Source organism: Pseudomonas atagonensis, assembly GCF_011369485.1.
Lineage (GTDB): Bacteria > Pseudomonadota > Gammaproteobacteria > Pseudomonadales > Pseudomonadaceae > Aquipseudomonas > Aquipseudomonas atagonensis.
On record NZ_VXCA01000013.1, the window covers coordinates 50,986 to 108,656 of the forward strand.

Here is a 57,671-nt window from a genome sequence, read left to right on the forward strand (position 1 = left end):
TCTACCAGATCAAGCTTTGCTTCTTCAGCAATACGAAGCGCTTCATCAATCGAGACGATGCCAATCTGCTCGCCATCAGCGCCAATTAACCGAACCTCGCGTGCCGAGATATTCTCGTTGATCGGGGCTTTCGGTGCAGCTCGTTTATCTTGTCTCATTTCACGCTTAATAATAATTACTCCGAATCTGGGCGACCACGCCGGGAAACCGCTTGCGCGAGAAACTCAGCGAACTGGGCGACGGGCATCGAGCCCAGGTCAGCACCTTCACGAGTACGCACAGCGACAGTCTGCATCTCGACTTCCTTATCTCCGATAACCAAAAGATAGGGAACCTTGAGCAAAGTATGCTCGCGGATTTTAAAGCCGATCTTTTCATTTCTCAAGTCGGACTTGGCACGAAATCCGCTTTCGTTGAGAGTTTTTTCAACTTCTGCAACAAAATCTGCCTGTTTATCAGTGATATTCATGATCACTGCCTGGGTTGGCGCCAGCCAGGCAGGGAAAGCACCTTCGTAGTGCTCGATCAGAATCCCGACGAAACGCTCAAAGGAACCGAGGATCGCACGGTGCAACATCACCGGGTGTTTGCGGCTGTTGTCTTCGGAGACGTATTCAGCGCCCAAACGGACAGGCAGGTTAAAATCGAGCTGCAAGGTACCACATTGCCACACGCGACCGAGGCAATCTTTCAGCGAGAATTCGATTTTCGGACCGTAGAAAGCGCCCTCACCCGGCTGCAGATCGTACGGCAGGCCCGCAGAATCAAGGGCTGCAGCCAGTGCTGCTTCAGCGCGATCCCACAGCTCGTCGGAACCGACGCGTTTTTCCGGACGAGTGGACAGTTTCATCTCGACATCGGTGAAGCCGAAGTCACGATAAACGTCCATGGTCAGCTTGATGAACGCAGCGGATTCAGCCTGCATCTGCTCTTCTGTACAGAAGATGTGGGCGTCGTCCTGAGTGAACGCACGCACACGCATGATGCCGTGCAGCGCACCCGACGGCTCGTTACGGTGGCAGGCACCGAACTCCGCCAGACGCATCGGCAGTTCGCGGTAGCTCTTCAAGCCCTGGTTGAATACCTGCACGTGGCATGGGCAGTTCATTGGCTTGATGGCGTAATCGCGGTTTTCCGACTGCGTGGTGAACATGTTGTCGGCGTAATTGGCCCAGTGCCCGGATTTCTCCCACAGGCTGCGGTCAACCACTTGCGGTGTCTTGATCTCGAGGTAGCCGTTGTCGCGCTGAATCTTGCGCATGTACTGCTCAAGCACCTGGTACAGAGTCCAGCCGTTCGGGTGCCAGAACACCATGCCCGGGGATTCTTCCTGGGTGTGGAACAGGCCCAGACGCTTGCCGATCTTGCGGTGATCGCGCTTTTCAGCTTCTTCGATGCGCTGGATGTAAGCCGCCAGTTGCTTCTTGTCTGCCCAAGCGGTGCCATACACGCGCTGCAATTGCTCGTTCTTGGCGTCGCCGCGCCAGTAGGCGCCCGACAACTTGGTCAGCTTGAAGGATTTCAGAAAGCGGGTGTTCGGCACATGCGGACCGCGGCACATGTCGACGTATTCTTCGTGATAGTACAGGCCCATCGCCTGCTCGTTCGGCATGTCTTCGACCAGACGCAGCTTGTAGTCTTCGCCGCGGGCCTTGAACACTTCGATCACTTCGGCACGCGGAGTGACTTTCTTGATGACGTCGTAATCTTTTTCAATCAGCTGTTGCATGCGCTGTTCGATGGCAGCCATGTCGTCCGGCGTGAAAGGACGTTCGAAGGCGATGTCGTAATAGAAGCCTTCATCGATGACCGGCCCGATCACCATTTTTGCGGTCGGGTACAACTGCTTGACCGCATGGCCAACCAGGTGGGCGCAAGAGTGGCGAATGATCTCCAGCCCCTCTTCATCCTTTGGCGTGATGATTTGCAGGGTCGCGTCGCTGCTGATGATGTCGCTGGCGTCGACCAGTTGGCCATTGACCTTGCCGGCCAGAGTGGCTTTGGCCAGACCGGCACCAATGGATGCGGCGACCTCGGCTACGGAAACCGGGTGATCGAATGAACGTTGACTGCCGTCGGGAAGAGTAATAGTTGGCATGGCGCCTCCTCTCCTAGTGGTGACCCCTACCAAAGGTCACGTGGGTTGGGATGAGCCAGTACAAGATCCGATCCAGGCCATTCAATGACGAACGCCTGCCTTACAGCGGCAGGAGCCTTGCGGCCAACCGGAAAACCGAACCAGAGTGACTGGGATTCAAATCAGAATATTCGCACGCTGACCGCAGCCGGGACGGGAAGTCATCCGGCGCCTGTAAACGCTTGAGTCCGGCATGCTAGCACAGATGAGCGGTCACTTATGCCTCTGTTTGAGCGGAAGGCAAATCGTCCGTTTTTATGCCAGAGTGCTGAACTTGAGTGGCCTTTACACCCTCAGATAACAAGACATTGACCCACAAGGAGCATCCTCGCATGCGTCTGAATACCCTATTCGCCGTAGTCGCCCCCATCGTTATGCTGCTGCCACTGAGCGCCCACGCCGATTGGCCTAAGGGCGAACGCGAGAAATACATGGCGCAGTGCACCCAGGCGGCCACTCCACAGATCGGCGCCGCCGCAGCGAAATCTCACTGTGCCTGTGGCGCAGATGCCATCAAGTCTTACCCGGCCAGCGATATTCAGGCACTGATGGACAACAAGGCCACCCCTGAATTACAGCAGAAAGCGTTGGGGCAAATAGCCAAATGCAAGGCCAATACGCCAGCGAAAAAGTAAGTAAAAATCGCATCTGACTCCGCTCAGCGCCCGTAAAAACGGCTGAATTTGAGCCTTTTCGGACGATTTATGCAGGTTTTACAGGTTTTTTTATTGTCTTTACGTTTCGCTCAAAGCCTTTGAAACCGGGGGTTTCAGCGCAAATGGGCAGTAAAGAAAACACGACTGATTGGCAAACAGCACGTCCGGGGGGCTACCAAAGCGAACATTTCGACTATGATACTCCGGTGTGCCCAGTTGGCCTGAGCAGCACAGTACTACTGAAAATATATGTTTCTTGGAGATACACCATGTCTAATCGCCAAACCGGCACCGTTAAATGGTTCAACGATGAAAAAGGCTTCGGCTTCATCACTCCTCAAGGTGGCGGTGACGACCTGTTCGTACACTTCAAAGCTATCGAATCCGACGGTTTCAAAAGCCTGAAAGAAGGCCAGACCGTTTCCTTCGTGGCTGAGAAAGGCCAAAAGGGTATGCAAGCTGCACAGGTTCGCCCAGAGTAATTTCTCGGCGCACTAAAAAAACCCCGTCCATGTGACGGGGTTTTTTATGCCTGAAACAAAAGTGCCCGGGATCAGCCGCAGTTGACGCGGGTAACCACCAGGCCGTTGTCGGTGTTCAGGTTCAGGCGATCGGAGCGGTACTCCAACGTGATCATGTCATTGGGCTTGAGGAAACGCGCATTTTGCGCGCCAGCCTTGGCCCGGGCTTGCTCCAGCAACTCTGGCGAAGCTTTCTTGCCAATGGCGAACTCCGCCGCCGTTGCTTCGCAGCGGCTGTGACCGGATTCGGTTGCCACTGGATCCTTTGCCGACTCGCTGGAGGTCGTACTGCAACCGGCCAACATGGCAGCGGCCATAAGTGCACCCAGTGTCGCGAACTTCAAAGGCATGAAGCCTCCTTGTATTCAAAAAAGTTAAGCTGAGATTGTGCGACCGCCGATCCGGCGTTTGGTTTCACGGCGATGCCATCACCCTGCCCCACAACCGGAAAAACGCCGAGTGTGCCTCAGCGGCCCCCATAAATTCTCCAATCAATCGTGACTGGATATTAACGAACTCAATAAACGTCGATGTAGTCGTACGGCGGGTTCGGCCAGTTGTCTTTGAGCGCGTTGAAAATCTGCATCACCCACACCTCGTCGCTCGCCGCGACATTTCCCACGTAACCCGAGCCCTTGGCCCAGGTTTCAAGACGAAACAGCAGGCCATCGATATCCTGCCCGCCAGTGACTCCCGAAGAGATATAGGCGATGCCGCTCTTGGTCACGCGCAGTTGCGTATGTTCGTCGTCGCTGGCCGAAGCGAGCAACTGGCGTACCGCGTCTAGCGTAAGGCCGTCAGGGGTATTCAAATCGATCTGCACAGCACGATCCTTGGATAAGCCGGAAAAGACCAAGTGTCGCATAGCGCTGCGTTCATGCCTAAGTCGCAGTGCCAAACCCGTGACAAAGTGGTTAACTCGCTCTCGGACATTCCCGACTTTTCGAGCGCACTCATGAGCACCGTAAGCATCAATGCCGACATCAAAGTCCTGTGGCCGAAGGGGCACAGTTCATATAGCCCGGGCAGCTCGGAAGAGCTGGCACTGATCAGCATTGATCTGCTGGTCAAGACGATGGGAACACAAGGCGCGCAAACGTTTATTGCACAGGTGTTCGAGAGGTATCAGCAGCCCAAAGGCACACCGGACACTGAGAGGGAGTAACGACCCGCAGGCTGGCACCTGCGGGTCTTTGCCTTACTTGAGACGTTTCAGGCGCTCGGTCAGCAAGTCGAAGAAGCCCTGGGCATCGCCATTTTCGACCCAGAAGGCATTTTTCGGTTGCTTCAGGCCGTCATACCAATCAACGACGGTCTGACCGAAAGTGATCCCTTCACGGCTATCAACAGCGACATTCACCGAGCGACCGGTAAACAGTTCCGGCTTGAGCAGGTAGGCGATAACAGTCGCGTCATGCACCGGGCCGCCCGGGATGCCGTAATGCTCCATATCCCCTTTGATGTACTCGTTGAGGATGTCGCTGACAATCTTGCTCGCGTTGTTGTTGAGCGCTGCGATCTGCTTCAGACGCGCGTCACTGGTGAGAATCTTGTGCGTCACGTCCAGCGGCAGATAGGTCAATTTCACGCCGCTCTTGAGCACTACTTCAGCCGCTTGCGGATCGGCAAACAGGTTGAATTCGGCCACCGGGGTGATGTTGCCACCGTTGAAGTGCGCGCCACCCATGATCACGACCTCCTTGATGCCCTGAACAATCTCGGGTTCCTGGATCAGCGCCAGCGCCAGATTGGTCTGCGGACCGAGCATGGCGATGGTGATGCTGTGCGGTTTGGCTTTTTTCAAGGTGTCGATCAAATAGTTGACCGCATTGCCTTCAGCCAGGCCCTTTTTCGGCTCGTGCACGGTGACACCCGACAGGCCTTCCTTGCCATGGATGTTCTCGGCGTAAATCGGCGTACGCATCAGCGGTTTTGGTGCGCCGGCGTACACCGGTACATCCTCGCGCCCTGCCCACTCGCGAGCCAGGCGTGCGTTTCGCGAAGTCTTGTCGAGACGTACGTTGCCAGCCACGGTGGTCAGCGCTCGAATATTCAGTTCGTCCGGCGAGGCCAGCGCGAACAGCAAGGCGACCACGTCGTCGGCACCCGGATCAGTGTCGATGATCAGATCGATTTTTTCCGCCGCATGAGCGCCGGTTGCAGTTATCACGGACAAAAGCAGCAGACTCCGGATCAGTTGATGCAGTTTTTGAGCATAGCGTTGCATGGCGCATTCCTTGTGCATGTGAAAACGAAAATCAGAAAGTAACCCCAGCCACCAGCACGATGTTGCAGTACGGCTGACATTCGCCGGTACGCACAATCGCTCGAGCCTGCCGGCTGAGAACCTTGAATTGCTCGTGACTGAGCAGGTCGCGACGACCCAGTGCACCCTCTTCGTTCAACTCATCCAGCGAGGTCAGCGCTGTCGGTTGCTTGTCGAAAATTTCCTTGGCCAGCGCATGGCTTTCTACCTGCATCTCGCTCAGCACGACTTTCAACGTGCTGACGAAATCAGGAACGCCATGGGTCAGCGCCAGGTCGATCAATTCGACGCCCGGCGGCACGGGCAGCCCGGCATCACCAATGACCACCATGTCGCCATGGCCAAGGGACGCAATCAGACGCGACAACGCGACGTTGAGCAAAGGAGTCTTTTTCATGCGGGTTTGAAGGCCTGTACGTCGGATTGGGTTGGAATGGAGGGTTGTGCGCCGGCACGAGTAACCGACAGCGCAGCGGCAATCTGCCCGTAGCGGATCGCCTCGGCTTCGGATTTGCCACTGGCCAGGGCCGCAGCGAAACCGCCGACGAAGGTGTCGCCCGCCGCCGTGGTGTCGACGGCCTTCACTTTAGGTGCAGGGAAATGCTCGAAACCTGTGCCATTGGCGAATAACGAACCTTCAGCGCCAAGCGTGATGATGACTTTGCCCGCCCCCATTGCAATCAAATGGCTTGCGGCGCTTTCTGCAGTTTTCAACGAATCGACCGGCAATCCGCTCAACGCAGCCGCTTCACTTTCGTTGGGAATCAGGTAATCAATCGCCGGAAACCAGTCTGCCGGCAGCGGGCGACTGGCCGGGGCCGGATTGAGAATCACGGTTTTGCCCAGTGCACGGGCACGCTTGAGTGCATGGCCCACGGTCGCATCCGGAATCTCCAGCTGGCAGATGACGACATCGGCAGCCTGCAACACGGCATCGAAGCGGTCGATGACCTCAGGCGTCATTGCGCCATTGGCGCCAGCGACGATCACAATCGCATTCTGACTGTTGTCATCGACGACAATCAGCGCGACGCCACTGGAATCCTCGACAACGCTCACTGCCTGACAGTCAATCTGTTCAGCCAGCAAGGCATCGCGCAGCTGCACGCCATAGTCATCGTTGCCAACACAACCCACCATTGCCACCTGCGCGCCCAAGCGTGCAGCGGCCACAGCCTGATTGGCACCCTTGCCGCCAGAAACAGTGGCGAACGAATGGCCGATCAGCGTTTCACCGCCCCGGGGCAGGCGTGGCGCCCGGGTGACCAGATCCATGTTCAGGCTGCCTATTACCACTACATTTGCGGGCATACATCATTACTCGTCAATTCGGTTTCAGCGGTATTCGGTGAATACGCCAGACAGCGGCGCAGTCGATTCGCGCAAGACAATACTCGGGGTCACGATCCGTTGATCGGTGCCCAGATTCGGCGTGGCAATCCTTCGCAACAATACTTCTGCGGCCATCTCTCCTAACTGCAGGATCGATTGGCCGACCGTGGTCAGCGCCGGATATACGTAACGGCTCATTTGGATATCGTCGAAGCCGATCACCGACAACTCGGCTGGCACTCGCACATTCCTTTCTGCCGCAGCGCGCAGGACACCGATACCGATCATGTCGTTACCGGCAAAAATGGCGCTCGGCGGATTGGTTTCAAGCAGGCTCGCCGCCGCGTTGTAGCCGCCAGTGCTGGTGAAATCACTTTCCAGCATGCGCTCCTGGCGCACCTCAATGCCCGCCTCTTTCAGCGCACGGCAATACCCGGCCTGACGCATCTGCGCCACGCTGGTACTGGCCGGGCCGCCGATGGTGGCAATGTCACGATGCCCCAGCTCGAGCAGATGGCGGGTGGCGAGGTAAGCGCCGTACTCATGATCGATGCGCACCAGATCGGCATCGACACCATCCAGACCACGGTCGACGATGACCATTGGCGTTTTCACACCGGCAAGTCCTTGCGCCAGGCCACTGTCGCCACCGGCTGAGGCAACAATCAGCCCATCGATGCGCTTTTCCAGCAATACGCGCAAATAGCTACGCTGCTTTTCCGGGTTGTCGTCGGAGTTGCAGAGGATCACGCAGTAGCCATTACGCTCGCAGTAATCCTCGATGCCCCGCGCCAGCTCAGCGAAGTACGGGTTGAGGCTGTTGGGCACCAGCAAACCAATGGTCGCGGTGGTCTTGGCCTTCAGTGAACGCGCCACAGCGCTGGGCACGTAGTCGAGGCTCTTGATGGCTGCCTCGACCTTTCGCCGGACTTCCTGGCTGACCGGCCGCGTATTGTTCACCACGTGGGACACAGTCGTATAGGAAATCCCGGCGAGCGCGGCCACATCCTTGATTGTTGCCATGGTTCAGCCCCGTCGACTTGCGCGTTGACTGCGATAGGTGTCGAGCACCACGGCAATGACGATGACCGCACCGGTGATGATGCGCTTGGTCGGTTCGGTCGCACCGATCTGCGCCAGACCCGCCGCCAGTACGGAGATGATCAATACTCCGAAGAACGTGCTGATCACCGAACCGCGCCCGCCCATCAGGCTCGTGCCGCCGATCACCACGGCGGCGATCACTTGCAGTTCGAGACCGGAGCCGGCGTTCGGGTCGGCCGCTTCCAGACGCGAAATCTGAAACAGTGCAGCGATACCGGCCAACAGCCCCATCAGGCTGAACACCAGAATTTTGTAGGGTTTGGGATTGATCCCTGCCAGACGTACTGCTTCTTCATTGGTGCCGATACCGATCAGGTAGCGACCGAACACGGTACGCGTCAGAACTGCCTGCGCAATGAAGATCACCAGCAAGGCAATGATGAACGACGGCGAGATACCGAACGCGATCGGATTCGACAGCCAGGCAAATGAATCACCGATGTAAGCGGTGCGCGAACCGGTCATCTGATACGCCAGGCCGCGCGCCATTTCCAGCACGCCCAGGGACACGATGAACGACGGAATTCGCCACGCTACTGTGATCGATCCGGTGACAGTGCCGGCCAGCGCCGCCACAGCCATACCCAGCAATGCCGAGGGCAACACGCCCCAGCCCCAGCCCAGAATCGCCACACTGACCGTCGAAGCGGCGAGCGCCAGCACCGAGCCCACCGAAAGGTCGATACCGCCGATGATCAGCACGAAGGTCATGCCGACCGCCAGCACCATCAAATCGGGAATCTGGTTGGCCAGGGTGCTGAAGGTGTTATAGGAGAGAAAGTGGCTGCTCAAGACCGAGAACAGCGCGACCATCGCCAGCAAGGCGCCGGCCAGGCCCAGATAAGTGCCCAAGCCATAGAAGTTGCCACTACGTTTGCCGGCGGAAGTTGCAGTTTTCATGGGAGATCCCTAGGCGCCGCTTCGTTGAGCAACGCATCACGTTTTTGGTAGCCGGCGAACGCGGCGGCAAGCAAATCATCCTGAGTCCAACTGTCACGCTCGAACGTGTCGATCAGACGACCTGCCGAGAGCACGCCGATGCGATCGCAGATCAGCATCAATTCGCGCAGATCACTGGACACCACCACCAGCGCTTTGCCCTGGCGAGTCAGTTCGCCGAGCAAGGCATAAATGTCGAACTTGGCGCCGACATCGATGCCACGAGTAGGCTCATCGAACAGCAGCACCGAGCAATCACGCTCCAGCCAGCGGCCGATTACTACCTTCTGCTGGTTGCCCCCGGACAACTCCGAGACAAGCTGTGTCGGGCTGGAACTGCGGATGCGCATGGCGTCGATCTGACGCTGAGCCAAGGAAATTTCATCGCCATTGTTGACGAAACCGCCGCTGGAAATGTCCGGCATATTGCCCAAAGCAATGTTGGCGCTAATCGACTGACTGAGCAGCAAACCTTCGCCTTTACGGTCTTCGGTGATCAGCGCGATGCCATTGCGCACCGCATCGACGGGCGATCGAATACTCACGACCTGCGCGGGCGAGCCCAGAGATATCGTGCCGCTGTCGGCCACATCGGCGCCGAAAATCAGGCGCAGCAACTCGGTACGGCCCGCCCCGATCAATCCGGAAATCCCGAAAATCTCGCCGGCACGCACTTCGAACGAGACGTCGCGCACCTTGTCCGATCGCGTCAGACCGTTAACCGTCAACATCGGCGCGCCGATTTTGCGCGGGCCGAGGTCGATGTGTTCGCCCAGTTCCCGGCCGACCATCAACGTGACCAGTTGCTCACTGTTGTAATTGGCCATTGGCTCGACACAGACCAGATTACCGTCGCGCAGCACTGCGATGCGCTGCGCCACCCGGGCCAGTTCTTCGAGGCGGTGGGAAATGTAGATGATCGAGACGCCACGCGCCTGCAATCGGGTGATCTGCTCAAAGAGCATTTCGACTTCGCGCGCCGTGAGCATCGCGGTCGGCTCATCGAGAATCAGCACATGGCAATCGCCGATCAGGTTGCGGGCGATTTCGACCATCTGCTGATGCCCGATACCCAACTCGCCGACCAGCGTGTCCGGATCGATCGCATCGAGGCCGACTTGCGCCATGGCTTCGATAGCGGCTTTGCGCAATTGTTTGCGGCTGATCCAGCCACCATTACTCGGCAGGTTGTCGAGAAACAGATTTTCCGCCACCGACAGCGTCGGCAACAGATTGAGTTCTTGCATGACCATGCGCACGCCAAGATCTTCGGCCTGGGTACGGCTGCCCGGACGATAGTCCTTGCCCTGGAATTGCATCTGGCCGGTCGTCGGGGTGACCAGACCGCCAATGATCTTCGAGAGGGTGCTTTTACCGGCGCCATTCTCGCCGGTCAGCGCCAGCACTTCACCGCGCATCAGCGTCAAATCGATGCCGGTGAGCACCGGTTGCGCGTAAGTCTTACCGATACCGCTGACCGAGAGGACAGCGTTCGGGGCGGAAACTGACATAAAAAACTCTCCATGCGCTCGCCCGGACGGACGAGCGCCGTTGTGTCGCCGAAGGACTACTTCTTGGTGACCAGCTCGACCGGGGTTTCGATGACGCCGTTGGCGCCGCTGTCGACTTTCTCGCCCTTGATGATTTTCAGCGCGGTCTCGATGCCGAACACAGCTTGTTTGGCTGCATACTGGTCAGCAGTGGCCAGCACGCGGCCGTCTTTCAACATTGGCTGAATCGCATTGATGTTGTCGTAACCGACCACTTGTACCTGACCGGCCTTGCCGGCAGCGCGGACTGCGGAAACGGCGCCAACTGCCATGCTGTCGTTGCCGGCCAGCAGGGCTTTGACGTCCGGGTATTCGCTGAGAATCGACGCGGCAACCTTGTTGCCCTTGTCGATTTCCCAGTCACCGGATTGCAGGGAAACCACCTTGATTTGCGCCGCTTCCATCGCATCCTTGAAACCCGCAGTACGCTGCTGGGCGTTGGTGGTCGTGGACACACCTTCAATAATGCCGACTTCGTCACCGGCCTTCAGCTGCTTGGCCAGGTATTCGCCAACCAGACGAGCGCCCTTGCGGTTGTCCGGGCCTACGAATGGCACGCTGATGTTTTTGCTTTTGACCACGGCAGGATCGAGCTGATTGTCGATGTTGATCACGGTGATGCCGGCATCGACGGCCTTCTTGATGACCGGCACCATCGCCTTGGAGTCGGACGGCGCGATGACCAGCGCATTGACCTTGGCCAGAATCATCTGCTCGACGATGCGGGTCTGGCCGGCAGTGTCGGTTTCGTCTTTGATGCCGTTGGAGATCAGGTCGAAATCGGCGGAGTGGTCTTTCTGGTAAGCCTTGGCACCGTCTTCCATGGTCAGGAAGAATTCATTGGCCAGCGATTTCATGACCAGGGCGACTTTGGGTTTTTCAGGAGATTCGGCGAACGCCGAGGAGACAGGTAGTGCGGCGGCTGTAGCAGCCAGCATAGCGACAGCAAGAAGACGTCCAGCGAATGGCAGCTTCATGGGTTCACTCCGATCTTATGATTATTGTGAGCAACGTTTGCGCTGACGTAAGCTACATCACCTTCCGCCGATGGCACATTACATCGAAAGAGGCGCGCAAACGTTTGCGTAGATCGAACTATGCGAATCCCGCCGACATTTGTCAACAATCAGAAATCAGCAGATGTTGTAGGGCGAATCGTTCGATTCGCCCCTGACTCGCTCAAGCCGTGGTGCTGATCAGCCCGCCGCTATTGGAATCCTTGGCCAGCTCTTTGATCAGATTGCCGGAGACTTCAGACAGCGCGCCGTTGGTATCAGCGATTTGCCCCTGAATCGACATGACCACCGCCGCTTTGGCTTCCGGCGTCGGGTAACTGGCTGCCTGTGCCGCCGCCAGTTGCTGCTGCTGTTCCTGCAATTGTTTTTGCAGTTCCTGCATGCGTTTGAGCAGCATTTTCACGGCAATACTTTGATTGCCGCCGCTCTCGGCCTTGCTGTCGTCCTGGGCGGGGCCACCGGTTCTGACCTGGTTCGAGTCGCCCTCATCCTTAGCCAGTATTTCAGTGGAGGCCTGCGCCGTAGCGTCGCTCAAGGCATTAACCGTGGCGGCGGACTTGCCGCCGATGGTGACGCCAGCAGCATTGGGAAAACCGACAGTCAGTGACATGTTAACTCCTGAAAAAAAGATCCTTAAAGACCCATCGGCCTGCGCGACGCTTTCTTTAGCAAAGCGGTTGAAGCCCTGTCGCCCCTGCCGGCTCGCAGAACCGGCTGATGTTTTCGGACAGCCGAACAAAAAAGCCCTCCATGTTCGGAAAACCGGATAACCAAGGCATCAGGGCAATCTGGCGATCAATAAATTATTGATATAAATCATCGGGTTAAACATTTTTCTCAAGCACAGTACGGCTGGTACAGATCCTGCTCCCTCCCCTGTACCCCGGGCATCCAGATCGGCTCGGGGCGCATCTAGATGAACCTGCACCAGCACCGTCTCACTACTAGAGAGAAAAATAATGAAATCTGCTTTCAACACCTTGGTTCCGGGCGCTCTGGCCCTCCTCCTGCTCCTGCCGACCGCCCTTCAGGCAAAAGAAGTCGAAACCCAGACCAAACTCGCCAACGTTGTGGTACTTGCCACCGGCGGCACCATTGCCGGGGCTGGCGCCAGTGCCGCCAACAGCGCAACTTACCAGGCCGCCAAAGTCGGTGTGGAACAGCTGATCGCCGGCATTCCTGAACTGAGCAAACTGGCCAATGTGCGCGGCGAGCAAGTCATGCAGATCGCCTCGGAAAGCATCACCAACGACAACCTCCTGCAATTGGGCCGCCGCGTTGCCGAGCTGGCTGACAGCAAAGACGTCGATGGCATCGTCATCACCCACGGCACCGATACCCTGGAAGAAACCGCTTACTTCCTGAACCTGGTGGAAAAAACCGACAAGCCGATCATCGTTGTCGGCTCGATGCGCCCAGGCACCGCCATGTCCGCCGACGGCATGCTCAACCTGTACAACGCTGTTGCCGTGGCCAGCAGCAAAGACGCGCGCGGCAAAGGCGTACTGGTGACCATGAATGATGAAATCCAGTCCGGTCGCGACGTCAGCAAAATGATCAACATCAAGACCGAGGCATTCAAGAGCGCCTGGGGCCCGCTGGGCATGGTCGTGGAAGGCAAATCCTACTGGTTCCGTCTGCCGGCCAAGCGCCACACCATGGATTCGGAATTCGACATCAAGAACATCAAGAGCCTTCCTGACGTGGAAATCGCCTATTCCTACGGCAACGTGAGCGATACCGCCTACAAGGCCCTTGCGCAATCCGGCGCCAAAGCCATCATCCACGCTGGCACCGGCAACGGTTCGGTGTCCTCCCGCGTCGTGCCAGCCCTGCAGGCATTGCGCAAGGATGGTGTGCAGATCATTCGCTCGTCCCACGTCAATGCCGGCGGTTTCGTCCTGCGCAACGCCGAACAGCCTGACGACAAGTACGACTGGGTGGTTGCCCATGACCTGAACCCACAGAAGGCACGCATCCTGGCCATGGTCGCCCTGACCAAAACCAACGACAGCAAAGAGCTGCAGCGGATGTTCTGGGAATACTGACTGACCTTCGCCCGATCCGTTCGTGATCGGGCACTCCTTCTACCACTCGCCCACACGGCGGGTGGTATGTCGCCTACAGCCCTCCTGCATTTTTCCTACAAAAAATTCGACACCGCTCACACTAAAACTGAAAAACCGCTGTCAGAGGATTTTCTTGAATTTTAAGCAGTTGCGAAAATTCCTACAGTTAAATACTGTATGCACGTACAGCTTAATAAGGATAACCTCGTGGCCACCTCCCCTGATGCTCCTGACGCTTACGAACGCATGGGCATGCGCGTTCAGAAAATCATCAACTCCCCCACCGCCCAGAAAGCCAAAGCCGCACTGATCTTCCGTCTACCGGACGAGCCGATGGATGAGTGGGAGCGCCTGCTCGAGGAAATCGACGAGAACGACAACGTCACCCTGGCCTATCGCGACGATGGCGGCGTGCAGATTTTTTGGGTTGTGCCGAAGGAAGATTGATTCAATGAGTGTCCGCTGTTTTGCTTTGCTGTTGTTGTTCATTGCTTTTGGTGCTCAGGCTGGCGCGCCACGCACCTTTACCGAAGCCAAGAAGGTTGCCTGGAAACTGTATGCACCTCAGTCGACCGAGTTTTATTGCGGGTGCAAATACACCGGCAACAAGGTTGATCTGAAAGCCTGCGGCTACGTACCGCGAAAAAATGCGAAACGCGCCTCGCGCATTGAGTGGGAGCATATTGTTCCGGCCTGGCAGTTCGGCCATCAGCGCCAATGCTGGCAGGAAGGTGGACGCAAGAATTGCACCCGCTACGACCCGAGCTATCAGAAGGCCGAAGCCGATCTGCATAACCTGGTACCGAGCATTGGCGAGGTCAATGGCGATCGCAGTAACTTCAGCTACGGCTGGCTGCCAGTGCAATCAGGTCAATATGGCTCGTGTCTGACCCAGGTCGACTTCAAGGCCAAGAAGGTCATGCCCCGCCCTTCGATTCGCGGCATGATTGCCCGCACCTATTTCTACATGAGCAAGCAATACGGCTTGCGCTTGTCGAAACAGGATCGGCAGCTCTATGAAGCCTGGGACAAGACCTACCCGGTGCAAGACTGGGAGCGCCAACGCAATCAAAGCGTGGCCTGCGTGATGGGGCGCGGTAACGAGTTTGTCGGCCCGGTGAATCTCAAAACCTGCGGCTGATCGATCCGGTAAAAGAAAAGGCCTCGAACCTAAGGTTCGAGGCCTTTTTGTGCCTAGCTGCCAGCCTTGTTGTAGCGCCAGTAACCCATCAAATTCAACGACTCCCGGGGGATGCCACATTCCTTGATAAGGTATCGGCGCAAACTCATCACCGCCGCCGACTCTCCAGCGACCCACCCGTAAAATCCTTCAGGCGCCGTATCGGCAATTTCCCAGAGGATGTCCTTGTCGATGTCGACATCGGCCAACTCGATCGCGCGCCCGGCGGAAGACTGATGCACAGGCAGCGTCGCCTCACGCACCGCTTCAACCATCAACGCCCCTGCGATCGTTTCACTGGTTTGATCGCGAATCAACCACTTCACTGACAACCCCGGCCAGTCAGGAACGCTCAGCATGTCCCCGGCACTCTCCACTTCGAAAAACGCCTGCACTTGCGACGGCTCGGCGAGCGCCGCCAACTCATCGAGAATGCCCATGGCAGCCGGTAGCGCAGTGGCATCGGCTACCAGTAAAACCTGCTTCAAGGTCTGCGGTGGCTTCCACTCAAACCCGCCAGCCTGCTGTGCGGTGAAATGACTGTCGGGCGCGAGGATCTGCATGGCATCGCCGGGCTGCGCACGCAACGCCCAGCGCGAGGCAGGACCCGTTTCGCCGTGCAGGACAAAATCGATATCCACTTCGCCCTGTTCGGCGCGCAAATGGCGGATGGTGTAAGTGCGCATCGCAGGGCGACGATCCGCGAGCATCGCCCGAAAACGAGCGTACCAACCTTCCTCTTGGGAAAGTCGGGATTGCGAGCCGTCGGCGGCAGGGAAAAACAGCTTTACGCGTTGATCCGGTGCCCAGGTCGCCATTTCCTCGACGGGCGAACCGCAGAGCGTGATCCGCATCATGTGCGGACTCAACTGCGTTTTTCGCAGCAAGGTGACATCAAACAGTTTGTACGGATTGGCGGAGGCCATGGGGAGCTCCTTCGGAAAATCATCAGCGAGTTCAGTTGGAACGAATCGCGTCTGACAACCTTTAGGCAGCTCCGCCGAATGGATCGCTTACGGTGCGAGCGGATGCTCGACCAGAACCGATTCCACGTTTTGTTTCTTGGCCTTCACCAAAGCGGCATCCACTTGTATTTTTCGAGCTTCGGCTTCGGCCTGGGAATTGAACGGGCCAATCAGAATCCGCGTTTTGCCGCTGCTGTCCTTGATCACCGTTGGCACAAAAGCGTGCTCGATCAACCAGCCACTCAAGTCGCTGACAGCCTGAGGAGTTTCACCGCGCACCTCAAGATCCCACTGTGGAGCAGCGGCCGCCGCAGGCGCTGTTGCGACCGCCACTTTCGGCTTTGGTGCGTCTACACTCTTGCCTTCACCACATCCTGCCAATGCCAGTGCCGCGACTACCCAGACCAATTTGCGCACAACGCTTTCCTCGGAATTCTCAAAGCGGCGATCTTAACATTCAAAAATACTTCGCGAGCCCCGCAAAATGGGCACAAAACAACGAGATTGATGATTGCAGCCTCTGTATAGTTACGCCCTGGGAATTAATGCCGCTTCTGTGCGTCAGAAAGAGGCACCCAAACCGTGAGACTTCGCACTAATCTATACGTACCACCGACCTCTGCACTGTCTGAATCAGGTGCCCTACAAAGCAATCAAGGAGAAGACCATGCTGATACTCACCCGCAAAGTCGGTGAAAGCATAAACATTGGTGATGACATTACGATCACCATCCTCGGCGTAAGCGGCCAGCAAGTCCGCATCGGCATCAACGCTCCAAAGAACGTCGCCGTACACCGTGAAGAGATTTATCAGCGCATTCAGGCTGGCCTGACCGCCCCGGACAAGCCACAGACTCCCTGAGCCGCATCGCAGTCAGTAGCCAGTTCGTTTGCCTCGTGTAATGACTGGCTAAAGATTCACGCGCCGTATTGCAATCCGCTCCCCACTCCGCTGGGCACGGCGCCTGACATATGACCCCGCTCCACTTCCTTTCCAGTACCGCATCCCCTCCTGCTGCCCGATACTACCCGCCATTTCCGTGGCTGGCTGTCGGACGTTTCCGATAGCGCGCAGAGAATCCGCTCTCTAACCAAATGTCACACCGCGCGCCATGCCTGTCGCAGCCACCACCATCAACACCAGCAATAACGCCTCGACATGACTGATGCGCGCATACAACTTTGCCCGTCCAGTCTCGAGCGCGGCGCCACGCGCTGAAGCGATCCGCCATTTGATCAAGGTGATCATCGGCGCAAGCTCCAGCAATAAAATCAGCACAAACAGCGTCATCTTCAGATGAAACAGCGGTTGATGAAGGTAATAGTCGGCGCCCTTTTCATACCCGCCAAAGGCACGCACCCCACCTGTAACCAGCAGAATCAGCGCCGAAATACCCCACAGGTTATCGGCGAGTAGTACGCGCCTGGCTTCTCCGGCACCTGCGGCCAGACGACTGAACGCCGCTCCACGGGTCAGCACCGCCCAGAAGCCCAAAGCAAAAGCCAATAGATGAACAGCCGCGAGAAACCAGTGAACCAGCATCGACACACCCCTTTATAAAGTGTTGAAAATCGGCCAGTCAGTAGTAGTTGAAAACGCAAGGATTTGCTCGCTCAGGCTCGATTACCGGGGCGGCTGGTGTGATTAAAAGCGCCTGAAAAGCACCGCGGTTGCCAAATCGCAGGCAAAAAAAATCCCAAGCAGCTGATGGAAGCTTGGGATTTAAAAATGCATAAACCGTGGTGGTGAACGCGGGGCGAATGTTACTGAATTCCACAGCCCGTAACAACGTATTTTTGATAACCGGTCGGTTAAAAATAATCGTAAGTCATTAAATATCCACACTATTTCAAAGGACGATGGCGACAGACGGTTACCCATCACTCCATACAAATTGCCGCTGACGGGAAAGCCTTCCGGCCAAAAGTACACGCCCTATGACAAATACAAATTCATATCGACTTACAAGAAATTTGGTGGCACTACGGAATGAGAACGCATCTGCTCGTATCTTTTAAAGCGTTCTTTGACGAACTCCGAAAATGAAACCTTATGCGATCCCCCGCGCCCTTCTCGCCCGCATCAGCGCTCAGCACAAATCCAAGACAACAAAAAAGGGCTCACCTTTCGGTGAGCCCTTCCAGACCGCCCAGCAGAGCGGATTTTGTTTGGTAGGCGCGATTGGACTCGAACCAACGACCCCCACCATGTCAAGGTGGTGCTCTAACCAACTGAGCTACGTGCCTGCTGTGAGGCGGCATTCTACGGAATTCCGGAGGGGTGTCAACACCTTTTTTTCACCTAACCCTATGAATATGCAAAATATTTAATTTCGGGTCGGCGAAGAAGATTTTTCCGGTAGCTGGCGGAGGTTTTTTAACTGGGGTAGGATCGGCGCAATCGTAAAATATATTAAACAGAGGCTGCAGGATGGCGAACACCCCTTACCCAGAGTCTTATTACGCTGCGTCGGCCAATGCCGTACCGCCACGTCCGGCCCTGCAGGATGATGTGGAGACGGATGTCTGTGTGATTGGCGCCGGGTACACCGGACTGTCCTCTGCCTTGTTTCTGCTGGAGAACGGTTTTCGTGTGACGGTACTGGAAGCCGCCAAGGTCGGCTTCGGCGCCTCCGGGCGTAATGGCGGGCAGATCGTTAACAGTTATAGCCGCGACATCGATGTGATCGAGCGCAGCGTCGGCCCCAAGCAGGCGCAGTTGCTTGGGCAGATGGCGTTTGAAGGCGGCCGGATCATTCGTGAGCGTGTCGCCAGGTACAACATCCAGTGCGACCTGAAGGATGGCGGCGTGTTCGCTGCCCTCACGGGTAAACAGATGGGCCACCTGGAATCTCAGAAACGTCTGTGGGAGCGCTTCGGCCATACGCAGCTCGAACTGCTCGATCAGCGTCGTATCCGCGAAGTTGTCGCGTGTGATCAATACGTCGGCGGCATGCTCGATATGAGTGGCGGGCACATTCACCCGCTTAACCTGGCGCTGGGTGAGGCCGCCGCAGTGGAATCCCTCGGCGGCACAATTTATGAGCAATCCCCCGCCGTGCGTATCGAACGTGGCGCCAATCCAGTGGTGCATACGCCGCAAGGCAAGGTCAGGGCCAAGTTCATCATCGTTGCCGGCAATGCCTACCTCGGTAATCTGGTGCCGGAACTGGCGGCCAAATCGATGCCGTGCGGCACCCAGGTGATCACAACCGAACCGCTGGGTGACGAACTTGCAAAAGCTCTGCTGCCGCAGGACTACTGCGTCGAAGACTGTAACTATTTGCTCGACTACTACCGACTGACCGGCGACAACCGCCTGATCTTCGGCGGCGGCGTGGTGTATGGCGCACGGGATCCGGCCAACATCGAAGCGATCATTCGTCCGAAAATGCTCAAGGCGTTTCCGCAGCTCAAGGACGTGAAGATTGATTACGCATGGACAGGAAATTTCCTGCTGACCCTGTCGCGTTTGCCGCAGGTTGGGCGTTTGGGCGACAACATCTATTACTCGCAAGGCTGCAGCGGCCACGGTGTGACGTACACGCATCTGGCCGGCAAAGTGTTGGCCGAAGCACTGCGTGGTCAGGCTGAACGTTTTGATGCGTTTGCGGACTTGCCGCACTACCCGTTCCCGGGTGGGCAACTGTTGCGTACACCGTTTGCGGCGCTGGGGGCTTGGTATTACGGGTTGCGCGACAAGTACGGCCTATAAAAACCATTGTGCCGAGGGGATTTATCCCCGTTGGGGTGCGAAGCGCCCCCTCTTCAATAGAAGGGGACTGCTGCACAGTCCAACGGGGATAAATCCCCTCACCACAGTAGTCTCAGCCAGACTTTCAATCAGAGTTGGTCGCGGGCAATCCCGCTGCGAATCCGCAAGATGTCAGCCAATACCGCCAAGGCAATCTCCGCCGGCGTTTTGCTGCCCAGGTTCAGACCGATCGGCGCATGAATCCGCGTCAGTTCGCCCTCCCCCAGACCGCCAATCCGCCGCAAACGCTCGAAGCGCTTCTGCGATGTCTGCTGTGAGCCCATGACGCCAATGTAGAACGCCTCGGTGCGCACCGCCTCCATCATCGCGAGATCGTCGATCCGCGGATCGTGGGTCAGCGCCACCACCGCCGTGTCGCGATGACAACCACCGTCGGCGATAAACACCGAAGGCAGTTGCCGACGAATCTCCACGCCGTTGAGCACCACACCTTCGAGCACTTCATCGCGCGGATCGCAGAGAATCACTTCAAACCCGAGACCCACCGCGAACTCGGCACAGGCCTGCGCCACACTGGAATAACCCGCGAGCAACAGACGCTGAGCCGCGCCGACACGAATCCGCACACGATCAATCTCGCGCTCGATGCGTGCGCCCTGTTCGCGATCGGCAAACAAGGCACGTGCGCCGCTGACCAGATCAACCTCGCGGATCAAGCGCCGCTGACCGAGCAGCGCCGATTCCAGCTCACGCAGATGCGCCTGCACGTCACAGTCCGCGTCAAATTTCTCTACCAGCACATCGAGGATGCCGCCACAGGGCAGGCTGACCCGAGAACGCGGATCGTCGCCCTCCCCATAACGCACCACGTTGACTGCATCGAGAAACGCACCTTCGGCGACCCGCTCGAGGAAGTCCTCTTCGACGCAACCACCTGACAACGACCCGATCCACTGGCCGCCTTCGTTCACCGCCAGCAGCGAACCCGGCGCCCGCGGTGCCGAGCCGTAGGTGGTCAGCACGGTGCAGAGCCAGATGCGCTGCCCCGCCACCGACCACTCCAGCGCCCGCCGCACCACTTGTAGATCGAGATGCTGCATGTCAGTGCGCCTTGTGCTCGAGGGTCGGTGCGTCGGCCTGCAGTTTCTGCACGTCGCTCACCGCCAGTTCGGCGGATTGGCCGCCCCAGCCCTGACGCAGGTAGTTGAGCAGATCAGTCAGCTGTTCAGGGCTGAGCTTGTCGGCAAAACCCGGCATCGGCTGCATGTGTTCGAACCCGGCAAACTTCTGCTCGCCGATACCGTCCTCGATCACCCGCAGCAGGTTGCGCGGGTCTTCCAGGCGCAGCGTGGTGTTGCCGCGCATGGCCACCGCGATGTGCGGCTTACCCTCGCCACCGGCGGCGTGGCAACCGGCGCAGACGTTCAAGTATTCCTGACGGCCGCGCTGGGCGCTCGCGCTGAGCTTGTCCACCGACACCTCGACGAGTTCCTTGGCTGCCGGCGGTTGGTCGCCGAGCAGGAAGGTCGCCATCGCTGCCAGATCCTGATCGTTCAGACCCTGAGTGCTGTTGTGGAACACCGGGAACATCTCGTTGAACATCGTCCCTTGCGCGCTCATGCCGTGCTTGAGGAACGTGCTCAGATCCTGATGATTCCAGCCGCGCGCAGCGAGGTCAGTGGCCAGCAGGCTTGGCGCCAGATACCCATTGAGGATGCCGCCAGTCAGGCGTTTGTCCATCTGCATCGCGCCCGGCAGGCCGCGTGGCGTGTGGCACTCGCCGCAGTGGCCGAGGACGTCGACCATGTATTGGCCGCGCTTCCACGCTTCGCTTTTGCCTTCGCCGGCGTCCAGCTTCACGTCTGTGCCGTACATCATGTTCCAGCCCATCAGGCCCAGACGCACGTTGAACGGAAAACTCAGGCTGGTGACCGGTGCTGCGCGCTCGATCGGCTCGACGGTTTTCAGGTAAGCGTGAATCGCGTCCGAATCTTCCCGTGGCACCAGGTGATACGAGGTGTATGGCATCGCCGGGTAAAGGTTGGCGCCGTCGCGACGCTTGCCCTTGGTCAGCGCAGCGAAGAACTCGTCATCGTTATACAGACCGATACCGTGCTCTTTGCTCGGGGTGATGTTGGTGCCGTAGATCGTGCCGAACGGCGACACGATCGGCAGGCCACCGGCATACGGCGCGCCGCCCGGTGCGGTGTGGCAGGCCATGCAGTCCGCAGCGCGGGCGAGGTACTCGCCACGCTTGACCTGATCATCGGCGTGGGCAAATACCACCGGCGCAGCCAGCCCGACCGCCAGGGTCAGGCGGGTCAGTAATAGCTTCATGCTTAACCCTCCTTGACCAGGCCGAGATCGGTCAGCACGTTGCGGGTGGCGTTGTAGTAACGCACGTACCCGGTGCAACGGCAGACGTGATGGCCGAGGCTGTCCTCGATGACTTTTTCCAGCTGGCTTTTGACGATTGGCTGGCGTTGCAGCTTCTCGACCAGTACGGTCGCGGCGTTGACGAAGCCTGGCGCGCAGTAGCTGCACTGGAAGGCGAACTCGTCGACGAAACGCTGCTGGATCGGATTCAGCTCGGTGACCTGTCCCTGCTCGTCGCGGCTCGCGTGGCCTTCGATGGTGCGGACTTTTTTGCCTTCGAAGTAATGCGCGCCGGTGATGCAGGTGCGTACTTCTTCGCTGGTGCCGTCCGGGTTGTCGACGATCACCACGCAGGCGTGGCAGATGCCCTGGCCGCAGCCCAGGCGCGAACCGGTGAGGTTTTTGTATTCGTGCAGGTAGTCGATCATCGGCAGGTCATCAGGGATGTCCACCGGGCCGACGGTTTGACCATTGAGGGTCAGTTGAAGCGGACGGTTAGCCATTGAGGGCCTCCTTGATGCGCGCAGCAGTGATTGGCAGATCGCGAACACGTTTACCGATGGCGTGCGCCACGGCGTTACCGATGGCACCGACCACCGGGATCATCACCACTTCGGCGATGCCTTTGGACGGGTCGCTAGGCGACAGGGCCGGGAGAATCTCCGACGTCTGCTTCCACACGGCAACGTGACGGGCCATCGGCAAACGGTAACGGTTGAAGTTCCAGTCACCCTCCCCCGGCCCGCCTTCGTACAGCGGCATCTCTTCCATCAGTGCGTGACCGATGCCCATGGCGATACCGCCTTCGAGCTGGCCCTTGACCAACTCTTCGACCAGCACACGGCCGCACTCGACCCACGAATGGTGGTTGAGCACTTCGACTTCCGCCGAGCCTTTGTTGACCTTCAGTTCGACCAGCGTCGCGACCGGGCTGTAGTAAGTCACGGCGGCGTTGTTCAACTGAGTCGCTGGATAGCTGATGTTCTGGCGATCCAGCAGATGGAAACCGGCCGTACTCATCAGCGCTTGCTTGGCTTTCGGGGCTCCGTCGCCATACTTGACGGCCAGACCGTCGAGCGGCAGACGCTCGCGCACGCCGTCGATGCTGTATTCAGCCTCGGCCCAGCTCCAGCGGTTAAAGCCGTGCACGGTGGCTCCGGTGACCAGGCCGCGTGCGTGAGCATGTTTGGCCAGCTCTTCGAAGCTCAGCGGCTGCATGCCGTTGGCGGTGAGTTTGCCGTCGACCCAATGCGCATCTTCGCGACGCACCACGTAAGGGTTGGCCTGGCCGCCGAACGGGCCCTGACGCCAGATCTCCAGTGCTGCCGGCCACAAGCCGTGGTTGAACAGCACGCGCGCCGCTTCACGGGTGGCGTGACTGAAGTAATAAGCCGAGTTGGTCGCCGACGAGGCCGAAGCCAGTTTGCCAACCCAGCGCGGGTTGCGCAGTAGGTTGTCCTGCTCAGCCTGGCTCATGATGTAAGGGTTGCCGCTGGTGATCAGCTGCATTTCCTTCCATTCGGTTTCGCCGGTTTTCACCTCGTGCGCCGGGCTGCCGAGGAAATCGGCGACAACCAGGGCTTGTGACGTGGACATGCCGGTGCCGATCTCGATACCGATATGGCGCAGCTGGATGCGACCTTCGGCGGTGAATTCGATGCTGGCCATCGGCGCTTCGGAACCGGTGCCGAAGTCTTTCTGGCAAATGGCAAAACCGACGCCGTACCAATTGTCCGGGTCGGCGGCTTCGCGTTGTTTCTTGATCGCGTCACGGTTTTTCCAGACTTCGTGCACCGAGGCTTTGTCGAGGATTTCGTGCAGGCGCAGCGCACCGGCCGGGATCGCGCCCTGAGTGTTCTTCATCCCAGAACGCAGAGCGTTCTTGCGGCGCAGGTCAATGGCGTCGACATTCAGACGATTGGCGATTTCGTCGACCATCATTTCGGTCGCCGCCATGCTCTGCAGGGTGCCGTAGCCGCGCATCGAACCGGCCTCAACGCCACGCGAATGGTAAGCGGTGACTTGCAGGTCGTTCTGCGGCATGTAGTAGATCGACTGCGCAGCCGTGGCGCCAACCGCCGCCACCGAAGGGCTGTAGTTGATCCGGCCACCGCCGTCGACGCTCATTTCGGCGCGGAAAATCTTGAAGCTGTAGTCGTTCTTGTCCACGGCCAACTGGTAGCGGATATCGAACGGGTGACGCTTGATGCCGCTCTGGAATTGCTCGTAGCGGTCGTTGGCCAGACGCACCGGCACACCGGCGCCATACAGCGCAGCGAGGGCCGCGTAGTAGACGAAGATGTTGTGGTCTTTGGAGCCGTAACCAACGGTGTAGCCCGGGTGCATGTTCAGGTTGGCCAGGCCGAAGCGCGACGGCGCGATCATTTTCGCGGTCTCGGTCGCCGCTTCCAATGGGCACTGGGTGGCCACAACGAAGTGCAGGGTCTTGGTTTTCGGGTCGTACCAGCCGTTGCCGTTGTCCGGTTCCATGGCGGCCGGTTCAATCGACGGGGTCTTGTAGCGCTCGTCGAACACCAGCCAGTTATCCGGCGGCGAGTCGACTTCTTTCTTCATCCGATCGGCGTAAAACAGGCCACGCTCGGTCAGGTTGCCGTGCAGGTTCGGCTGGGAATTCCACACCGGGCGACGGTTTTTCAGCATCGGGAAGAGGATCGAGTCCTTGAGGCTGGCGAATTCGTCTTCGTCGGCCGAGGTCGGACCACCTACGCGTACGTAGCGGAAGCTACCATACGGATCGCCTTCGTAATACGGAACCTGGGCACCGTAACGAATCGCCTTGTCATTGAATTTGAGTTTGTTCTTGGCCTGACGGAAACGCTCGAAATCGTTCCAGATCAGGATCGCCACCGGATGGCCGATGAACATTGGCACTTTGCCTTCCGGCAGTAGCGGATCCGGTGCGTGTTCTTCCGGGAAGACGATGCCGTCCTTGTCCAGGTCAGCCGCGGTGACGATGCGGTCAGGCTGCAAATCGGCACCGAGCCACGACAGGTCGTAGCCGTCGTAGATGCGGTCAGCCTTGATGGTTTTCAACAGCATGGCGTGGCCTTGCTGTTCGGGCCAGCCCGGCATGTCCTTGGATCGGATGTCGCGGGCAAACACCTTGCTACCGCAGACTTTCGACAAGGCATCGTTACGCTGGCGCGCCTTGCCGTTGTTGCCGAGCCATTTCTCGGACGGCACGGTGACGCTGTTTTCCATCAAGGCAGCCAGCGCCTGACTGCTGAGCGGCGTGAGCGTGACGCTCACACCCGCCACCAGCCCGCCCTGGAGGAACGAGCGCCGGGATATTTCACGGTTGGACATGGATCATCCTCTGGGCGGTTATACGTCCGCCCTTCTGGTTATCTACTGGGAATCTCGAGTCTTGCAGAAGCCCTTCTTGGCTAAACAAAGGGCGTGATGACAGTGCAAAGCTGACCGAAAGGTTAACTTTAAAGGTTTCTGCGTTCGCAGCAAACAACCAGTTACAAAAATCTGACTAAAGAATCAGATTGCTGCAGCGTTGCGCCGCAGCAATGAGGGGTAACGGCGCCACTTTTCAGGGCGCCTCACTTGCATCAATCAGAAGTCGACGGTGGCCGACAGCAGATAAGTGCGCGGTGTCGAGAGCGTCAGGCCTGGCTCGCTGTCGTCCGAGGCGCCGGCGGAACTCCAGTAGCGTTTATCCGCCACGTTTTCGATATTGCCGCGCAACGTGATGTTTTTTTCATCAACCTTGAAAGCGTAGCGGGCACCGACGTCGAATCGCGTCCAGGCGTCGATTTCCTTGTTGTTCGATTGATCCAGATACTGCGAGCTCGAATAGATGCTTCGACTGGTCAGCGTCAGGCCCTGCACGCCCGGCACATCCCACTCGGCGCCCAGATTGACGTTGTATTTCGGCGTGGCCGGCGCCCGGTTGCCGTCGAAGGTGCCGTTGGTGGTGTGCGTCAGCTCGCTGTCGATATACATGACGCCACCCAGCAGGCGGAACCCGTCGAGCGGTTCACCGAACACGCTCAATTCCACCCCATCATTCTGACGCTTGCCATTCGGGCCGAAGACCCGCGTGGTGGCGTTGGTTTCATACGCCGGTTGTTTGATGCGGAACACCGCCGCAGTGACCGCGAAGGCGCCGGCATCATATTTGGCGCCGACTTCCACCTGACGACTGATGAACGGCGGAAAAATCTCATCCTCGTTGACAGAGGTCGACGGTGCGATCTTGCCCTGACTCAAGCCTTCCATGTAGTTGGCGTACAGCGACAGTTTGTCGGTGGCCTTGAACAGGATGCCGCCGGAAGGCGACAGCTTTTCCTCGTCATACGCGGTGCCACCTTTGACATCGTCGCTCCAGTCATCGACTTTCACGCGCTGCCAGCGAGCGCCGAGTGTCAGCAACAGGCGATCATCAAAAAAGCCCAGAGTGTCGGACAACGCTACACCGCTGAAGCGGTTTTCGGTGTAGACCTTGGGATCCTGCCGCGTAGGTCGTACCGGTGTCGGCGTCTGCACCGGGTCATAAAGGTTGCTGCGGGACGCGGCATACCGGGCGCCACCGTTCTCGAAATCCATGTAGAAATAACTGGCTGCCAGATTCACCTCATGACTCACCGGTCCGGTGTGAAACCAGTTGCGCACGCCCATCGTCGCCGTACGGACATTTTCATCGCGGGTGAAATCACGCGGCTGCACACTGAAATCACCGGCGTCGTTGATAACCGAAACGGCATGGCGAAGAAAGTCGTGATTGCTTTTGCGGGCGCCGACACCGCCATACAGCATGACCGAATCACTGACATCGAACTCAGCGTTCACGGTGCCGAACGTGTCTTCGGTACGCGCCTTGCTCCAGGCCTGCGCGTAGTTGTGTCGCACTTCGGTGGCGCTTGGCACTCTGGCGTTGGCACCGACTTGCACACGCTCCTGCGGGGCGTCGGTATCGCGCTCGGTGTGCCCGACATCGGTGGAAAGGCGCAACCGCTCACCGCGAAAGTCCAGGCCCAGCACAGCCATTTCCCGATCAACACTCTGATGATCCCAATCGGTATCGCCTGCTTGCTTGACGCCATTGAAACGCAGGCCGAACTGGTTGTCCTCACCAAATCGACGCCCCACGTCCACCGCCCCACCCACCTGGCTGTCCGAGGCATAACTGCCGGTAAACGACGTGATCGGTTTGTCCGTGGCGCGCTTGGGCACCACGTTGATGCCGCCGCCGACGCTGCCTCGTGGCGAGATGCCGTTGATCAGTTGGCTCGGCCCTTTGAGGATGTCGACGCGGTCAGCCATTTCCATGTCGATCGTGTAGGTCGGCAGGACGCCATACAGACCGTTGTAGGAAACGTCGCTGTTGAACAGACTGAACCCGCGAATGGTGAATTGCTCATAACGTCCGCCTGCCGGATTGGTGGCGCGAACCGAAGGATCGCTGGCAATCAGATCGCCCAGCGTGCGGGCCTGTTGGTTTTTCACCGCCTCATCGGTGTAGGTGGTCATGCTGAATGGCGTTTCCATGAAGTCCCGCGATCCGAGCAGCCCTTGCGAGCCTCGGCGCGCCACCTGACCACCGGCATAAGCATCACCGCCCACCGAACCGGTAGCGCCGAGGATCGACGTCGGCGCCAGTTGCAGGCTGCCGCCTTGTGGCGCAGGCATCAGGATGTACGCTTGATCGCCCACCGGCTGCAGTTGCAGACCGGAATCGAGTAGCAGCCGGGCAAAGCCTTCCTCGACATCAAACTCGCCGGACAACCCGGCACTGTTGCGCCCGCTGACCAATGCCGGATCGACCGACAGACTGACACCCGCCAGACCGGCAAACCGGGTCAAGGCATCGCTAAGCGTCCCCGCTGGCACCTGATAACTGCGCCGGTCAGCGCCTTCGGCCCAACTGGGCGTAATCAACCACGGGCTGGCACTCAGGCTCAACAACAGGCTCAGATGCAACAACGGGCGCAGGCCGGTGGACGCCGGATGCGGACAGCAAGGCTTTACTGCGGGCATTGAAGAAGCTCTCTTGATCGTTCATTTGCCTTGAATGACAAGCGAGCGGAAAAAAGGGGACAGCCTTTCAGACGATTTTTTTGCGTGGGGCCAACGTCACCCAGTAGCGGGTGCGCATCTGCACCTCGAGCGGCAGGCTGGCCGCGAGTAGCGCGAGGATGCGATCGGTGTCGTCGAGGCGGAAACTGCCGGTCACGCGCAACGTTTCAAGTTCCGGTGCCCAGCGCAGGACGCCCGGACGATAGGTGTCGAGTTCGCGCAGAAAGTCTCCCAACGGTCGATTGCTCGCCATCAACATGCCTTCGCGCCAGCCTGGTTGCGCCACATCAAAAGGCTCGATGGCCGCAGCGCCGTCAGCTTGCAAACTGACCTGCTGCCCGCCGCGCAGCCGCACCGGCGCGCCTTGCAAGGGGTGCAACTGCACGACACCGCTGAACACCGATACCCGGCAACTGCGAGAATCCTGACGCACACAGACGTCGCTACGACTGACGACGACCTGACCAAACCGGGTATGAATCGTCAACGCCGCAGTGTCCGTCACGTTCAGCGACATCTCGCCCTCCACCAGCCTGAGTAGCCGATGCTCGACATCCACGTCGACCGCACTGGCCGTATTCAGTTGCAAAATGCTGCCATCGGCCAATTGCAGGGTTTTGCGCTCGCCCGTCGCGGTTTGCAGGTCTGCACGCCAGACTTCAATCGGCAGTTGTCGACTCAATAGCCACGCCGCCGGCACCAACGCCACCGCACCCAACGTACGCTTTAGCAGCACGCGGCGCCCCGGATCAGGCCGGTCAAGGCTGCTCAGGGCCAGCGTCGAGGGCAGCTCGGCGAAGCGCTGACGCAGCATTTGCGCCTTCTGCCATGCCAGCTCATGACTGGCAGCACTGTCACGCCAGCGTTGCAGATTGGCGTGATCCTGTTCAGTGGCGCTGCCGGACTCGAGCAGCGCCAGCCATTGCGCCGCCGCCCGCACAGCCTGACGCAGATCAACCGCAGTCCCGCTCACAGATCCACCAGCAGGCAATGTTCATAAGCTTGAGCCATGTAGCGCTTGACCGTGCGCTCGGACACCTTCAAACGCTCAGCGATGTGTTGATAGGTCAGCCCTTCCAGCTGACTCCACAGAAATGCCCGACGCACCGCACGCGGCAACCCGTCAAGCAACTCATCGATAGCCTGCAAGGCCTCCAGCAACAACCAGCGCTGTTCGGGCGACGGCACGGACGCTTCGGGCAACGTGGCGAGAGCGGCCAGGTAAGCCTGTTCAAGACTGCGACGCTGATAGAAATTGCTCAGCAGGCGCCGCCCCACTGTCAGCAGATAAGCGCGGGGCTCGTGCAGATCGGCAATGCGCTGGGAACTGGCAAGGACACGCAAAAACGTATCCTGACTGAGATCAGCCGCATCGCAGCTGTTGCCCAGACGTCGACGCAACCAGTTTTCCAGCCAGCCACGATGATCGCGGTACAAATCGTGGAGGCTTGGCTCCTTCGGCAACGCTGCATCACTCATATCCAGAAGCCCTGTGCCAAGGAGTCATCGCAAATGAGAGTGATTCTATTTAATGTCGCCGCGTTGAACCAAGCGCTTTATGCGCTCAAAGGGCAGAAAGATTGATCAGGGCAGGAAAGGAGCGGCGAAAAGCCAAATTTCAGACACAAAAAACCCCGGTCTTTCGACCAGGGTCTTTGCTATCGGATCCGACTCAGCGAAGCTGACTTCGGTGCTTCAAGGCGTTCAGTGGTCCTTGAAGCAGATATGGCGCAGCGGACGGGACTCGAACCCGCGACCCCCGGCGTGACAGGCCGGTATTCTAACCGACTGAACTACCGCTGCGTATCGCTTTGAGCTTGCGCTCAAGTAACTCGTTTTGACTGAAAGCTTCGGTACTTTGCAATCGCGAACCAGATGACTCTGACTCGTAAAATATGGCGCAGCGGACGGGACTCGAACCCGCGACCCCCGGCGTGACAGGCCGGTATTCTAACCGACTGAACTACCGCTGCGCGTCGGTGCAGGCACTTTCAGCCTACCTTCTTGCTTACGCAAGTTCTCGGGGAGTGGTGGGTGATGACGGGATCGAACCGCCGACATTCTGCTTGTAAGGCAGACGCTCTCCCAGCTGAGCTAATCACCCGTTTGCATCTCCGAGGCCGCGAAATTTACGCAGGTAGCGAACCTAAGTCAATAGCAGGATTGAAGTTTTTCTAAAAAAGACGAAATCATGTCATTCGGTGTAGATCATCTTCTTGGTCATGCCGCCGTCGACGACGAATTCCTGCCCGGTGACAAACCCGGCATTCCTCGACAACAGCCACGCCACCATCGCCGCCACGTCCTCCACCGTCCCTACCCTGCCCGCCGGATGCTGGGCATGATCGGTTTCCGCCAGCGGTTGTGCACGACGAGCGGAAGGATCCCGCGCATCGATCCAGCCCGGGCTAACCGCGTTGACGCGAATCTCCGGCCCCAGACTGATCGCCAGCGCATGCGTCAGTGCCAGCAATCCGCCCTTGCTCGCCGCATAAGCCTCGGTGTCCGGTTCGGACTGACCCGCCCGCGTCGACGCCAGATTGACGATCGACCCGTTGTGCGCGCGCAGGTACGGCGCACAGTGCTTGGCGAGCAGCATCGGCCCACTGAGATTCACCGCCAGCACACGATTCCAGTAAGCCAGATCGAGACTTTCGAGGGTGATGTTGTGCGGATCGGCCACCGCCGCGTTGCACACCAGCGCATCGAGGCGACCAAACTGCCCGAGCACTTCGGCCACACCGAGCGCGACCTGACCTTCATCCGCCACATCCATGGCGATAAACCAGGCATTCTCACCCAGCACCTTCGCCACTTTCGAGCCACGCACGCGATCCAGATCGGTCAACACCACTTGCCAGCCTTCGCTGATCAGCCATGCCGCGATCCCCAGACCGATACCGCGCGCAGCACCCGTGACCAGCGCAACGCGGCCATGGGTGCCTGTCTTCGGAGTGGACAACTCGATCACAACGCCGCCAGACCGCGCGCCAGATCGGCTTGCAGGTCGGCCACGTCTTCCAGACCGACCGCGATGCGGATCAGGCTGTCACGAATGCCCGCTGCTTCACGTTCCTGCGGCGCCAGACGGCCGTGAGAGGTGGTGCTCGGGTGAGTAATGGTGGTTTTACTGTCACCAAGGTTGGCGGTGATCGAGATCAAACGGGTTGCATCGATAAAGCGCCAGGCACCCTCTTTGCCGCCCTTGACCTCAAAGCTCACCACGGCCCCGAAACCTTTCTGCTGACGCTGGGCCAGCTCGTGCTGTGGATGGCTCTTGAGGCCGGCGTAATGCACCTTCTCGATACCGTCCTGCTGCTCCAGCCATTCGGCCAGTTGCTGAGCGTTGGCACAGTGCGCCTTCATCCGCAGATTCAGGGTTTCCAGACCTTTGAGGAAGATCCACGCATTGAACGGGCTCAAAGTTGGCCCGGCAGTACGCAGGAAGCCGACGATCTCTTTCATCTGCTCGCTGCGACCAGCCACCACGCCACCCATGCAACGACCCTGGCCATCGATGAACTTGGTCGCCGAGTGCACAACGATGTCTGCGCCCATTTTCAGCGGCTGCTGCAACGCAGGCGTGCAGAAGCAGTTGTCGACCACCAGCATCGCGCCTTTGGCGTGAGCAATTTCCGCCAGTGCGGTGATGTCCACCAGCTCAGCCAGCGGATTGGACGGCGACTCGACAAAGAGCAGTTTGGTGTTCGGCTTGATCGCCGCATCCCACGCCGACAAATCAGCCAGCGGTACGTAATCGACTTCCACGCCGAAGCGCTTGAAGTACTTCTCGAACAGACTGATGGTCGAACCGAACACGCTACGCGACACCAGCACGTGATCGCCGGCGCTGCACAGGCTCATCACCACCGCCATGATCGCCGCCATGCCGGTTGCGGTGGCCACGGCCTGCTCGGCACTTTCCAGCGCAGCAATGCGCTCTTCGAACGCGCGCACGGTCGGGTTGGTGTAACGCGAGTAAACGTTGCCCGGCACTTCTCCGGCAAACCGCGCAGCGGCATCCGCAGCAGTGCGGAACACGTAGCTGGAGGTGAAGAACATCGGATCACCGTGCTCACCTTCCGGCGTACGGTGCTGACCGGCACGTACGGCCAGGGTATCGAACGCTACGCCTTCGAGGTCGCTGTCCAACCGACCGGCATCCCATTCCTGACTCATGCTGTCACTCCTTGCCCTGTTCTCGAAAAATAAAAGTCAGATACAAAACCGGCCCCTCAGGGCCGGTAGAAACTCAGTTGTTGTACAGATCGATGATCGCACTGACCGCCTGGGTCTTGACCTTCGAGGCATCGTTGCGAGCCTGTTCGATCTTGTTCAGGTAAGCCTCGTCGACGTCACCGGTGACGTACTTGCCGTCGAACACCGCGCAATCGAAGTTTTCGATCTTGATCTTGCCGCCGCCGACCGCTTCGATCAAGTCAGGCAAGTCCTGATAGATCAGCCAGTCAGCACCGATCAGGTCAGCCACGTCCTGAGTCGAACGATTGTGCGCGATCAGCTCGTGAGCGCTTGGCATGTCGATGCCGTAGACGTTCGGGAAGCGTACGGCCGGAGCCGCCGAGCAGAAGTAGACGTTTTTCGCGCCGGCTTCGCGGGCCATCTGGATGATCTGCTTGCAGGTGGTGCCGCGAACGATCGAGTCGTCCACCAGCATCACGTTCTTGCCGCGGAATTCCAGCTCGATGGCGTTGAGCTTCTGGCGTACCGATTTCTTGCGCGCGGCCTGGCCGGGCATGATGAAGGTACGGCCGATGTAACGGTTCTTGACGAAGCCTTCGCGGAATTTCACGCCCAGATGGTTGGCCAGTTCCAGCGCCGCAGTGCGGCTGGTGTCCGGGATCGGGATGACCACGTCGATGTCGTGTTCTGGACGCTCGCGCAGGATCTTCTCGGCGAGCTTCTCACCCATGCGCAGACGGGCCTTGTAAACAGACACGCCGTCGATGATCGAATCCGGACGCGCCAGGTAGACGTGCTCGAAGATGCAAGGGGTCAGGGAAGGATTGGTCGCGCACTGACGGGTATGCAGCTTGCCGTCTTCAGTGATGTAGACCGCTTCGCCCGGCGCCAGATCGCGGATCAGGGTGAAACCGAGCACGTCCAGCGAAACGCTTTCGGACGCGATCATGTACTCGACGCCTTCGTCGGTGTGACGCTGGCCGAACACGATCGGACGGATGCCGTGCGGGTCACGGAAACCGACGATGCCGTAACCGGTCACCATCGCCACAACGGCGTAACCACCAACGCAACGGTTGTGCACGTCGGTCACGGCGGCAAACACGTCTTCTTCGGTCGGTTGCAGCTTGCCGCGCTGGGCCAGCTCGTGGGCGAACACGTTGAGCAACACTTCCGAGTCGGAACTGGTGTTGACGTGACGCAGATCGGATTCGTAAATCTCTTTGGCCAACTGTTCAACGTTGGTCAGGTTACCGTTGTGCGCCAGGGTGATGCCGTACGGCGAGTTGACGTAGAACGGCTGAGCCTCGGCCGAGGTCGAGCTGCCGGCAGTCGGGTAACGGACGTGGCCGATACCCATGTGGCCGACCAGGCGCTGCATGTGACGCTGTTGAAACACGTCACGCACCAGACCATTGTCCTTGCGCAAGAACAACCGGCCATCATGGCTGGTCACGATACCGGCAGCGTCCTGGCCGCGGTGCTGGAGCACGGTTAGCGCGTCATACAGCGCCTGATTGACGTTCGACTTACCGACGATACCGACGATGCCACACATGCGACGCAACCCCTACTTAATGGATCTGAACTGAACAACACTCACTGAGGCGTTTTGGCCGACGGCAAGAGTTGCTCCTTGAACGGAATATCAGCGGGTACGCTGATTCCGCTGGCAAGCCACTGACTGCTCCACCCGAGAATCAGGTTTTTGGACCAGTCGGCGACCAATAGAAACTTTGGCACGAGCTGTGATTCTTTCCACCACCCGTCCTGCTGTACCGGCCCCAGGCTCAACAGCCCGACCGCCACGACCACCAGCAACACGCCACGCGCAGCGCCGAAGGCCATGCCGAGGAATCGATCGGTCCCGGACAACCCGGTGACGCGAACCAACTCGCCGATAAGATAATTGATCATTGCGCCCACGATCAGTGTGGCGACAAACATGATGGCACAGCCCGCGATCACGCGAGCCGATGGGGTTTCGATGTATCCGGCGAGGTACTCGGACAGTGAGCCACCGAACATCCAGGCGACGACTCCTGCGATGATCCAGGTCACCAGCGATAATGCTTCCTTGACGAAGCCGCGGCTCAAACTGATCAAAGCGGAGATGGCGATGATTGCAACGATCGCCCAGTCAACCCAGGTAAATGGCACAGTGCAGCCTACAGACGGATAAGGCGGCGCATTTTAGCAGAGCGCATGGCTGTCGGTAAGCTGAGATTGTCAGTGCATTTCAATCGAGGTGATAGTTTTTAGCCACGCTCAGGCTGGAAGCGCACGACAAAACCCTTGAGGTTCTGCTGACGACCCAACAGATCACGCAGGCGATCGGCTTCAGCGCGCTCGATCAGCGGGCCGACAAACACGCGATTCTTACCATCGGCCGAGCGGATATAAGCGTTATAACCCTGGCTGCGCAGGGTTTTCTGCAGGCTCTCGGCACTGGCACGGCTCGACAGGCTAGCGAGCTGCACCGACCAGCTGACCGACAGGCCATTGGCATCGACGCGGCTTTGCGTGGTGTCAGGCTTGCTCGATGCTGCCGCAATAGGCTGGGCGGGCGCAGGAATCGGCTTGGTCACTGCCGGCGGAGCAGCCGGTTTGGCGATTGCAATCGGAGTTGCGGGTGCAGGCGCTGGTGCAACCGGGGCGGCAGGCGCAGTGTCTTCTGCGACTTCTTCATCGGTGGGCACCGGCTCTTGCGGCAAGGCTTGCGGCTCAGGCACCGCCACGGATTCCATTTGCACTTGCGGCACGACCGGCGCCTGCGGCGCGGCGGGGGCATCGACAGTCACCTGACGCTGCTCATCCTGACGGGAAAACAGCATCGGCAGAAAAATCACCGCCAGCGCAACCAGCACCAAAGCGCCAACCATGCGCTGCTTGTACGCTTTATCCAGCAAAGCCATTTGCCGCTTCCTCCGTGGAGCGCCGGGCCAGCCATTCAAGGGCCTCGGCGACACAATAAAATGATCCGAACAACAGAATCTCGTCGTCACTGGTGGCCACGGCGCACTGCCCTTCCAGCGCTGCGGCGACACTGTCGTAAGACGCGACCGATGCGCCAAGGTTCTGCAATGCAGCCTCTAATTCTGCAACCGGACGCGCGCGCGGCGAATCCAGCGGCGCTACCGCCCAATGCTCGACACTAGCATTCAATTCGCTGACAACACCATCCAGATCCTTGTCGGCCAGCAGACCAAACACTGCCAGACGCTTGCCGACCGGTGGTCGCGAGGCCAGACGACGGGCCAGATACTCCGCCGCGTGCGGGTTATGCCCCACATCCAGCAACAGATTCAGGCGCTTGCCATTCCATTCGACCGAACGGCGATCCAGCCGACCGACCACACGAGTCGCCTGCAGGGCCGCAACAATCTTTTGCGCCTCCCACGGCAAGCCGAGCAACAGATACGCCTGCAACGCCAGCGCGGCGTTTTCCATCGGCAGATCAAGCAGTGGCAAGTCGTGCAGCTCGACAACCTGGCCTTGCGCGTCGGTTCCGCGCCACTGCCAATGCAGACCAGTGACACCAAGATCGAAATCACGCCCGCGCAGGAAAAACGGACATGCCAGTTCGCGGGCCTTGTCGAGCAACGGTTGCGGAGGATTGAGGTCGCCACACAAGGCAGGTTTGCCCGGGCGGAAAATCCCGGCTTTCTCGAACGCCACGGATTCACGGGTATCACCCAGATAATCGGCGTGATCGACGCCGATGCTGGTGACCAGTGCGATATCGGCATCGACCACGTTGACCGTGTCCAGACGCCCGCCCAGCCCGACTTCCAGCACCACCGCATCAAGCCCGGCCTGTTGAAACAGCCAGAACGCCGCGAGGGTGCCCATTTCGAAGTAAGTCAGGGAGGTTTCGCCGCGGCCGGCCTCGACCGCAGCAAAGGCTTCGCACAGTTGCGCGTCAGTGGCTTCGACGCCATTGAGCTGCACCCGCTCGTTATAACGCAGCAGGTGCGGGGAATTGTAGACACCCACATTCAGGCCCTGCGCGCGCAGCAAGGACGCCACGAACGCGCAGGTCGAACCTTTGCCGTTGGTGCCGGTGACCGTAATCACCCGAGGCGCCGGCTGGCCCAGTCCCATGCGGGACGCTACCTGTTGCGAACGTTCCAGCCCCATGTCGATGGCTGACGGATGCAACTGTTCAAGGTAGGCGAGCCACTCGCCAAGGGTGCGCTCGGTCATACGTTGGCAGGCACCGGTGGAACCACGATCGGCTCGATTGGCGCGGCGACGAATGTCGGTGTCGGCTTGCCGGTCAGTTGTGCCAGCAGATTACCCAAGCGCGGACGCAGCTCCTGACGGTGAATGATCATGTCGATCGCGCCGTGCTCCAGGAGGAATTCGCTGCGCTGGAAGCCTTCCGGCAGTTTTTCACGCACGGTCTGCTCGATCACACGCGGACCGGCAAAGCCGATCAGGGCTTTCGGCTCACCTACGATCACGTCGCCGAGCATCGCCAGACTCGCGGAAACACCGCCGTAAACCGGGTCGGTCAGCACCGAGATGAACGGAATGCCTTCTTCACGCAGACGCGCCAGCACGGCCGAAGTCTTGGCCATCTGCATCAGCGAGATCAGGGCTTCCTGCATGCGCGCACCGCCGGAAGCGGCGAAGCAGATCATCGGGCAACGGTTTTCCAGCGCGTAGTTGGCTGCGCGCACGAAGCGCTCGCCGACGATGGCGCCCATGGAACCGCCCATGAAGTTGAATTCGAACGCCGAAACCACCACCGGCATGCCCAGCAGGGTGCCGCTTACGGAGATCAGTGCGTCTTTTTCACCGGTCTGCTTTTGCGCAGCGGTCAGGCGATCCTTGTACTTCTTGCCGTCGCGGAATTTCAGACGGTCAACCGGCTCCAGATCAGCACCCAGTTCGTTGCGACCTTCAGCATCGAGGAAGATGTCGATGCGCGCACGTGCGCCGATGCGCATGTGGTGGTTGCACTTGGGGCAAACGTCCAGGGTCTTTTCCAGCTCCGGACGATACAGCACAGCCTCGCAGGACGGGCACTTGTGCCACAGACCTTCAGGCACCGAGCTCTTCTTGACCTCCGAACGCATGATCGAAGGGATCAGTTTGTCTACTAACCAGTTGCTCATGCTTTCTTTCTCCAGTACCGGCGGCCCGAACGCTCTGGTTCGCAGCCCCGCGTATGCCCTTCAGCTAAATTCATGTGTGTGGCGATGATGAGTGAACAGCCACGGTCAGCGCGAAACATGACCTGCGTACCGCTCACAAACCCTCAGCCGAGCCTGCTTTGTGCAAGTGCATTGATGGACGGCGGCAGACTGCCAGCCGTCACATCAATATGGCGCTTTGCGTACAGCGTCGATGAACGCCCGAACCTTCGCGTGATCCTTGATGCCTTTGCTCGCCTCCACCCCACCACTGACGTCGACTGCATAAGGTTTCACCCGGGCCACGGCGTCTGCGACGTTTTCCGGGGTCAGGCCGCCGGCCAGAATCAATGGTTTGCTCAAAACCTGTGGAATCAATGACCAGTCGAACGCCTCGCCGGTTCCACCGGGCACGCCTTCAACGTAAGTGTCGAGCAACACGCCGCTGGCACTTGGGTAAGCGTCGACGGCGGCAGCAATGTCATCGCCGGCCTTGACCCGCAACGCCTTGATGTACGGGCGATGCCAGCCTTCGCACTCTTCTGCAGACTCATCACCGTGGAACTGCAACAGATCCAGCGGCACGGCATCGAGGATTTCCCCCAACTCGCAGCGACTGGCGTTGACGAACAACCCTACCGTGGTCACAAACGGCGGCAACGCGTTGATGATCGCCCGCGCCTGCTGCACGTTTACCGCGCGCGGACTCTTGGCGTAGAACACGAATCCAATGGCATCCGCTCCAGCCTCGACGGCAGCCAACGCATCTTCTATGCGGGTAATCCCGCAAATCTTGCTGCGAACGGCTGACATGTCGATAAAACTCCGAGGCAAATCCGGGAAAGTCCCGGATGGTAACAAATGCATTCGAGGGCGTCAGCCGTCAAGTTCGGAGAAACCCGTAAGGAAATGTGGCCCGATAAAACGCTCGGGCAACGGGAACTCGTCGTGGTACTCGACCTGCACCAGATAGAGACCGTACGGATGCGCCGTCACACCGCCCGAACGGCGTTCGCGGCTTTCCAGCACTTCCTTCATCCATTCAACCGGGCGCTCGCCGGCACCAATGGTCATCAGCACACCGGCGATGTTGCGCACCATGTGATGCAGAAAGGCATTGGCACGAATGTCGAGCACAATCATCTTGCCGTGACGTGTCACGCGCAAATGATGCATTTTCTTGATCGGTGACTTGGCCTGACACTGGCCGGCGCGGAAGGCGCTGAAATCATGGGTGCCGATCAGATACTGCGCGGCCTCGGCCATGCGCTCGACGTCTAGCGGGCGGTGATTCCAGGTGATTTCTTCGTTGAGATGCGCCGGACGGATCTGATCGTTGTAGATCACATAGCGATAACGCCGGGCGATGGCTTTGAAGCGCGCATGAAAATGCGCCGGCATCACCCGCGCCCAGCTGACGCTGATGTCGTGAGGCAGATTGATATTGGCGCCCATGACCCAGGCTTTCAGCGAGCGATCGACTGTTGTGTCGAAATGCACCACCTGGCCGCAAGCGTGCACGCCCGCGTCAGTCCGCCCGGCACACTGCAGGGAAACCGGCGAATTGGCAACTTTCGACAAGGCTTTTTCGAGCTCTTCCTGCACCGTCGCCACGCCCGTCAACTGACGCTGCCAGCCGCTGTAGCGCGAACCTTTGTATTCAACGCCCAGCGCGACGCGGTAAAAGCCTTCGGGGGCCATTTCGGCGGCCGGGTTATCTATGTTTGCCAAGGTGGGACAGCCTGCTGTTTTTGCAAAGGCGAGCATTATAGGGCCGTGGTTCAGGGATGCCAGAGCGTTCTCCGTCGCCTGATCGCCCCAAACAAAAACGGCAGCCTCACCGGGCTGCCGTTTTTTGTTTGTCGCCGAATGACTACAGGCTCGACAACATGTCCTTGGCTTCGCCCCGCTGCTTCTCGTCACCCTCGGTCAATACTTCGTTGAGGATGTCGCGCGCGCCGTCGTTGTCGCCCATGTCGATGTAGGCCTGAGCCAGATCGAGTTTGGTGGCGGCTTCGTCGGTGCCGGCGAGGAAGTCAAAATCGTCCTCGCCCAGATCACCGCCGATTGCCGCATCGGCCTCGGTGAAGGTCGGCTCGGCGATGCTTTGCGACAGGCGATCCAGCTCAGCGTTGACGTCATCCAGCTCAGAAGCAAACGCATCAGGCTCAGCCGCAGGATTGCTGTCCATTTCGTCGGCCAGCGACAGATCGAAATCAGCCGGCAGCTCCAGATCGTCTTGCGGCACGTCAGCGACAACCGGCGGCTCGACGGGCGCCAGATCCTTCACGCCTTCGTCCAGATCCAGCAAGAAGTCATCGTCCGCCAGGTCAACCGCTGGGGCTGGCTCGGCACCGAGGTCCAGATCCAGGTCGAAGTTCGACAGATCGTCCAGATTCTCTTTGATCTCGGTCTGCTGTTGCAGCACCGACTCGAAGCTCAGGTCGTCATCTGACGGGAATTCGTCCAGTTCGACCGGTGTTTGCGGTTCAACAACCGGCGCAGGCTCGACCGGCGTAATGTTGTCGAGATCGTCCAGACTCAGGTCGAACGCGCTGTCCAGATCATCTTCAACCGGTGCAGGTGCAGGTGCTTCCGGTTCATCCAGCAGCAAGTCCTTGACGTATTGTGCGTCCAGCTCGGCTGCGACAGCGGCGGCCGCCAAACCGGCAGCGGCCACCACCGCCATGGCCGGGAAGCGGCTTTTCAGCGCTTCGACCTTGGCGAAGTTGTCGCCGTTGGCAACCAGTTGACGCTCTTGCCCCACGAACGCATCACGATCGCCTTGCTGACCGTAGACTTCCATCAGTTTCAGGCGCAGATCACTGCGTTGCGGCTCCAGGCTAACGCCTTCTTCCAGCAACGCGGCGGCCTGATTCAGGCGACCGGCGTTGATGTGCGACTGGGCCTTGTCCAGTACGTCATCCGAACGCTCGGCAGCCGGAGCCACGAGTGGCGCGGCAATCGGTTCAGCCATGACCACCGGTGCAACAACCGGCGCTGGAGTCGGTGTCGGAGCAACAACCGGCGCTGGCGTGTTGAGCTTGACGCTGGCGGCCGGGGTTTCCAGACCTTCGAAGCTGCTTTCCGGCAGATCCTGCTCAGCGGAGAATTCTTGCTCCTCAGATAACGCGCGCGCCATGCGCAGGTGCTTCTCGGCTTCCTGTTGCGCTTTACGGCGACGCGCCAGCAGCAACAACAGGAGCAGCAGAACCACGGCACCGCCACCGATCAGACCCAGCAGGATCGGGTTGGTCAGCAGCTCGTTGAAGGTCTTCTCGTCATCGACCACAGGCTTGGGTTCGACCACCGGCGTTTCCGCTGGTGTCTCGACCGGTGGCGCAATGGCGGATTCTGGCGTCGGCGATGCAGAGGCAGCCTCTGCCGGCGTGGCTGGCGGTGTAGCGGCCAGCTCGGCGGTGATTGCTGGAACCGGTGCAGCAGCGGCATTCGCGGCAGGTGCGGCGCCCGCGCCTTCGGCCTGCATTTTCGCCAGTTGATTGTTCTTCAGCTCGATCAGTTTTTGCAGCTTGTCCAGCTGGCTCTGCAGATCGGACATGCGGCTCTTCAGTTCCTCGTTGTCACGACGGGTCGTGTCGAGGCTTTCCTGAGTCACTGCCAATTTGTTGCTCAACGCCTTGGCGTCGCCCGCCGGGCCTTTGCCGCGCACCTTGGCGCTTTCGGCGGAGACCAGGCTCAGATTGTCCTTGGCGTTCTGCGCGGTACCGGTGTTGGCGCGACCACGGTTGGTCGCGTCGAGCTGCTGCTGACCGGTGCCAGGCTTGGCTACATAACGACGACCCTGACGCCAGGCTTCGTTCTGCGCCGCGACTTCAGCGATGGCCTTGGTTTGCGACAACGCAGTGCTTTGCACCGAATCCGGCAAACGCAACACCTGACCGGTTTTCAGCCGGTTGATGTTGCCGCCGATAAACGCATCCGGGTTCAGCGCCTGGATCGCCAGCATGGTTTGCTGCACCGAACCGCCAATGCGCGCTTTCGCGGCGATTTCCCACAGGGTATCGCGCGGCGTTGTGGTGTATTGAGTCGGGTGCGTTGCGCCAGTGGTCGGTGCGGCAATGGTTTGCGACGGCGCCGGTTGCGCGGCCGCATCAGCGGTCTGCGGCGAGAACTTCGACGGATCCAGCAGCACGCTGTAATCGCGCAACAGACGGCCGTTCGGCCACATCACCTGAACGAGGAATTTCACCATCGGTTCCGACAGCGGCTTGCTCGACGTTACGCGCAATACACTTTTGCCGCTAGCATTGAGCACCGGAGTGAACGTCAGGTCATTGAGGAAGGCCTGACGATCAACGCCGGCCTTGGCGAAATCTTCAGGGGAAGCCAGGCTCGGCACCACTTCGGCAGCGGTGAGATCCTTGACGTCGAGCAGCTCGATTTCAGCCACCAACGGCTGGTTCAGGGTCGACTTCAGGGTCAGCTCCCCGAGCCCGAGGGCATGCGCCATACCGGAGGACAGCGCCGAGGCGGCCGCTATTGCTAACACCAGTTTGCGAACTTGAACCATAGCCTCATCCTTTGTTTGAACGTTCCTCGGCCAGCGAGAAGTGTTGATTGCCGCTGCCGTAAGGCATTGCGCGCGACGACGACAGATGTCGCGCGCGATCATTTCTTTGATGCCCCGGAAAGTCCCGGAGGTGAAACGTTATCAAGCAATCTGGGCAAGCATAGCGCTCACCTAGAATCAGTCGACAAATTGTTGCCAAGTATCTTTTACAGCAGGTCTTTTATCAACAATTCAGCTACCTGCACAGCGTTAAGGGCTGCACCTTTGCGTACGTTATCTGACGTCAGCCACAGATTAAGTTCCGCCGGGTCGTCGACACCGCTGCGCACGCGACCGACATAGACAACGTCCTGCCCGACTGCGTCACCAACAGCAGTCGGATAATCACCGGCCTCGACCAGCTCAATACCCTCTGCGTCTTCGAGGGCGGCGTTGACCTTTTCCAGGTCGACCGGCTTCGCTGACTGCAAGGTCACGCTAAAGCTATCGCCAAAAAACACCGGGGCTTGAACGCAAGTTGCGGAAATCTTTAATAAAGGCAGTGCCAGCACTTGGCGCAACTCGCGCACCAGGCGTTTTTCCAGCAGCGTATGGCCCTGTGCGTCAGGCGTGCCGACCTGAGCCAGCAGGTTGAACGCCATCTGCCGGTCGAAGAATGTCGGCTCCAGCGGACGCATGTTCAGCAGTTCGGCGGTCTGGCGGGCCAGCTCGGTGACGGCTTCGCGCCCCTGAGCGGAAACGGCCAGATTGGCGGTGACATGCACCGACTGCAAGTCCATCAGATCAAGCAGCGGCGCCAGCACCACGGCCAACGAGGTGGCCGACGGACTTGGGCTGCTGACCTGGAATGGCACCTTCAAACCATCGACCTTGCTGGCGTTGGCCTCGGGAACGATTTGCGGCGCCTGATCGGCCGGCAACGCGCCGGACAGGTCGATCAGCGAGCAACCGGCAGCATGGGCGCGCGCGGCATAGCTCAGGGTGATGGCCGGGCCGGCGGCAAAAAACACCAGTTTGACCTTGCTGAAATCGAACTCGTCGACTTCACGCACGCGCACGTTTTTGTTGCGGAACAGCACCGAGCTGCCGGCGGACTCACTGCTCGCCAGCAGGTGCAGATTGCCAACCGGAAAATCGCGCTCTTCGAGAATCTGTACGAGGGTTTCGCCGACAGTACCGGTGGCGCCGATCACGGCAATATCTAGGGTCTGGGTCATGGTGCGAGCCTCTGGCGAAACGGGGGGAGCGGCACTTTACCGGGTGACCGCCATGCAGGCAAAAAAAACCCGCGCCTCTTTCAAGGCGCGGGTTATTTCAGTGCTTCAATCGATCAACGCTCAAGCAGGATCCGCAGCATGCGACGCAGCGGTTCGGCCGCGCCCCACAGCAGTTGGTCGCCGACGGTGAAGGCACCGACGAACTGCGAACCCATGTTCAGCTTGCGCAGACGACCGACCGGTACGTTCAGGGTGCCGGTGACCTTGGTCGGGCTTAGCTCCTGCATGCTGATTTCGCGCTGGTTAGGCACCAGTTTGACCCAAGGGTTGTGCTGGCTGATCAGCCCTTCGATGTCGGCAATCGGCACGTCTTTGTTCAGCTTGATGGTCAGCGCCTGGCTGTGGCAGCGCATGGCGCCGATGCGCACGCAGATGCCGTCGACCGGGATCGGGCTCTTGAAGCGACCGAGGATCTTGTTGGTCTCGGCCTGGGCCTTCCACTCTTCGCGGCTCTGGCCGTTCGGCAGTTCCTTGTCGATCCACGGGATCAGGCTGCCGGCCAGCGGTACGCCGAAGTTTTCGGTCGGGTACGCGTCGCTGCGCATGGCTTCGGCCACACGACGGTCGATGTCGAGGATCGCGCTGGCCGGATCGGCCAGTTGATCGGCGACAGCCGCGTGAGTCGCGCCCATTTGCTTGATCAGTTCACGCATGTTCTGCGCGCCGGCACCGGAAGCCGCCTGATAAGTCATGGCGCTCATCCACTCGACCAGACCGGCCTCGAACAGACCGCCAAGGCCCATCAGCATCAGGCTGACGGTGCAGTTGCCGCCGATGTAGTTCTTGGTGCCTGCGTCAAGCTGCTGATCGATGACCTTGCGGTTGACCGGATCGAGAATGATGACCGCGTCATCGTTCATGCGCAGGCTGGACGCCGCGTCGATCCAGTAACCCTGCCAGCCGGCTTCGCGCAGCTTCGGGAACACTTCGCTGGTGTAGTCGCCGCCCTGGCAGGTCAGGATCACGTCGAGGGTCTTCAGCTCTTCAATGCTGTAAGCGTCCTTGAGCGGAGCAATGTCCTTGCCCACGGACGGGCCTTGGCCACCGACATTGGAAGTGGTGAAAAACACCGGCTCGATAAGATCGAAATCCTGCTCTTCCAGCATCCGCTGCATGAGCACGGAACCGACCATGCCGCGCCAACCGATCAGACCTACACGTTTCATCGCAACTACACCTTCTTGAAAAGTGGGCCGCTGCTTTGTATTGAATTTCGCAGCGGGCCCGAGAGATTACAGATTCCGCAGCGCGGCGACTACTGCGTCGCCCATTTCCTGCGTACCGACTTTAGTGCAACCGGCCGAATAGATGTCGCCCGTGCGCAAGCCTTGATCCAGTACGACGCTGACGGCTTGCTCGATGGCATCGGCCGCGTCCTGCAGATTGAAGCTGTAACGCAGCATCATCGACACCGACAGAATGGTCGCCAGCGGGTTGGCGATGCCTTGACCGGCGATGTCCGGCGCCGAACCGTGGCAAGGCTCGTACATGCCCTTGTTGTTCGTGTCCAGCGAGGCCGACGGCAGCATGCCGATGGAGCCGGTGAGCATCGACGCCTGGTCGGACAGGATGTCGCCGAACATGTTGTCGGTGACGATCACGTCAAACTGCTTCGGTGCCCGCACCAGTTGCATGGCGGCGTTGTCGACGTACATGTGGCTCAGTTCGACCTGTGGGTAGTCCTTGGCCACTTCTTCGACGATTTCACGCCACAGTTGGCTGGACGCCAGCACGTTGGCCTTGTCCACCGAGCAGAGCTTCTTGCCACGCACCATGGCCATGTCGAAACCGACACGGGCAATGCGGCGGATTTCGCTTTCGCTGTACGGCATGGTGTCGTAGGACTGACGCTCGCCGTTTTCCAGGGTGCGGGTGCCGCGCGGTGCACCGAAGTAGATGCCGCCGGTCAGCTCACGGACGATCAGGATGTCCAGGCCGGCAACGATTTCCGGCTTCAGGCTCGACGCCTCTGCCAGTTGCGGATAGAGAATGGCCGGGCGCAGGTTGCCGAACAGGCCCAGTTGCGCACGGATTTTCAGCAGGCCGCGCTCAGGACGGATATCACGCTCGATGGTGTCCCATTTCGGGCCGCCGACGGCGCCCAGCAGCACAGCATCGGCAGCGCGGGCGCGGTCGAGGGTTTCGTCGGCCAGCGGCACGCCGTGCTTGTCGATGGCGGCGCCACCGATCAGGTCATGGCTCAACTCAAAGCCCAGGCTGTACTTGTCGTTGGCCAGTTCCAGCACCTTGACCGCTTCGGCCATGATTTCCGGACCAATACCGTCGCCTGGGAGAATCAGAATCTGCTTGCTCATGCTTTCCTCGTGTCTTCAGTCGGTGCGCCACGCATGACGCGCCCGGAAAAATTCTTATCGCTCGGCCATCAATACGATCACATCTGTACTGAACGAGCCGTCGCTATCAATCTCAAAATATTCGCGCACTTCGTTGCCCATCGATTGCTGCAACTGGCGGATCGCGGCGCGCATCACCTCGGGTGTGCGCATGCGTTCGACCCAACTGCTGTACTCCAGACGCAGGCGCTGACGGGTGGTGCTGCGCGTATGCAGCCCCGCCTCGCTGACCTGACGCAACCACTCGCCGGCGGAATAATCGCGCACATGGCTGGTGTCGCGCAGCACTTCGACGCTTTGCAGGTAAGTGTCGAACAACGGACTGCCCGGTGACAACACGTCGACGAACGCTGCCACACCGCCCGGTTTCAGCACCCGACGCACTTCACGCAAGGCCACGCCCAGATCGCTCCAGTGATGCGCCGAATAACGGCTGAACACGAAGTCGAACTCGCCATCGGCAAACGGCAAGCGCTCGGCGGCGCCGTTGACCGTGACAATGTTGCTCATGCTGCGATCAACAGCAGCGGCAGCGACCACGTCGAGCATTTGCTGCGACAGGTCGTAAGCCACCACTTCCCTGACCAGCGGTGCGACGTGAAAACTCACGTGACCGGCGCCACAGCCAAGGTCAAGCACCCGTGCCCCGCCCTGCCCGGCCAGTTCAGCCTGTAGCAGTGCGAACTCAGTCCCTTGAGCGTGAACGGCGCTGCTCAAGTAGGCGGCGGCCTGTTCACCGAATTGCTTCTGTACAACCTGAGTGTGTTGGGCGGTGCTGGTCATGGGGACTTCCTTTTGGTTTTAGCCCTGCATTGCCTGGTCCGCCGCCTTCGGGAGCAAGCCCCTCCCACCCTGGATTTTTGGCGTATACAAAAAACCAGTGGGAGGGGGCTCCCGAAGAGGCCGGCCCAGACGACATCAATCTCAAATCTTGCTTATGCGTCGCGGAACAACCAAGGCTGGCTCACGCGATGCTTTGCCTCGAACGCAGCAATGGCGTCGCCGTCCTGCAAGGTCAAACCGATATCGTCCAGACCGTTCAACAGGCAATGCTTGCGGAACGCGTCGATCTCGAAGCGATAGACCTTGCCGTTCGGGCTGGTCACGGTCTGTTCGTGCAGGTCGATCTGCAACTGATAGCCCGGCGCGGCCTCGACTTGCTTGAACAGCTCGTCGACTTCGGCGTCGCTCAAGATGATCGGCAGCAAGCCGTTCTTGAAGCTGTTGTTGAAGAAGATATCGGCGTAGCTCGGCGCGATGATGCTGCGGAAACCGTATTCTTCCAGCGCCCACGGCGCGTGCTCACGGCTGGAGCCGCAACCGAAGTTCTCGCGGGCCAACAACACGCTGGCGCCTTGATAGCGCTCGGCGTTGAGCACGAACTCCTTGTTCAGTGGACGCTTGGAGTTGTCCTGATACGGCTGGCCGACATCAAGGTAACGCCATTCGTCGAACAGGTTCGGGCCGAAACCGGTGCGCTTGATCGACTTCAAAAACTGTTTTGGAATGATCTGGTCGGTGTCGACGTTGGCACGATCCAAGGGCGCGACAAGACCAGTGTGCTGGGTAAAAGCTTTCATGCTGCGCTCCTTAAATCAATTCACGAACGTCGATGAAACGACCGTTCACCGCCGCCGCAGCGGCCATGGCCGGGCTGACAAGGTGGGTACGGCCACCGGCGCCCTGACGGCCTTCGAAGTTACGGTTGGACGTCGAGGCGCAATGCTCGCCGGACTCCAAACGGTCCGGGTTCATCGCCAGGCACATCGAGCAACCCGGCTCGCGCCATTCGAAACCGGCTTCGAGGAAGATCTTGTCGAGGCCTTCGGCTTCCGCTTGCGCCTTCACCAGACCCGAGCCCGGCACCACGATCGCCTGCTTGATGGTCGACGCAACCTTGCGGCCCTTGGCAATCACCGCAGCAGCGCGCAAATCTTCGATCCGCGAGTTGGTGCAGGAACCGATGAATACGCGGTCGAGCTGAATGTCGGTGATCGCCTGATTGGCGGTCAAACCCATGTATTTCAAGGCACGGACAATCGAATCGCGCTTGACCAGATCCATCTCTTTGGCCGGGTCCGGCACGTTCTGATCAACGGCCAGAACCATTTCCGGGGAAGTGCCCCAGCTGACTTGCGGCTTGATCTGCGCGGCGTCGAGTTCAACCACGGCATCGAATTTGGCATCGGCGTCGGACACCAGATCCTTCCACGCTTCGACTGCTTGATCCCATTGCGCGCCTTTCGGTGCGAACGGACGACCCTTGACATATTCGACAGTCTTTTCATCCGCCGCCACCAGCCCCACACGGGCGCCGGCCTCGATGGACATGTTGCAAATGGTCATGCGGCCTTCGACGGACAGGTCGCGGATCGCGCTGCCGGCAAACTCGATGGCGTGGCCGTTACCGCCGGCAGTGCCGATCTTGCCGATTACCGCGAGGACAATGTCCTTGGCAGTCACGCCGAATGGCAATTGCCCTTCAACGCGCACCAGCATGTTCTTCATTTTTTTGGCAACGAGGCACTGGGTGGCGAGTACGTGTTCAACCTCGGAAGTGCCGATACCGTGAGCCAGCGCGCCGAATGCGCCGTGGGTCGAGGTGTGCGAGTCGCCGCAGACCACGGTCATGCCCGGCAAGGTCGCGCCCTGCTCCGGGCTGATGACGTGGACGATGCCCTGGCGGATGTCGTTCATCTTGAACTCGACGATGCCGTACTCATCACAGTTGTCATCGAGGGTCTGCACCTGCAAACGCGAGACCTGGTCGGCAATGGCTTCGATGCCGCCCTTGCGTTCCGGCGTGGTCGGTACGTTGTGGTCCGGGGTCGCGATGTTGGCATCGATGCGCCAAGGCTTGCGCCCGGCCAGACGCAGGCCTTCAAAGGCTTGCGGCGAGGTCACTTCATGGATGATGTGACGATCGATGTAGATCAGCGCAGAGCCATCGTCGCGCTGCTTGACCAAGTGCGAATCCCAGAGCTTGTCGTAGAGCGTTTTGCCGGCCATCAGACGGTTCCTCATCAGCTTGTTTCTATGCCCCGGGCTTATCAATAACCCTTTGGCTTGTGAGGCCGATCCTATGGGGTTAGATTAAATAACTCAAATTCATATTTTTTATGCTTTGGATAACCAACTGGAATACGAACATGGATCTGGCCAACCTCAACGCTTTTATCGCAATTGCCGAGACGGGCAGCTTCTCTGGCGCGGGCGAAAGGCTGCACCTGACGCAACCGGCCATCAGCAAACGCATCGCCGGGCTGGAGCAACAATTAAACGTACGCCTGTTTGATCGACTGGGCCGGGAGGTCGGTCTGACCGAGGCCGGGCGCGCCCTGCTCCCGCGCGCTTATCAGATTCTTAACGTGCTGGACGACACCCGCCGTGCGCTGACCAACCTGACCGGCGAGGTCAGCGGCCGCCTGACGCTGGCCACCAGTCACCACATCGGTCTGCACCGCTTGCCACCCTTGTTAAGGGAGTTCACCCGCCGCTACCCACAAGTCGCGCTGGATATTCAGTTCCTCGATTCGGAAGTGGCCTACGAGGAAATTCTCCACGGCCGCGCCGAACTGGCGGTCATCACCCTGGCGCCGGAGCCGCACACGCTGGTCAAGGCCACGCCGGTGTGGGACGACCCACTGGATTTTGTGGTTGCGCCCGAGCATTCGCTGATCAGCAATGGCGCCGTCAGTCTGGCGGACATTGCCGGTCATCCGGCGGTTTTCCCCGGCGGCAACACATTTACTCACCATATTGTCCAACGATTGTTCGAGGCCCAGGGACTGACGCCCAACATCGCCATGAGCACCAACTATCTGGAAACCATCAAGATGATGGTCTCCATTGGCCTGGCGTGGAGTGTTTTGCCGCGCACAATGCTCGACGATCAGGTCGCGCGCATACCTTTGCCGGGCATACAGCTCAGTCGCCAGCTAGGCTATATCGTGCACACCGAACGGACGCTATCGAATGCGGCAAGAGCCTTTATGGCCCTGCTGGATGCACAAATCGATCTGCCAGGGACATAAGGCCAACTTGTGCTACTCCTATAGAGCCGCTGTCCCTGTGCGTAACGCCACTCTCAGCTCAAGGCCTGTTAACGATGCCGAAATCTGTTGACCGAATTCCGCCGATGCCGCGCATTCAAGCCATTGATCCGCGACATTCCGAGCAGAGCTGGGAGAGCGCGCCGCAATTGCTGGCGGCGCTCAACGGTGCGCGGCTCGGGGCATGGTACTGGGACATCGAGCGCGGGCAGATCAGTTGGTCGCGGGGCACGCAGGCATTGTTTGGCTTCGATCCACGCCAGCCGCTGCCGGAAGACCTCGAATACCTTGATCTGCTGCCGCCGGAAGACCGCGCAAAAACCGTTCGCGCCTTCCACGCGGTGATTGCCGGCGCACCGCTCGAGCAGGCAATGCACCACCGCATCCGCTGGCCCGACGGCAGTCTGCACTGGCTGGAGATCAACGGCAGTTTGCTCCCCGACAAACACGGCCGTCCCCGAATGATCGGGGTGATTCGCGAAATCACCCACCAACGCCAACGCGAACAAGCCCTGAGCAGTTCGGAGAAACGATTCGCCACACTGTTTCACCTGTGCCCGAACATGGTTTTGCTCACCCGTCAGGAGGACGGCCTGATCAGCGAGGCCAACCAATACTTTGAAAGCCTGTTCGGCTGGCCGGTGCAGAGCGCGATTGGCCGCACGACCCTGGAGCTGGGCCTGTGGGTACACCCCGAGCAACGCGCCGAACTGGTCAAGAAGACCAAGGCCAAGGGCGAGCTGATCAGCATGGAAGTGCAGTTTCGCGCCAGCAATGGCCAGATCCATGACGGCATTCTCAGCGCGCAAAAGGTCGAACTCGAAGGCCAGCCCTATCTGCTCAGCACGTTTCTCGACACCACCGAACGCAAAGCCGCCGAACATGCCCTGAAAGACAGCCAGGAACGCCTTGATCTGGCGCTTGACTCGGCGCAGCTGGGCACCTGGGACTGGCACATTCCCAGCGGCATGCTCTACGGCTCGGCACGCGCCGCGCAATTACACGGTTTGGCGCCGATTCCGTTCCACGAATCATTCGACGAGTTTTTCGAAGGCGTGCCCGGCGAAGAGCGCGACAGCATGCGCGACGCCTACCGCAGCCTGCGCGAAGGCCCGGCGGGCAATTACCAACTGACCTATCGCGTGCAACTGCCTGACGGCAGTTCGCGCTATCTGGAAAGCCGCGCCCGCCTCTACCGCGACGAAAACGGCGCCCCGTTACGCATGGCCGGGACCCTGCTGGACATCACCGATCAGGTCGAACGCGAACAACGGCTGGTGGCCTCGGAAGAGAAATTCGCCACGCTGTTCCAGGTCAGCCCCGACCCGATCTGCGTCACGCGGCAGGACAGCGGCGAGTTCATCGAAATCAACTCGAGCTTCACCCAGACCTTCGGCTGGAGCGCCGCCGACGTCATTGGCCGCACCGCCGAGGACATTGGCCTGTGGGACGCTTCGGCGAAAAGCCTGCAACGCATCGAACGGGTGATCCGCGAACAAGGCCTGAGCAATGTCGCAATCATCGTCCAGCACAAGGATGGGCAGTCGCTGACCTGCGTCATTTCCAGCCGGCAGATCAGCGTCGGCAATCAGCCCTGCATCGTCACCACCCTGCGCGATATTACTCAACAACAACGCTCGGAAGCGGCGCTCAAGGCCAGCGAAGAGAAATTCGCCAAGGCGTTTCACTCAAGCCCCGACGCGATCACCATCACTGAACGCGACACCGGGCGCTATCTGGAGGTCAACGACGGTTTCTGTCGTCTTACCGGCTATCGCGCCGATGAGGTGGTGGGCAAAACCGTCTATCAGGTGGGCATCTGGGCCGAGGAAAAACAACGCTCGGCGTTGCTCGCCGAATTACAGATCAAGGGTCGCGTACATCATCAGGAAATGCTCGGGCGCAACAAGCGCGGCGAGCTGCTGACGGTGGAAGTCTCGGTGGAGCCCATCACCCTCAATGAAACCGCGTGCCTGCTGCTGACCGCCCGCGACGTCAGCCTGCTGAAAAACGCCGAAGCACAGATCCGCCATCTGGCTTACCACGATCCGCTGACCAACCTGCCCAACCGCGCGCTGCTAATGGATCGCCTGAGCCAGCAGATCGCCCTGCTCAAACGCCACAACCTGCGCGGTGCGTTGCTGTTCCTTGACCTCGATCACTTCAAGCACATCAACGATTCCCTCGGCCACCCGGTCGGCGACACGGTGCTGAAGATCATCACCGCTCGCCTTGAGGCCAGCGTGCGTATGGAAGACACGGTCGCGCGGCTCGGCGGCGATGAGTTTGTGGTGTTGCTCAGCGGTCTTGAAGGCTCGCGCAACGAAGTCAGTGCGCAAGTGCGCACGCTGGCGGACACCATTCGTGAATTGCTTTCGGAACCGATGTTCCTCGACGGCCAGCGCCTGCAAGTGACGCCAAGCATCGGCGTGGCGCTGATTCCCGATCACGGCTCGACCCCGACCGACCTGCTCAAACGCGCCGACATTGCCCTGTACCGGGCCAAGGATTCAGGGCGCAACACCACGCAGATGTATCACAACACCATGCAGAAAGCGGCCAGCGAACGGTTGCGCATGGAGACTGACTTGCGCCTGGCGCTGTCTCGTGGCGAATTCAACGTGCACTTCCAGCCGCAAGTCGATGCACAAGACAACCGCATCATCGGCGCCGAAGCGCTGGTGCGCTGGAATCACCCGGAACTCGGCGCACAGTCGCCGACTGAATTCATCAAAGTGCTGGAAGACAGCGGACTGATTCTGGAGGTCGGCACGTGGATCCTCGATGAAGCCTGCGAGGCCTTCAAGCAACTGATCGCGGCCAGACTGATCGACCCGTTCGACTTCAGCCTGTGCGTGAACATCAGCCCGCGACAGTTCCGCCAGAACGACTTCGTCGAACGCATCGAACGCAGCATGACCAGCCATGGCCTGCCCTGCTCGCTGCTGAAACTGGAGATCACCGAAGGTATCGTCATTCAGAATCTGGAAGACACCATCAGCAAAATGCGCCGCCTGAAAAAACTCGGCGTGAGCTTCGCCATGGACGACTTCGGCACCGGCTACTCGTCGCTGACTTACCTCAAACGCCTGCCGGTGGACACGCTGAAAATCGATCAGTCGTTTATCCGCGATGCCACGACCGACCCGAACGATGCCGAGATCATCCGCGCCATCGTCGCCATGGCCCGCAGCCTTGAGCTGGAGGTCATCGCCGAAGGCGTGGAAACCCCGGAACAGCTCGCGTTCCTGCAGGGATTGGGCTGCCATTTGTATCAGGGTTATCTGCACAGTCGTCCGCTGCCGCTGGAGGGCTTGAAGAAACTCCTTGAGTGACACCCCGACGCCGTACAGCTTGCCGCTGACGCGTAATTGCCAGGCCAGACGACAACCTGTAGGGTCGCGCTTTTTGCGCCGTTTCGAGATCTGTCATGCAGGATGCAACCCTCCCCCGCCTGGCCTTGCTGGGCATCGACCTTGGCACCACCAACAGCCTGATTGCCGTCTGGCAGGACGGTCAGGCCCGCCTGATTCCCAACGCCCTCGGCGAAGTGCTGACCCCCTCGGTGGTCAGCCTTGATGAAGACGACAGCATTCTGGTGGGCAAAGCGGCCCGCGCGCGACTGACCACGCACCCGGAGCGCAGCGCCGCCGCGTTCAAGCGTTTTATGGGCAGCGACAAACAGATCGAATTGGGCAACCGTCATTTCAGTCCGGAAGAGTTGTCGGCGCTGGTGCTCGGCTCGCTCAAACAGGACGCCGAAGCCTTTCTCGGGCACCCAGTCACAGAGGCGGTGATTTCCGTGCCGGCGTATTTCAGTGACGAGCAGCGCAAACGCACGCTGTTTGCCGCCGAACTGGCGGGGCTATCCGTCACACGTCTGATCAACGAACCGACCGCCGCCGCCATGGCCTATGGGCTGCATGAGCAGAAGTTCGAACGCACGCTGATCTTCGACCTGGGCGGTGGCACCTTCGACGTCACGGTGCTGGAATATGCGCTGCCACTGATCGAGGTGCATGCCTCCACCGGCGACAACTTTCTCGGCGGCGAAGACTTCACCGCCGCGCTGCTGCAAGCCTGCCTCAAGGACTGGCAACTCAATCCGTCGATGATCGACCCGCAAGGCATGGCCAGCCTCGGCGATGCCCTGGAACAGCTCAAGTGCAAACTTGGCGAAGGCACCCAGCAATTGAGCTGGCGCCATGCCGAGCGCGCATTTGAATGGTCGCTGGACGAAGCCCGCGCCGTGAAAATTTGGGAGCCCCTGCTCGCCCGACTGCGCGCACCGATCGAACAGGCTCTGCGCGACGCCCGCCTGAAACCGCGCGATCTCGACAGCCTGGTGCTGGTCGGCGGCGCCACACGGATGCAGGCGGTGCAGCAAATGGTTGCCACGCTGTTCGGACGCTTGCCGTACCGACACCTCGATCCGGACACCATTGTCGCGCTGGGGGCGGCGACGCAAGCGGCGTGCAAGGCGCGCGATGGCGCGGTGGAAGAGCTGATCCTGACCGACGTCTGCCCGTACACGCTGGGCATTGAGACCCGGCATGGCAAAGGCATTGAAGGTGCTTTTTCGCCGATCATCGAACGTAACACCATCATCCCCACGTCACGGGTAGAACGCTATTACACGACTCATCCCCAGCAGAAGGCGATCCGTATTGGCGTGTATCAGGGTGAACGGCCGTGGGTGCGCGACAACATTCTGATTGATGCGTTTGATGTCACCTTGACGCCCACAGAGCATGTGCAGACGCTGGATGTACGCTTCAGTTATGACATCAATGGTTTGCTCGAGGTTGACGTCACCCTGCTCGAAACCGGCGACCGCCACAGTCACAGCATCGACCGCAGCCCCACCGGCCTGGATGAGCAAGCGCGCCGAGACAGCCATAACCGCCTGTCGACGCTGAAAGTCCACCCCCGCGACGCACTGCCCAACCGCACGTTGCTGGCCCGCCTGGAACGGGCATGGATGCAAAGCCTCGGCACGCAACGAGAGCACATTGCCGAATGGCTGCACAACTTCACCACCGTGCTTGGCGGCCAGCAACCCTCGGAGATTGCCAGCCAGCGTTCAGAGCTGAACAAGGCGCTTGATCAACTGCGTCTCTAGCCGTTGAGCCGCCGCAAAGCGGCCTGCAGGCCGCCGGACAGCCTTTCGGTTTCACCGCTGTCCGGCGGCACACCATAACGGTTGGGCAACTTGTCACCGGGCAAGCCGAACAGCACCAATGGCAGGAATGGCAACACCGGCGTCAGCGCGATGAATATCAGCAACGTGGGAATGCCCCGGCCCATGTCGTGCAATCGGCGCAAAATGGCACCGAATATCAGCAGCACGCCCAGCAACAAGACCAGAATGCCCGCGCCCGTAATGCCCGTGAGCAGCCCTGCCAGCGGCGCAATCACCACACAGCCCAAGACCTGGGCGATAAAAGCCTTGCGTCCCAATCTCGATTTCAGACGCCAGATCGCCGTCGCCGGTACCGGCTGCACATCGCTTTTCGCCAGCAGTAAGCGTTCCGACCAGGACAACAAGGCGCACAAGGCCAATCGCAGACCTATGCTGTTATTCGCATCGTCCTTACCCTGCTGCAATTGGCGCAAGACGCGGGTTTTCGGCACACCGGCAGCGCCATGACGAATCAAGCCCTTGAGTGCATCCAGCGCCTCGTACGCGAGCAGTTTGTCGACGCCAAAATCGGTCAGCACTTTGCGCGGCGGCCACACCGGCTCGCCCTTGATCAAGCCGTCGCGAAAGCCTTCGAACCAATCATCCTCGCAACTGACCGCGGCAATCGACTGCAGCAATGCACGATGCTGCTCCGCACTCAGGCTCGGGTCGTGATAGAGCACACCCCAGAACATCATCAGCCCCAGCAAATCGTCGCCGCATGCCGCACGATCGCTTTCGAGGCAGGTGTAAAGCAAGGGATTGGCGGGCAACCGCGCGCTGTCGAGTGCCTGCTGAACACTGAACAATTGCTGCACCAACAAGCCGTGCACCGGATCACTGCCTTGCAGCCATCCCAGCAAACCCTCGCAATGCCCCTGTTCTCGTTGCAAGCGCCGCAACAGCGGCTGCAGGCGACTCAGGGGATGGGCCGGATTGAAAGCCAGGCGTTCCAGGCACTGCGCATCGATCATTTGCAGCCAGCGTTCGGGGTGTTCCAGCAATGCCAGTAAAAACAAGGTCTGCGCGTGCCACTCCCACACGGCGTCACCCAGCCCGACCGGCGGCATCTGAATCCCGCGACGGCTCAACTGGAGAATCAAGTCGAGTCCGGACAAGTCAACGTCGTCTTTGACGGCTGCCAGTGTGAACGCTTCTGCGATTCGCTCCAACGCCGCCTCGTTGTAGGGCCGCAAACGACGCAACCACAGCCGACAGACCTTGTGCGGCTCGCCTTGCATCAGCACTTGTGGCAATGGCCGTGGATTTGAATCCGCATCACTGAAAGCGCTCATGGCCAGAGCAATCGGCGCCCTGTTCAACCAGCGCAGGTGTTGCTCGGCCTGAAGTTTGAATCCGCTCATCACCAGGTTTTCAAGGGCATCGATCGGCAGCGGCGCATCCAGTATCTGCTGCAACAGAACCGAATCACCCCGATGCAACGCCCAGGCGTACCGGTACAAATGCAGCAATCGGCTGTCGGCATTCTCGCCCAACAGTTGCGCGAGCAATGGCAGCTCATCAGCCGTCATGCGCCAATCGACAAAGCTTTGCGCAAGGCTATCAAGCTCCAGTCTTCCGACACCCAGCCAACGATTCAGCGTCTCGGGATGTTGCGACGGACTGCCATACACCTGACGGTCATCGCCAAGATCCTCCGGCCAGTCAGAGCAGTCCTCCTGACGATCAAACGCCTGAATCAGCAAAGGCAGGAATGTCGACTGCCGCGTGGCACACATTTGCAGCAGGCAACTTTCAGCCATCGGATGACGATGCTCATTCCACAGACGTATCCAGCAAGGCAATGCCTGATCGTCCCGGCCCAGCAGACTGCTCTGACACGCCAACAGGAAAAGCCAGTCCACATCATCCGGTGCTGCAAGCTGCTGCTCGACGCAGCACTGCAAAAAGGTCGGCACGCCGATTCCCGCCTGAGTGAACTGCACCAACAGACGCTTGAGGAACGCGGCATCATCCGGCAATGGTAAGCATGTGTGTCGACTGGCAAAGTCGGCGAACTCATGAAGAGGCCGTTGGGCGAAAATGAAATCGAGACTGCGGGCGTACCAGAGTGATTCGGTCTGCGCAGCCTCTGACCAAGTGCTCATCAGATCGGTAACGAACGGGTCAGGCGTTTCGATTCGCTGCAGAAAGAATCCCACCTGATGCGCGTCTTCGTACTCCAGATCCAGCAGCTGTTGATCCCAGGCCATACGTCTGGCCAACAGATTCGCGCAGCGGTACGACAGAGGGCCGGCGTCGGCGAGCCGGTGGTACAAGCCCCAGCTCAGGTCATCGAGCACCTCCAGCGGCAGCTCATCCAGACCCCGGACAAATGCCTGCCACGCGGCGAAATTGAACCGGCGAGCGGGATCATCCAGCAGCTCGCAGAACGCCACGAACGTCTGTGGGACTTCAACCACCTTGTGTTCTGATGCTTCAAGCACCTGCTCGGGCTCTTCTTCCTCGCCTTCACGGGCCAGACGCATCGCGTTTTCGTAAGCCAGACGCAGCGCCTGAAACCCTTGCGGATCAGTCTCCGGGTGATGCGCCGGCAAGCGTGCGCGGTAGGCATTGCGAATCAGGTTTTCGTCGGCGGTAGGCTCGATGCCCAAGCGGATCCAGCAACTCATGACCAGTCGAACTCCTTGAGCGATGCCGGACGTGGCGGCAGGTCAATTTTCATGTGCCAAGGCAGATCCGCCAGAAACCGAGGGATGTTCTCAGCCAGGCCACGGGCAATCCGCACGTTGAGGGCGCTGCCGCCTTGCCGGTCCAGCTCAAAAGCCAGCTCATCGTCGCTATCGCTCAAGCAGCACCAAAAGGTACGACCGACAACAAAACCATCGAAGTAAGCCATCCAGCTGCCGTAGTGAAATTGTGCTCTGACGGCCAAACGACTGTGCAGCCAGTTGCTCTCGTCCAGGTCAATCCACTGATTGCGCACCGCACACCGCAAGAGAAAACCCATGCGGCCATAGTCCCACGACAATATTCCGCCCGGCCCGCAACTGCCGAAGGTGCGGCTGGCGAACTCATGCAGGATGCGATCACGGGGAG

The 57,671-nt window shown here is 59.5% G+C and carries 51 protein-coding genes and 4 tRNA genes (2 of these 55 only partly in view); 11 read left to right on the forward strand and 44 right to left on the reverse strand.

What is annotated here, in order from left to right; translation table 11 throughout:
* Positions 1-176, reverse strand: partial view of a translation initiation factor IF-3 gene (gene infC / locus F2P67_RS09705; protein WP_170929410.1) — the beginning only. It extends 376 nt beyond the left edge of the window; only the first 176 of its 552 coding nucleotides appear in the window; the start codon lies at positions 174-176; the stop codon falls past the left edge of the window.
* A complete protein-coding gene (thrS, locus tag F2P67_RS09710) occupies positions 176-2,098 on the reverse strand; it encodes a threonine--tRNA ligase (protein ID WP_007913488.1) in 1,923 nt (640 codons plus the stop codon). The genes infC and thrS overlap by 1 nt, the downstream gene beginning before the upstream one ends.
* 371 nt (positions 2,099-2,469) lie before the next feature.
* On the opposite strand from thrS, the gene F2P67_RS09715 reads away from it, so the two are divergent.
* Complete coding sequence (locus F2P67_RS09715; protein ID WP_077571952.1) at positions 2,470-2,772, forward strand: hypothetical protein; 303 nt, start codon at positions 2,470-2,472, stop codon at positions 2,770-2,772.
* Positions 2,773-3,062: 290 nt separating this feature from the next.
* Positions 3,063-3,275 (forward strand): cold-shock protein, encoded by a 213-nt coding sequence (locus tag F2P67_RS09720; RefSeq protein ID WP_003179963.1) that lies wholly within the window; start codon positions 3,063-3,065, stop codon positions 3,273-3,275.
* Between the two features lie 71 nt (positions 3,276-3,346).
* Here the strand turns inward: F2P67_RS09720 and F2P67_RS09725 are convergent, their stop codons facing one another.
* Positions 3,347-3,664, reverse strand: coding sequence for an I78 family peptidase inhibitor (locus F2P67_RS09725; protein ID WP_166219777.1), 318 nt, complete (start codon positions 3,662-3,664; stop codon positions 3,347-3,349).
* Between the two features lie 167 nt (positions 3,665-3,831).
* On the reverse strand, positions 3,832-4,137 hold the full coding sequence (locus tag F2P67_RS09730) for a hypothetical protein (protein WP_166219779.1): 306 nt from the start codon (positions 4,135-4,137) through the stop codon (positions 3,832-3,834).
* Between the two features lie 132 nt (positions 4,138-4,269).
* Between F2P67_RS09730 and F2P67_RS09735 the strand changes: the two genes are divergently transcribed.
* Positions 4,270-4,479 (forward strand): hypothetical protein, encoded by a 210-nt coding sequence (locus F2P67_RS09735; protein ID WP_166220006.1) that lies wholly within the window; start codon positions 4,270-4,272, stop codon positions 4,477-4,479.
* 33 nt (positions 4,480-4,512) lie between these two features.
* Here the strand turns inward: F2P67_RS09735 and F2P67_RS09740 are convergent, their stop codons facing one another.
* The 8 genes from F2P67_RS09740 to F2P67_RS09775 form a co-directional block, all read right to left on the reverse strand.
* Complete coding sequence (locus tag F2P67_RS09740) at positions 4,513-5,541, reverse strand: nucleoside hydrolase (protein ID WP_166219781.1); 1,029 nt, start codon at positions 5,539-5,541, stop codon at positions 4,513-4,515.
* A 31-nt stretch (positions 5,542-5,572) separates the two neighbouring features.
* Positions 5,573-5,977 (reverse strand): D-ribose pyranase, encoded by a 405-nt coding sequence (gene rbsD, locus F2P67_RS09745; protein WP_166219783.1) that lies wholly within the window; start codon positions 5,975-5,977, stop codon positions 5,573-5,575.
* On the reverse strand, positions 5,974-6,891 hold the full coding sequence (rbsK, locus tag F2P67_RS09750; protein WP_166219786.1) for a ribokinase: 918 nt from the start codon (positions 6,889-6,891) through the stop codon (positions 5,974-5,976). The genes rbsD and rbsK overlap by 4 nt, the downstream gene beginning before the upstream one ends.
* Before the next feature lie 24 nt (positions 6,892-6,915).
* A complete protein-coding gene (locus F2P67_RS09755; RefSeq protein WP_166219788.1) occupies positions 6,916-7,935 on the reverse strand; it encodes a LacI family DNA-binding transcriptional regulator in 1,020 nt (339 codons plus the stop codon).
* 3 nt (positions 7,936-7,938) lie between these two features.
* Positions 7,939-8,916 (reverse strand): ABC transporter permease, encoded by a 978-nt coding sequence (locus F2P67_RS09760; protein ID WP_166219790.1) that lies wholly within the window; start codon positions 8,914-8,916, stop codon positions 7,939-7,941.
* Positions 8,913-10,466 carry a sugar ABC transporter ATP-binding protein gene (locus F2P67_RS09765; RefSeq protein ID WP_166219792.1) on the reverse strand — a complete coding sequence of 518 codons (1,554 nt, stop codon included), beginning with the start codon at positions 10,464-10,466 and terminating at the stop codon, positions 8,913-8,915. Before F2P67_RS09765 ends, F2P67_RS09760 begins: the two co-directional genes overlap by 4 nt.
* 56 nt (positions 10,467-10,522) lie before the next feature.
* Complete coding sequence (locus tag F2P67_RS09770; protein ID WP_166219794.1) at positions 10,523-11,482, reverse strand: sugar ABC transporter substrate-binding protein; 960 nt, start codon at positions 11,480-11,482, stop codon at positions 10,523-10,525.
* A 202-nt stretch (positions 11,483-11,684) separates the two neighbouring features.
* Positions 11,685-12,131 carry a hypothetical protein gene (locus F2P67_RS09775; protein ID WP_166219796.1) on the reverse strand — a complete coding sequence of 149 codons (447 nt, stop codon included), beginning with the start codon at positions 12,129-12,131 and terminating at the stop codon, positions 11,685-11,687.
* 349 nt (positions 12,132-12,480) lie between these two features.
* Here F2P67_RS09775 and F2P67_RS09780 point away from each other — a divergent pair, with 349 nt between their 5' ends.
* From F2P67_RS09780 to F2P67_RS09790, 3 genes are all read left to right on the forward strand, one after another.
* The gene (locus F2P67_RS09780) at positions 12,481-13,569 is read left to right on the forward strand and encodes an asparaginase (protein WP_166219798.1); all 1,089 of its coding nucleotides are present in this window, start codon (positions 12,481-12,483) and stop codon (positions 13,567-13,569) included.
* A gap of 198 nt (positions 13,570-13,767) precedes the next feature.
* Positions 13,768-14,037: a DUF1654 domain-containing protein gene (locus F2P67_RS09785; protein WP_166219800.1), complete on the forward strand. Its 270-nt coding sequence runs from the start codon at positions 13,768-13,770 to the stop codon at positions 14,035-14,037.
* Positions 14,038-14,041: 4 nt separating this feature from the next.
* The gene (locus F2P67_RS09790) at positions 14,042-14,731 is read left to right on the forward strand and encodes an endonuclease (protein ID WP_166219802.1); all 690 of its coding nucleotides are present in this window, start codon (positions 14,042-14,044) and stop codon (positions 14,729-14,731) included.
* 53 nt (positions 14,732-14,784) lie between these two features.
* Here F2P67_RS09790 and F2P67_RS09795 read toward each other — a convergent pair whose 3' ends face one another.
* Both F2P67_RS09795 and F2P67_RS09800 read right to left on the reverse strand, forming a co-directional pair.
* Complete coding sequence (locus tag F2P67_RS09795) at positions 14,785-15,696, reverse strand: siderophore-interacting protein (protein ID WP_166219804.1); 912 nt, start codon at positions 15,694-15,696, stop codon at positions 14,785-14,787.
* An 87-nt stretch (positions 15,697-15,783) separates the two neighbouring features.
* On the reverse strand, positions 15,784-16,152 hold the full coding sequence (locus F2P67_RS09800) for an SPOR domain-containing protein (protein WP_166219806.1): 369 nt from the start codon (positions 16,150-16,152) through the stop codon (positions 15,784-15,786).
* A 250-nt stretch (positions 16,153-16,402) separates the two neighbouring features.
* Between F2P67_RS09800 and csrA the strand changes: the two genes are divergently transcribed.
* Positions 16,403-16,597: a carbon storage regulator CsrA gene (gene csrA / locus F2P67_RS09805; RefSeq protein ID WP_003179932.1), complete on the forward strand. Its 195-nt coding sequence runs from the start codon at positions 16,403-16,405 to the stop codon at positions 16,595-16,597.
* A 225-nt stretch (positions 16,598-16,822) separates the two neighbouring features.
* Here csrA and F2P67_RS09810 read toward each other — a convergent pair whose 3' ends face one another.
* Together F2P67_RS09810 and F2P67_RS09815 are read right to left on the reverse strand one after the other, a co-directional pair.
* Positions 16,823-17,278 (reverse strand): DUF2214 family protein, encoded by a 456-nt coding sequence (locus F2P67_RS09810; RefSeq protein WP_166219808.1) that lies wholly within the window; start codon positions 17,276-17,278, stop codon positions 16,823-16,825.
* A gap of 627 nt (positions 17,279-17,905) precedes the next feature.
* Positions 17,906-17,982 (reverse strand) — tRNA-Val (locus F2P67_RS09815).
* Between the two features lie 184 nt (positions 17,983-18,166).
* Here F2P67_RS09815 and F2P67_RS09820 point away from each other — a divergent pair.
* On the forward strand, positions 18,167-19,450 hold the full coding sequence (locus tag F2P67_RS09820; protein WP_166219810.1) for an NAD(P)/FAD-dependent oxidoreductase: 1,284 nt from the start codon (positions 18,167-18,169) through the stop codon (positions 19,448-19,450).
* Positions 19,451-19,578: 128 nt separating this feature from the next.
* On the opposite strand, the gene F2P67_RS09825 is transcribed toward F2P67_RS09820, so the two are convergent.
* The 26 genes from F2P67_RS09825 to leuC all read right to left on the reverse strand — a co-directional run bounded on the left by F2P67_RS09825 (position 19,579) and on the right by leuC (position 48,386).
* Complete coding sequence (locus F2P67_RS09825; RefSeq protein ID WP_166219812.1) at positions 19,579-20,550, reverse strand: XdhC family protein; 972 nt, start codon at positions 20,548-20,550, stop codon at positions 19,579-19,581.
* Position 20,551: 1 nt separating this feature from the next.
* On the reverse strand, positions 20,552-21,787 hold the full coding sequence (locus F2P67_RS09830; RefSeq protein WP_166219814.1) for a c-type cytochrome: 1,236 nt from the start codon (positions 21,785-21,787) through the stop codon (positions 20,552-20,554).
* A 2-nt stretch (positions 21,788-21,789) separates the two neighbouring features.
* The gene (locus F2P67_RS09835) at positions 21,790-22,329 is read right to left on the reverse strand and encodes a (2Fe-2S)-binding protein (RefSeq protein ID WP_166219816.1); all 540 of its coding nucleotides are present in this window, start codon (positions 22,327-22,329) and stop codon (positions 21,790-21,792) included.
* Positions 22,322-25,153, reverse strand: coding sequence for a xanthine dehydrogenase family protein molybdopterin-binding subunit (locus F2P67_RS09840; protein WP_166219818.1), 2,832 nt, complete (start codon positions 25,151-25,153; stop codon positions 22,322-22,324). The genes F2P67_RS09835 and F2P67_RS09840 overlap by 8 nt, the downstream gene beginning before the upstream one ends.
* A 258-nt stretch (positions 25,154-25,411) precedes the next feature.
* Positions 25,412-27,835 carry a TonB-dependent receptor gene (locus F2P67_RS09845; protein ID WP_166219820.1) on the reverse strand — a complete coding sequence of 808 codons (2,424 nt, stop codon included), beginning with the start codon at positions 27,833-27,835 and terminating at the stop codon, positions 25,412-25,414.
* Between the two features lie 67 nt (positions 27,836-27,902).
* On the reverse strand, positions 27,903-28,847 hold the full coding sequence (locus F2P67_RS09850; protein WP_166219822.1) for a FecR domain-containing protein: 945 nt from the start codon (positions 28,845-28,847) through the stop codon (positions 27,903-27,905).
* Complete coding sequence (locus tag F2P67_RS09855; RefSeq protein ID WP_166219824.1) at positions 28,844-29,353, reverse strand: sigma-70 family RNA polymerase sigma factor; 510 nt, start codon at positions 29,351-29,353, stop codon at positions 28,844-28,846. Before F2P67_RS09855 ends, F2P67_RS09850 begins: the two co-directional genes overlap by 4 nt.
* A gap of 247 nt (positions 29,354-29,600) precedes the next feature.
* Positions 29,601-29,677: transfer RNA gene (locus tag F2P67_RS09860), tRNA-Asp, on the reverse strand.
* A 93-nt stretch (positions 29,678-29,770) separates the two neighbouring features.
* Positions 29,771-29,847 (reverse strand) — tRNA-Asp (locus F2P67_RS09865).
* A gap of 55 nt (positions 29,848-29,902) precedes the next feature.
* Positions 29,903-29,978, reverse strand: a tRNA-Val gene (locus F2P67_RS09870).
* A 90-nt stretch (positions 29,979-30,068) separates the two neighbouring features.
* Positions 30,069-30,845, reverse strand: coding sequence for an SDR family oxidoreductase (locus F2P67_RS09875; RefSeq protein WP_166219826.1), 777 nt, complete (start codon positions 30,843-30,845; stop codon positions 30,069-30,071).
* Positions 30,842-32,053: an O-succinylhomoserine sulfhydrylase gene (locus F2P67_RS09880; protein ID WP_166219828.1), complete on the reverse strand. Its 1,212-nt coding sequence runs from the start codon at positions 32,051-32,053 to the stop codon at positions 30,842-30,844. The genes F2P67_RS09875 and F2P67_RS09880 overlap by 4 nt, the downstream gene beginning before the upstream one ends.
* A 73-nt stretch (positions 32,054-32,126) precedes the next feature.
* Positions 32,127-33,632 carry an amidophosphoribosyltransferase gene (gene purF / locus F2P67_RS09885; RefSeq protein ID WP_007956466.1) on the reverse strand — a complete coding sequence of 502 codons (1,506 nt, stop codon included), beginning with the start codon at positions 33,630-33,632 and terminating at the stop codon, positions 32,127-32,129.
* Between the two features lie 41 nt (positions 33,633-33,673).
* The gene (locus F2P67_RS09890; protein ID WP_007913461.1) at positions 33,674-34,234 is read right to left on the reverse strand and encodes a CvpA family protein; all 561 of its coding nucleotides are present in this window, start codon (positions 34,232-34,234) and stop codon (positions 33,674-33,676) included.
* Between the two features lie 98 nt (positions 34,235-34,332).
* On the reverse strand, positions 34,333-34,989 hold the full coding sequence (locus F2P67_RS09895) for an SPOR domain-containing protein (protein ID WP_166219830.1): 657 nt from the start codon (positions 34,987-34,989) through the stop codon (positions 34,333-34,335).
* Positions 34,973-36,280 carry a bifunctional tetrahydrofolate synthase/dihydrofolate synthase gene (folC, locus tag F2P67_RS09900; protein WP_166219832.1) on the reverse strand — a complete coding sequence of 436 codons (1,308 nt, stop codon included), beginning with the start codon at positions 36,278-36,280 and terminating at the stop codon, positions 34,973-34,975. The genes F2P67_RS09895 and folC overlap by 17 nt, the downstream gene beginning before the upstream one ends.
* Complete coding sequence (gene accD / locus F2P67_RS09905) at positions 36,277-37,197, reverse strand: acetyl-CoA carboxylase, carboxyltransferase subunit beta (RefSeq protein ID WP_166219834.1); 921 nt, start codon at positions 37,195-37,197, stop codon at positions 36,277-36,279. The genes folC and accD overlap by 4 nt, the downstream gene beginning before the upstream one ends.
* A 204-nt stretch (positions 37,198-37,401) precedes the next feature.
* The gene (locus F2P67_RS09910) at positions 37,402-38,028 is read right to left on the reverse strand and encodes a phosphoribosylanthranilate isomerase (RefSeq protein ID WP_166219836.1); all 627 of its coding nucleotides are present in this window, start codon (positions 38,026-38,028) and stop codon (positions 37,402-37,404) included.
* Positions 38,029-38,091: 63 nt separating this feature from the next.
* Positions 38,092-38,916: a tRNA pseudouridine(38-40) synthase TruA gene (gene truA / locus F2P67_RS09915; RefSeq protein WP_166220008.1), complete on the reverse strand. Its 825-nt coding sequence runs from the start codon at positions 38,914-38,916 to the stop codon at positions 38,092-38,094.
* 172 nt (positions 38,917-39,088) lie between these two features.
* A complete protein-coding gene (locus F2P67_RS09920; RefSeq protein ID WP_166219838.1) occupies positions 39,089-41,746 on the reverse strand; it encodes a motility hub landmark protein FimV in 2,658 nt (885 codons plus the stop codon).
* 206 nt (positions 41,747-41,952) lie between these two features.
* The gene (locus F2P67_RS09925; RefSeq protein WP_166219840.1) at positions 41,953-42,963 is read right to left on the reverse strand and encodes an aspartate-semialdehyde dehydrogenase; all 1,011 of its coding nucleotides are present in this window, start codon (positions 42,961-42,963) and stop codon (positions 41,953-41,955) included.
* Positions 42,964-43,076: 113 nt separating this feature from the next.
* Positions 43,077-44,189 carry an aspartate-semialdehyde dehydrogenase gene (gene asd / locus F2P67_RS09930; RefSeq protein ID WP_007956451.1) on the reverse strand — a complete coding sequence of 371 codons (1,113 nt, stop codon included), beginning with the start codon at positions 44,187-44,189 and terminating at the stop codon, positions 43,077-43,079.
* 66 nt (positions 44,190-44,255) lie between these two features.
* On the reverse strand, positions 44,256-45,338 hold the full coding sequence (leuB, locus tag F2P67_RS09935) for a 3-isopropylmalate dehydrogenase (protein WP_166219842.1): 1,083 nt from the start codon (positions 45,336-45,338) through the stop codon (positions 44,256-44,258).
* A gap of 54 nt (positions 45,339-45,392) precedes the next feature.
* A complete protein-coding gene (locus tag F2P67_RS09940; RefSeq protein ID WP_166219845.1) occupies positions 45,393-46,160 on the reverse strand; it encodes a class I SAM-dependent methyltransferase in 768 nt (255 codons plus the stop codon).
* 152 nt (positions 46,161-46,312) lie between these two features.
* Positions 46,313-46,957, reverse strand: a complete 645-nt coding sequence (gene leuD, locus F2P67_RS09945; protein WP_166219847.1) for a 3-isopropylmalate dehydratase small subunit — start codon at positions 46,955-46,957, stop codon at positions 46,313-46,315.
* A gap of 10 nt (positions 46,958-46,967) precedes the next feature.
* Positions 46,968-48,386: a 3-isopropylmalate dehydratase large subunit gene (leuC, locus tag F2P67_RS09950; RefSeq protein ID WP_166219849.1), complete on the reverse strand. Its 1,419-nt coding sequence runs from the start codon at positions 48,384-48,386 to the stop codon at positions 46,968-46,970.
* A 140-nt stretch (positions 48,387-48,526) separates the two neighbouring features.
* Here leuC and F2P67_RS09955 point away from each other — a divergent pair, with 140 nt between their 5' ends.
* From F2P67_RS09955 to F2P67_RS09965, 3 genes are all read left to right on the forward strand, one after another.
* Positions 48,527-49,411 (forward strand): LysR family transcriptional regulator, encoded by an 885-nt coding sequence (locus F2P67_RS09955; protein WP_166219851.1) that lies wholly within the window; start codon positions 48,527-48,529, stop codon positions 49,409-49,411.
* A gap of 74 nt (positions 49,412-49,485) precedes the next feature.
* The gene (locus tag F2P67_RS09960) at positions 49,486-52,764 is read left to right on the forward strand and encodes a sensor domain-containing protein (protein WP_166219853.1); all 3,279 of its coding nucleotides are present in this window, start codon (positions 49,486-49,488) and stop codon (positions 52,762-52,764) included.
* A gap of 95 nt (positions 52,765-52,859) precedes the next feature.
* Complete coding sequence (locus F2P67_RS09965) at positions 52,860-54,551, forward strand: molecular chaperone HscC (RefSeq protein ID WP_166219855.1); 1,692 nt, start codon at positions 52,860-52,862, stop codon at positions 54,549-54,551.
* Here F2P67_RS09965 and F2P67_RS09970 read toward each other — a convergent pair.
* Both F2P67_RS09970 and F2P67_RS09975 read right to left on the reverse strand, forming a co-directional pair.
* Positions 54,548-57,244: a DUF805 domain-containing protein gene (locus F2P67_RS09970; protein ID WP_166219857.1), complete on the reverse strand. Its 2,697-nt coding sequence runs from the start codon at positions 57,242-57,244 to the stop codon at positions 54,548-54,550. The genes F2P67_RS09965 and F2P67_RS09970 overlap by 4 nt on opposite strands.
* On the reverse strand, positions 57,241-57,671 hold the 3' portion of the coding sequence (locus tag F2P67_RS09975) for a DUF1266 domain-containing protein (protein WP_166219859.1). 265 nt of this gene lie beyond the right edge of the window; the window shows 431 of its 696 coding nt (coding positions 266-696); its start codon lies beyond the right edge, outside the window — the gene reads right to left on this strand; it ends in the stop codon at positions 57,241-57,243. The genes F2P67_RS09970 and F2P67_RS09975 overlap by 4 nt, the downstream gene beginning before the upstream one ends.

Coding starts and splice junctions, on each gene's coding strand:
- thrS (WP_007913488.1), bottom strand. CDS start 2,098: ATGCCAACTATTACTCTTCCCGACGGCAGTCAACGTTCATTCGATCAC.
- F2P67_RS09715 (WP_077571952.1), top strand. CDS start 2,470: ATGCGTCTGAATACCCTATTCGCCGTAGTCGCCCCCATCGTTATGCTG.
- F2P67_RS09720 (WP_003179963.1), top strand. CDS start 3,063: ATGTCTAATCGCCAAACCGGCACCGTTAAATGGTTCAACGATGAAAAA.
- F2P67_RS09725 (WP_166219777.1), bottom strand. CDS start 3,664: ATGCCTTTGAAGTTCGCGACACTGGGTGCACTTATGGCCGCTGCCATG.
- F2P67_RS09735 (WP_166220006.1), top strand. CDS start 4,270: ATGAGCACCGTAAGCATCAATGCCGACATCAAAGTCCTGTGGCCGAAG.
- F2P67_RS09740 (WP_166219781.1), bottom strand. CDS start 5,541: ATGCAACGCTATGCTCAAAAACTGCATCAACTGATCCGGAGTCTGCTG.
- rbsD (WP_166219783.1), bottom strand. CDS start 5,977: ATGAAAAAGACTCCTTTGCTCAACGTCGCGTTGTCGCGTCTGATTGCG.
- rbsK (WP_166219786.1), bottom strand. CDS start 6,891: ATGCCCGCAAATGTAGTGGTAATAGGCAGCCTGAACATGGATCTGGTC.
- F2P67_RS09755 (WP_166219788.1), bottom strand. CDS start 7,935: ATGGCAACAATCAAGGATGTGGCCGCGCTCGCCGGGATTTCCTATACG.
- F2P67_RS09760 (WP_166219790.1), bottom strand. CDS start 8,916: ATGAAAACTGCAACTTCCGCCGGCAAACGTAGTGGCAACTTCTATGGC.
- F2P67_RS09765 (WP_166219792.1), bottom strand. CDS start 10,466: ATGTCAGTTTCCGCCCCGAACGCTGTCCTCTCGGTCAGCGGTATCGGT.
- F2P67_RS09770 (WP_166219794.1), bottom strand. CDS start 11,482: ATGAAGCTGCCATTCGCTGGACGTCTTCTTGCTGTCGCTATGCTGGCT.
- F2P67_RS09775 (WP_166219796.1), bottom strand. CDS start 12,131: ATGTCACTGACTGTCGGTTTTCCCAATGCTGCTGGCGTCACCATCGGC.
- F2P67_RS09780 (WP_166219798.1), top strand. CDS start 12,481: ATGAAATCTGCTTTCAACACCTTGGTTCCGGGCGCTCTGGCCCTCCTC.
- F2P67_RS09785 (WP_166219800.1), top strand. CDS start 13,768: ATGCACGTACAGCTTAATAAGGATAACCTCGTGGCCACCTCCCCTGAT.
- F2P67_RS09790 (WP_166219802.1), top strand. CDS start 14,042: ATGAGTGTCCGCTGTTTTGCTTTGCTGTTGTTGTTCATTGCTTTTGGT.
- F2P67_RS09795 (WP_166219804.1), bottom strand. CDS start 15,696: ATGGCCTCCGCCAATCCGTACAAACTGTTTGATGTCACCTTGCTGCGA.
- csrA (WP_003179932.1), top strand. CDS start 16,403: ATGCTGATACTCACCCGCAAAGTCGGTGAAAGCATAAACATTGGTGAT.
- F2P67_RS09810 (WP_166219808.1), bottom strand. CDS start 17,278: ATGCTGGTTCACTGGTTTCTCGCGGCTGTTCATCTATTGGCTTTTGCT.
- F2P67_RS09820 (WP_166219810.1), top strand. CDS start 18,167: ATGGCGAACACCCCTTACCCAGAGTCTTATTACGCTGCGTCGGCCAAT.
- F2P67_RS09825 (WP_166219812.1), bottom strand. CDS start 20,550: ATGCAGCATCTCGATCTACAAGTGGTGCGGCGGGCGCTGGAGTGGTCG.
- F2P67_RS09830 (WP_166219814.1), bottom strand. CDS start 21,787: ATGAAGCTATTACTGACCCGCCTGACCCTGGCGGTCGGGCTGGCTGCG.
- F2P67_RS09835 (WP_166219816.1), bottom strand. CDS start 22,329: ATGGCTAACCGTCCGCTTCAACTGACCCTCAATGGTCAAACCGTCGGC.
- F2P67_RS09840 (WP_166219818.1), bottom strand. CDS start 25,153: ATGTCCAACCGTGAAATATCCCGGCGCTCGTTCCTCCAGGGCGGGCTG.
- F2P67_RS09845 (WP_166219820.1), bottom strand. CDS start 27,835: ATGCCCGCAGTAAAGCCTTGCTGTCCGCATCCGGCGTCCACCGGCCTG.
- F2P67_RS09855 (WP_166219824.1), bottom strand. CDS start 29,353: ATGAGTGATGCAGCGTTGCCGAAGGAGCCAAGCCTCCACGATTTGTAC.
- F2P67_RS09880 (WP_166219828.1), bottom strand. CDS start 32,053: ATGAGTCAGGAATGGGATGCCGGTCGGTTGGACAGCGACCTCGAAGGC.
- purF (WP_007956466.1), bottom strand. CDS start 33,632: ATGTGTGGCATCGTCGGTATCGTCGGTAAGTCGAACGTCAATCAGGCG.
- F2P67_RS09895 (WP_166219830.1), bottom strand. CDS start 34,989: ATGGCTTTGCTGGATAAAGCGTACAAGCAGCGCATGGTTGGCGCTTTG.
- folC (WP_166219832.1), bottom strand. CDS start 36,280: ATGACCGAGCGCACCCTTGGCGAGTGGCTCGCCTACCTTGAACAGTTG.
- accD (WP_166219834.1), bottom strand. CDS start 37,197: ATGAGCAACTGGTTAGTAGACAAACTGATCCCTTCGATCATGCGTTCG.
- F2P67_RS09910 (WP_166219836.1), bottom strand. CDS start 38,028: ATGTCAGCCGTTCGCAGCAAGATTTGCGGGATTACCCGCATAGAAGAT.
- truA (WP_166220008.1), bottom strand. CDS start 38,916: ATGGCCCCCGAAGGCTTTTACCGCGTCGCGCTGGGCGTTGAATACAAA.
- F2P67_RS09920 (WP_166219838.1), bottom strand. CDS start 41,746: ATGGTTCAAGTTCGCAAACTGGTGTTAGCAATAGCGGCCGCCTCGGCG.
- F2P67_RS09925 (WP_166219840.1), bottom strand. CDS start 42,963: ATGACCCAGACCCTAGATATTGCCGTGATCGGCGCCACCGGTACTGTC.
- asd (WP_007956451.1), bottom strand. CDS start 44,189: ATGAAACGTGTAGGTCTGATCGGTTGGCGCGGCATGGTCGGTTCCGTG.
- leuB (WP_166219842.1), bottom strand. CDS start 45,338: ATGAGCAAGCAGATTCTGATTCTCCCAGGCGACGGTATTGGTCCGGAA.
- F2P67_RS09940 (WP_166219845.1), bottom strand. CDS start 46,160: ATGACCAGCACCGCCCAACACACTCAGGTTGTACAGAAGCAATTCGGT.
- leuD (WP_166219847.1), bottom strand. CDS start 46,957: ATGAAAGCTTTTACCCAGCACACTGGTCTTGTCGCGCCCTTGGATCGT.
- leuC (WP_166219849.1), bottom strand. CDS start 48,386: ATGGCCGGCAAAACGCTCTACGACAAGCTCTGGGATTCGCACTTGGTC.
- F2P67_RS09955 (WP_166219851.1), top strand. CDS start 48,527: ATGGATCTGGCCAACCTCAACGCTTTTATCGCAATTGCCGAGACGGGC.
- F2P67_RS09960 (WP_166219853.1), top strand. CDS start 49,486: ATGCCGAAATCTGTTGACCGAATTCCGCCGATGCCGCGCATTCAAGCC.
- F2P67_RS09965 (WP_166219855.1), top strand. CDS start 52,860: ATGCAGGATGCAACCCTCCCCCGCCTGGCCTTGCTGGGCATCGACCTT.
- F2P67_RS09970 (WP_166219857.1), bottom strand. CDS start 57,244: ATGAGTTGCTGGATCCGCTTGGGCATCGAGCCTACCGCCGACGAAAAC.